Raw genomic sequence first — 41,370 nt, forward strand, 5'->3', positions numbered from 1 at the left:
TCGCGTTTGCAGAAGAACTGCCAGAACTGCTGCCCTTGGACGGCTTATTGGTATCAACCTTCACCAGGTTGTTCTGTGCCTCGCGTGCCTGCGCCACAGCTGCATCGATCTTCTTCTGGCCTTCCTCCGCGTCCAGGCTGTCATCCGCCATCAACGCGTTCAAAACCTCTTTGACCTCTGCTACTGCTGCATAGCTTGCCGCTGTATATTTCGACGGATCGAGCGCATTGATTTCCTTCAGCAACTCTTCCAGTTCCGTCTTGTCCGCCTTCTTGCGCAGGGCCGACATCGCCTGCAACAGATCCTTCGCGGCCTGGTCCACTTCTGCCTGTGGGGAATCCTTGTCCAGCTTCTTGGCAGCTTCCAATGCCTCCAGGAACGCTTCCTGTCCGTCCGGCAGGTATTTGCCCGCTTCGATGTCCGTTTTGATTTCTTCCGCCTTTTCAATGGCGGTATTCAAATTGCTGACGTCCGATGCGCGAATCAGTTGCTTGGACGCAGCTGTCAGGTCTTCATATGCCCTTGTGATGTCACCCTCCAACGGTTCCGGGTCTTCGACCACTTCTTTTGCCTGCTCCATCGCTTTTTCAAACAAGGTCCAGCTGCTGCTTGTGAAGTCATCTTCCACAAGGTTGCTCAAGATATTGTACAGCTCTTCCAGGGCGCTCTTATCGCCCGGCTGGAAGTTCAGATAATGCAGTACGTTCAGCAGATCGCTCCAAGCCTTGTCAATCTCCGTCTGCGTCGCTGCTGTATTGTTCAGCACATCCTCCGCTGCGCCATATGCCTCCATGAAGGCCTCTTTCGCCTCGGTGACCAACGAATCGACCGTCCCATCATCCACATAGGGCTTTGCATACTGATAGGTTTGCTCCAGAATCCGCTTGTCCGTCACCTCGAATACGAAGTCCAAGTCGACGCCTTCGCCCGTCATCTCTACTGTGTAGGTATACGAATCGCCGCTGATGAGTTCCTCCTGGCCGTTGACCGCCACCGAGCGGAAGTTCTTGCCTGCCACGCGCGGTTCAAAGGTCAGCTCTACGCTCGTTCCCTCTGCCACGTCTTCCAGCGTAAACTCGCCCGTCAGATCTGCGATCTTCTGCGGTTCGCCGTCCACCTTCAACGTTACGTCCTTGTTGTTGTATCCCACCGTCAGGTTCTGTTCTTCCGACCCTGGAATCGGCAGGGCGTCCTGCGAGGTGGTCTCGTTGCCGGCCAGTGTATCTTCGAACAACAGATAGAATGCCGCCGCGGACCAGCTAAAGTTCTTAGTGTGCAGGCCTTCTCCGGTCTCGGGGTTGTAGTTTTCGCGGATGGGTCCGTCGCCCAGCAGCCCTTCCGTATTGTCGAACAGGCGGTAGGCCGCTTCCCTGGCTTCCTCATTGTAACCGTAGTTCTGCAATGCCTCTACCGCGTAGAGCGCCTGATCCAGCCAGACCGGGCCTCTCCAATAAGTGCTCGGGCTGTACTTGTCGTTGTCTGCTGAAGCGGTCGGGAACGGAACCGGGCGGTAGAATTTGTCCTCGTCCAGCATGTTCTCGGCAACGCGCGCAGCCTGTTCCGGCGTGGCGAGCTTTGCCCACAGCGGGAGCCAACCCTCTGTGCCCTTGCCGCGGTTGACCAGCAGCTTCTTTTCACTGCCGTCTTCGTTGGTCTGGAGATCGTAGTAGAAGCCGGTTTCCTCATCGTACATATTCGTGTTGATATAATCGCGGACATATTCCGCTTCTTTTTCGTACTTGGCAACGTCTTCGTCGTAGCCAAGCTCCTCTGCCATGGACATCAGGAACGCTTTCTCTGCGTAGAGATAGGAGTTCAGGTCCACGGATTCCTGGTTGATACTATAGCCGACGATCTCGTTGTCAGAATTGCGCACCGGGAAGACATGCACGCCGATGTCATCCGGGCCGTTCCCCTCTTTGTCAAAACGAGTCGCATTGTCCATGCCGCTTTCCCAAGCAGCAGCTTCAATCACTGCATCCTCGTCAAAAAGCGGCTCGCCGTTTTTGTCCAGCTGGATATTTCCTTCATTGTCGTATAAGTAATGGGAATCATGGACCATGGCGCCATATTCCGCAATCCCATTGTGGTCCACATCGCGGTTGGTGTACCACCAATTGTGATACGCGACCAGCTTCGGATACATCTCTTCCAGGAAGCTGATGTCGCCCGTCTGCCGGTAGACGTTGTAGACTGCCCAGGCAGCCAACGCTGGCTTTGAATTGCGCTCGTTCCAGTTTCCGCTGTCGCCGCCGCGTTCCGGCCCAAGGTTGTAGAAGATGCAGTCGACGATGGTGCCCACATCCTGCGGACGGACCGGGTCGTCTGCGGTAATCTGATAATCGAAGTGCGCGCGGATATTATCCTCTGCGGCCTCGGGATTAAAGCGGGCCATGCCGGTCGCCTGTTTCCAGGAATCCCATCCCCACAGGCCGATGAACCACTGGTAGGATTTGGACGGGACAATGCCGCCGTGCTGCAGGGCGCCCGCTGCGCTGATCCAGTTGGTCATCAAGGTTTCGACGGCTTTTACAGCCGCGTTTTTATACGCCTGATCCACGTCTGCGTTGTCGATGGTTTCGACATAGCCCTCCCAACGCTCGCTGTTTTCTACAAAATAGCCGTCGCCGCCAACCAGCATATCGGTGGACTTGTCTGCTTCCTCTGCGGCCTCTTCATCCGTGAAGGTGAAGCTCTGCGTCTGATACGTCACATAGGGCTCATCCGGCTCCACAGTGATGGGCTCTTCGAAAGTGCTTTCATAGGAGAGTTCATCCTCGGAAACCTCTGTTGTGACGGGCTGATCAAAGCGGATGTTGAACTTGTTCTCCTCCGTGGTCATGTAGCTCCAGATGGAACGGATGGTCTGGAAGTTTACGGCCACACCGTCGTCCGTCGCCGCCAGAGAGGTTCCCATAGGAGATCCTCCGCTGTATGTGTCGAAGATTCTTCCGGTCTGCTTGAGGCTCAGTTCCAACGCCTCATCCGTCTTATTGTCAATGGTCGTGCGGATTAAGGCGGTGCGGTCGCTAACAAAGATTAATTCGAGCTTGAGGTCGATGTCCTCCATGGCATAGCCCTGTACCAGCTTGCCGGGATAGGCGTTGACAGTGGCTTCCGCGTCCGCCAGGTCATAGACTGTGCCGTCCGTCCCCTCGATTACCCATTTGCCGATGCAATCCGAGAGGTTCACCGGGTACTCTTCCGCGAGGATCACCGGGCCGGCAAAGCCGCCATAAGCCTCTGTGTTGTCCTGTGTATGCAGGTAGTAGCCGTGCCAGGACCCTAGATCGCAGAAATTGTTGTATTTGTTGGTGCTGTAGTCGCCATAGATCTGTGGGGTGGGAACAGCGGTCATGTCCAGCACGTTGGCGTAGCCAATCGGCTCTGGGGCAAGAATGGAATCCTCCTGTACGTCTGCTGACGCAAACGCCCCACCCGGGATTGTCCCCGTTACAAGTGTGGAACACAGGAACATCGCAAGTGCGGAACGATGGAGTTTCTTCATGAGACATCCTTCCTTTCTTCATGTGATCGTTTGCAAGAGTCGCAGAATTTTTTAGCAAATTGCACGTGAATAAGAACGCCCCCTGTGGGAAATCGTTTGATATGGAATTTCCCCAGCAAATTTCCTCCTTTTGGGCCCCCTATAAAATGGCACAAATCCTAAACAGGATTTTTGTACGGAATCTTAGTATCGAAAAAATGGGGTTGGCGAACTATTTTGTGCCTTTGCTTTCTTTGGCAATATATTACCATTTATCAAAAGAATTGTAAAGAACTTTTATACAAATCTGTGAATGATCGAATTATATCCAATCTTAGATTGCTATTGATATAACCAGCACCACAAAAATTGTTATGCATCGTAGGTTTCAAACAATGAAAAGATGGATTCCATTCCACTCCTTTATAGAAAGACTTCATTTTATGACATAAAATAACCAACCACCAACCAAACAGAACCAATCGGCTGAATTTCGTAACGATATTTCATGTAAACAGAAACTTACAAAAGGAAATCCGGTTACCGCCAAAAAAATTTCAAAAAATTTAAAAAAGTGCTTGCATTTTCAAACTTTCTGTGATATTATTTAGAAGTCGCCGGTGAGAGCGACAAACAAAATAAATAGTTGGTGTCGATGACGATGAGGGTCCACCCGTTCCCATCCCGAACACGGAAGTTAAGCTCATTAGTGCCGACGATACTTGGCTGGCAACGGCCTGGGACAATAGGAAGGTGCCAACATCAAAGCAGTCACCCAATAGGGTGGCTGTTTTTTTATATTTTTTTGCCTTTAAAAGGATACCCCTTGTCATCTTTCAGCAGATTTTTGTTGATTTCAGGTCTATACATGACAACGTTCTCCCTGGGGACAATCATATCGGAGAATTTTTTATTTCCCACTTGTTTTTTATAAATCGTTTTCGTATAATATTATTTAGCACTTTAAAGCATAAAGTTATAAAAGTATCAAAGGGAGTGATTACTTGATTATTGTCATGAAAAACGGCTCCTCGCAGGAGAACGTGGATAGAATTGTTGATGTCCTGAAAGCACACGGCCTCGGAGCAAACCTCTCCACCGGCGCTCAGGCGACCATTATTGGTGTACTAGGCGATAAAAGCAAGTTGGCCGATGTCAACCTAGAGTTGATGGACGGCGTCGAGAAATGTGTGCCCATTATGCATTCCTATAAGCTTGCCAGCCGCGAAATGTGTCCGGATGGCCGTATTGCGGAGGTGGGCGATCAGAAGATTGGTGGGAAAGATCTGGTTCTAATGGCAGGACCTTGTGCGGTTGAGAGTGAAGAACAAATACTCGAGGCTGCCCAAGGGGTTAAGGCCGCTGGAGCTACTTTTTTACGCGGTGGGGCATATAAGCCGCGCACATCCCCCTATGCATTCCAGGGGATGGAAGATGAAGGCTTTAAACTTCTGCGCAGGGCCGCTGACGCAACCGGTCTCAAGGTCGTCAGTGAAGTGATCTCTCACGATCAGATTGATACAGCCGCGAAATATTGCGATATGTTCCAAGTTGGCGCTCGCAACATGCAAAATTTCCGCCTTTTACGGGAAATTGGGCGGTCCAAGGTGCCAGTGCTGCTCAAACGTGGTATCGCCTCCACCATTGAGGAATGGCTGGATGCTGCTGAATATATTATGAGCGAAGGAAATTATAATGTAGTACTTTGCGAGCGCGGCATTCGTACCTTTGAAACGGCAACGCGTAATACGTTGGATGTCTCTGCTGTAGCTGTGGTCAAAGAGCGCAGCAGTTTACCGATCATCATCGATCCATCCCATGCCGCAGGTAAATCGCGTTATATTGAAAGCCTATCGCTGGCCGGAATTGCCGCCGGGGCCGATGGACTTATCATTGAAGTACATCCCAATCCGAAGGTCGCCATGAGCGACGCCGCCCAGCAGCTTACCATTCCGGAGTATCAAGCGCTGGTTAAAAAAGTGCGTGCCGTCGCGGGCGCCGTCGGCCGAAGTCTAACCTGACGCTTGTCTGATTGGTTTTTCAATAGCGGTCAATTCGGCTAGCAGGGAGTTCTCTACTACCTACTTTCGGCCCGACGAATTCGGGAATCTCTGACAAGGCTTTTAGAGTCTTATCATACAGGGGACATTCTCATAGACTGTTCAAAAAAGAAGCTACAAAAGCGTATACAGCCAAGGGAAGAAAGGGACTTCTTATGGAACTTCAAAATTGTGGCGAAAAAGACCAGACGAAAAACGTGAACGCTCCTATGGAGCAGGAGCAGAGTCCTTTACAGCAAAATTTAGAGGAAAAAGGGGATTTTCAGCGAATTTTCTTTATCCATCTATTATTTTCGGAAAAGCCTCAGCGTCCCCCGATCGAGACCGTTCATGCAGCTCTGCGAAAGGCATTTGGCCAGGTAGACATTGTCTGTTCCAAAGGGCTTTGGTCGTTTGCTCTTAAAAAATATCCTGTGGATTTTTCTGACGTCAAGCAGGTCCCCGCACAGATTTTGCTCACAGAAGAAATGCCGTCCGGAACAGAAAAATTGGGCTTCATGGAGCGCAGCCAACTTTGGAATATCCCGGACGGCGAGGCTCTTTTGGACCGTTGCCCATGGAAAGTGATGCTTTCTGACTTTATGAGCAGCTTGTTATCCTACCAAGAGCGTTCGCAAATGCTCTTGGAGTGGCTTCAGGTGGCGATGGATCTCTTCCCTTCCTGTCTTGGCGTATGGGTCCCATCCGCTGGAAAATTGCATACGGCGCAGCAAGTCCGTGATATTCTCGCAGAAAAGCAGGACCCATTTATACGCCTTGCTGTAAACGCACGCTTTTTCCGGATACAGGGCACACAGGATAACGTGGTAGATACCTTGGGGATGTACGCGCTTGGCCTTCCAGACGTACAATACCACTTCCATGAAATGGACCCAAATCATGTGGTAAACCATGCCTACTGCCTGGCCTCGTATCTATTCCAAAACAATTCCCCTATCCAGTCTGGCGAAACGGTTGACGGAATTGGACCGGACGGAAATATCCAAAGGGGCATACAATGGAGATGTCAATACGAACATGCACTCATTCAACCGGCAAGAGAAGTTTTGGACATATGCCCTGGAATTTATGCCTCCGGTTTCCGGGAGGAAGGCTAAGGAGATTTGTAGTAAGCCTTTTCATATCTGGCCAAACGGTAGATGGCATTGGACCGGACGGAAATATCCAAAGAAGCATTCCATGGAGCTGTACATACGAACACGCATTCATTCAACCGGCAAGGGAAGTTTTGGATATACGCCCTGGAATTTATGCCTCCGGTTTCCGGGAAGAAGGCTAAGGAGATTTGTAGTAAGCCTTTTCATATCTGGCGAAACGGTAGATGGCATTGGACCGGACGGGAATATCCAAAGGGCCATTCCATGGAGCTGTACATACGAACACGCATTCATTCAACCGGCAAGGGAAGTTTCGGACATATACCCTGGGATTTATGCCTCCGGTTTCCGGGAGGAAGGCTAAGGAGATTTGTAGTAACCCTTTTTATAAGGGCAAAAAATCTGGTTGCGGAGAATGTTTTCCACAGCATTGCCGGCCTCTGTGGAAAACGGATTAAAAAAGTTTCAAGAGAATTACGGTAACAATAAAGGGCCTGTGCAATTGGACCGAACTCTTTCCGAAGTACACTGAAAACGAAATAACAAGATGGGAAAGGATCTCTTCAACGCGTAAAGAATAGAAAAGTGCACTCGTTCAAATGCCTTTCGCAATATACAAAAAATCCCCAGCCTCGCTGTAGAAAACAGCCGAAGGCTGGGGTTTTGTTTTTACTGAAAAGTAAGGAGCCTCTTTCATCAGCGGGTAAAATGGTTACACATTGGCAATCATTTGTCATTTCTTATGAGTTTTACCCCATTCTGCAAAAATTCTTTCCATCATCCGGTAGTTCTCCCCTTTTTCTCCTGCATAAAGGCAGCTATCAAATATAGAAGGCATACCGCGAATACAATTTCTATCCCGCCAACCAAGGACAACCCGACGGAAAAGACCACATTCTGAACAAACATGGGATCGAGCAGCCATTGAAGAGTGGGAAGAACCATGAACAAAATGGCAAAATACAGGACGTTTCCCGCCAAATACGCCGAAAGCCGCATCCTTCCATAGAAAAGAAGGACAGCCAGGCCCGCAAGCAGCCATTTTGACAGGGCCAGAAACAGGCCGTCCAGAAATGTCCCTGCGTTGGAAGCCCACGAAAAGAAGGCCATGTCCTGGCGGGAAATGACCGCCTGGTTTCCCATGAAATAAACGATCCGGCAAGCACCCTCTGCCAGCACTCCCACAAGGGCAGCGGCGGCAAACCACCCATATTTTCCCCGCTCCTGTAAAAACAGGCAGCGTGTGGAACCGCCTTGCGGCGGCGCGGTTTGCCTCCCAGCAGCCATCCGGAGGAATCCACCGAGCGCCGCCAGAAAAATCGACGCCCAAACCATTTTGGGAAAGGCCCAAATACAAAAGCTCCATCCGCTCCCAGCGGAAGACGGGAAAACAACCGCAAACAAACCGGCGAACAGAAGGAAAATCACAAACCAACCCCACGCCAAAAGTGTATAGCGCCGCAAACTCAACTGGTTTTTCAAAAGATCAATTCCCAAATACACAATCACTGCAACTGAAAGCCCTAAGGCAAGAATTTTCGCACTCGACTCAAAACTCCAAAGGCGGTCTGTGCGGACAAAATCCGTTCCCGACGCCACCCCATAATACAAGAGCAAAGAGAGAACCGCCAGGACAGCAATCCCTGCTCCTAGAAATTTTCCCTTTTTTCCAAATGCGCCGCTCCTTGCCATCATGGAAGTGCCTCCCAATCTATTGCGTTAATCGGAACCTGGTGTTACTTCAATAATAGGTAAATATTCCGTCTGAATTAGAGGTGTTTCTCTGCCCCCCTTTGATCTCTAGACATGTCTCGTCCACAAACACATTCCAATTGATTTACTGGATTTCGATACCGGATGGCCGCTCATCGTATCCATTGGGCAAGAAAAGAAACCACCCAAACAACCGCCAAGATTGCCAACGTTTCCAAAAAGGAACGCAGGACCGCTTTGACGATTGCCTTTTTATCCTCTTTTTGCGTCTCCGGGATGCACGAAGAGTCCGGCAAATAGGCGGTTCCCGCAACTACTGCCAAAAAAAGCTTTCAGGATCATCCAACTACCAAGAAGAAATACCGAGCCAAAGAGCTGACAAGAACTTCCGGTTTTAATAAACATCATTTTTCACTTAGATTCCATAGCCAGCCGGAGAAATTCAATTTTCCTCTCCTCCAGAGGAACTGACGCTATCTCCCAAAAGTTTCCGGATGCAAAAGGAATGCCGCCAAAAAGCACGCCGCAAATAACGCAATAGTCGTGCAAACGCCATACACAGTTGCCTTTGCAATCTCCCGGCGCTTTTCCACAAGCTCTTCCGGAATCCTGCCATAATAGAAGCTCAGGCTGTCTAACAAGATCGCGAAAAGCAGAAGCGGGATGCTGATATAAAAATATTTCTCCGGCAAAATGAGTGCAATCAATGAGGGAAGCACCCCAACATATAAACCATAGCGCCGGACAAGTTCATAGATACGAATCAAGAAACGATGCAATGGAATCCTCCTAAAATCGAATCGTTCGAATCCCGGAACTCTTTGAAATTGAATCATTTCTGTATATGTCCCTGTAGTTCCGTTGGATAGGGCGACCGCCTCCTAACAAACGAACCGTTCGAATCCCGGAGCTCTGTAAAATTGAATCATTTCTGTATATGCCCCCGTACCTCACCGGGATAGAGGGTCCGCCTCCTAACAATCGAATCGTTCGAATCCTGGAGCCCTGTAAAATTGAATATTTTCTGTATAAGCCCCCGTAGCTCAGTTGGATAGAGCGGTCGCCTCCTAAAAATAACATCAACACGCCACCGAATATACAGGAAAGGTTTAAGTGCTGTGCAAAAGATTCGCGGTATGGTGACCATTATCCAAACGGCAGAGACACAAGCAGCGCAAAAATACGGCCACTGCCAACCCCGATAAGCGTTCTCCAAAGAAATACTTCTATAATCGCCTCGCTTCTTCCATCCACATCTTCAGATATTTTACAAAAGTGCGTATTGGCCGCCGTTGTCATCCAGATGGCAACAATCGAAGAATCCAATACCTGTCCGGATAAAACAGTGTTAGCCACGGTACAATGCCGCATACAGCGTAGATATCAATTAGTTTAATAGCGATAGGGACGCCCCTGCTTTTTGCGGAGGCTGTCCCTATTAAAAATATTCATTCCATACTTTACTTTTGTAAAAATTCATAGAACTTCATCCGTGCCTGCCTCACCAAAGACTTCCCAAGCAAATTGCCTCCTGCGAGCCGTTATAGGAATCGCGTTGGTAAGAACCTCTTCCTTATTGCGCTCTATGATGGCTTGTACTTGAGACCCTGTTTGAACAAGAATACTCAAAATGGAAAACAGATTACGCAGAGCAAAACACACGCCATAAAATATTAGGCAGCGCCCAAAAAACGGCAAAGAGCCCTGACGCCACAAGTACAGCGCGCAAAACGGTTTTTGCAATCTCTTTGTTCCGATTCTCCGCTTGCTTTGGAACTTTGGAGAAGTCGAGACTCGCAATCGTAACACCCAGCCATCCCACCAAAACCCTTGCCGCACCGTATTCATATGGCAAGAAGAATATCGCGCCAAAAAGCATGCTCGACCCAAAAATCACAATCAAAGGCCGGTAATCTTGAAAAAACGTGATCAGCTTTTCTGTAAAATGCACTCAGTAAAGCCCTCCTGAAAAAATTGCCTCCGGAGAACCGTAGTAGGTTCCTCCCATCGTCAAATCCTGAGCGAAAAACCCCGTTTCGTAATAGGCAAATGTACCGTCTGAATAAGAAACCTCCCGATACTGCTTCTTCATAGTAACGCCTATTTCCGGGCTTGCACCAAATACCGGCGGATTGATCGAAGGGATTCCTGCAGCCCAACAAAGTGCCTCTGCCACTGCCGCAGCTCCAAGAGAAATTGCCCCTGCCGCAGAAAGGATAGGAACAACAGCGTTTGCCACCCACGCCAAAGCAGACATGCTTTCTGCTGTAGACATACTATAATATTTTTCGACTCCGCCAAACCAAGGGCCATAAACCAGTCCGCCTTTTGCCGCGGCCTCCTGGTTAATTTTTGCTACCTCACTTTCCGAATGCACACGATTTCCGTACAAAAGCAAATTTTTCTGCATCCGGGCTTTATCCGCCTGCGTCACGTTCTCCGGTAGCTGGATCGCTTCCACGCCGGTATCCCTTTGTAAATAAACTATATTCGACGTAGCTTTTGGGCTGTCTATCTCTGCCGCGTTTGCCATAGGAATGGAAACCATGACGAGAACCAACATCATGCAAAGGCGGATGATTCACATAGCCATTCTCTTTTGAGAATAAAAAACCTTCTTCTATTTTCACCCTTCACAATATTCTTCAAACAAAATAAACAGCCCATCGGAATCACGCTCTTTAAATGGTCTCAAAACAAAATTATCTATTACTTATAATACAATCATATTCTATTATCGTACATATATTTTATAAATAAAAAGCAATTCCGTTTACAATTCTAATTCTACAATATATACAAACAATTCACACAATAAAAAAAGACTCATCCGATTTGGATGAGTCTTTTGCCAGTACACTGAAAACTGAATAAAGATTTAAGATAGAAGCTAACTGAAAAAGCTTTGAACCAAGGAACTATGGTCAAGCCCTCGGCCTATTAGTACTGCCAAGCTGAACATGTTACCATGCTTACACACGCAGCCTATCAACCTTGTAGTCTTCAAGGGGCCTTACTAGCTTACGCTATGGGATATCTTATCTTGGAGTCGGCTTCACGCTTAGATGCTTTCAGCGTTTATCCGATCCGCACATAGTTGCCCAGCTGTGCTCCTGGCGGAACAACTGGTGCGCCAGAGGTGCGTCCATCCCGGTCCTCTCGTACTAAGGACAGCTCTCCTCAAATATCCTACGCCCACGACAGATAGGGACCGAACTGTCTCACGACGTTCTGAACCCAGCTCGCGTACCACTTTAATCGGCGAACAGCCGAACCCTTGGGACCGAATACAGCCCCAGGATGTGATGAGCCGACATCGAGGTGCCAAACCTCCCCGTCGATGTGGACTCTTGGGGGAGATCAGCCTGTTATCCCCAGGGTAGCTTTTATCCGTTGAGCGACGGCAATTCCACTCTCATACCGCCGGATCACTAACTCCAACTTTCGTTACTGCTCGGGCCGTCACCCTCGCAGTTAGGCTGGCTTACGCGTTTACACTCTAAAGCACGGTTTCCGTCCGTGCTGAGCCAACCTTTGAGCGCCTCCGTTACCTTTTTGGAGGCGACCGCCCCAGTCAAACTGCCCGTCTAACAATGTCCCCCGGCCGGATTCACGGCCGCAGGTTAGAATTCCAGCAACTTAAGGGTGGTATCCCAAGGGTGACTCCACCAACACTGGCGTGCTGGCTTCCCAGTCTCCCACCTATCCTGTACATAAATTACCGAAACCCAATATTAAACTGCAGTAAAGCTCCATGGGGTCTTTCCGTCTTGTCGCGGGTAACCGGCATCTTCACCGGTACTACAATTTCGCCGGGCGGGTAATTGAGACAGTGCCCAGATCGTTACACCATTCGTGCGGGTCGGAACTTACCCGACAAGGAATTTCGCTACCTTAGGACCGTTATAGTTACGGCCGCCGTTTACTGGGGCTTCAATTCAATGCTTGCACATCTCCTCTTAACCTTCCAGCACCGGGCAGGTGTCAGCCCCTATACTTCATCTTTCGATTTAGCAGAGACCTGTGTTTTTGCTAAACAGTCGCCTGGGCCTATTCACTGCGGCCACGTCTCCGTGGCGTCCCTTTTCCCTAAGTTACGGGACCAATTTGCCGAGTTCCTTAACTACCCTTCTCCCGTTGGCCTTAGAATTCTCTTCCCATCTACCTGTGTCGGTTTGCGGTACGGGCGCCTCAGATATACAATAAGCTTTTCTCGCCCCCCGTCCAGCATGCTTCCCTACTCTAATTTCGGTCCCTTACGCCCGGGGCGACCATCGCCCGGGTCATGCCTTTCTAGGGTGTCCCTTATCTTAAATCTTTTGGCGGCTACGGAATTTCCACCGTATGTGCATCGACTACGCCTTTCGGCCTCGCCTTAGCTCCCGGCTTACTTGGAGCGGACGAACCTTCCTCCAAAAACCTTAGACTTTCGGCCAATATGATTCTCACACATTTCGCGCTACTCATTCCGGCATTCTCACTCGAATGAAGTCCACCACCGCTTCCGCTATGACTTCACCCCTCATTCGACGCTCTCCTACCATTCCTCACGGAATCCCAAGCTTCGGTATACTGTTTAGCCCCGTTAAATTTTCGGCGCAGGGTCACTCGACCAGTGAGCTATTACGCACTCTTTTAATGAGTGGCTGCTTCTAAGCCAACATCCTGGTTGTCTGTGCAACCCCACATCCTTTTCCACTTAACAATATTTTGGGACCTTAGCTGTGGGTCTGGGCTGTTTCCCTTTTGACAATGAAACTTATCTCACACTGTCTGACTCCCGTACATCAATTATCCGGCATTCTGAGTTTGATAGGTTTCGGTAGCCTCTCGGCCCCTAGACCATTCAGTGCTTTACCTCCGGTAATCTAATACGAGGCTAGCCCTAAAGCTATTTCGGAGAGAACCAGCTATCTCCGGGTTCGATTGGAATTTCTCCGCTACCCACACCTCATCCGCTACCATTTCAACGGGAGTCGGTTCGGTCCTCCATGGAGTTTTACCTCCACTTCAACCTGGACATGGGTAGGTCACCCGGTTTCGGGTCGTGTACAACTGACTTCATACGCCCTTTTCAGACTTGCTCTCGCTGCGGCTCCAGACCTGAAGTCCTTAACCTTGCCAGTTACACACACTCGCCGGACCATTCTACAAAAGGTACCCGATCACTCTTTGATGAGCTCTCGGTGCTTGTAAGCACAAGGTTTCAGGTTCTATTTCACTCCCCTTCCGGGGTCCTTTTCACCTTTCCTTCACAGTACTCTACACTATCGGTCACTGAGTAGTATTTAGGCTTGGAGGGTGGTCCCCCCGTCTTCCCACCGGGTTTCACGTGTCCGGCGGTACTCTGGATACAGCTAGTCGCTTTGACCTTTCGCATACGTGACTCTCACACTGTTTCGTTGGCTTTCCCAAACCATTCTGCTAGATCGCTGCATACATATTGCTGTCCGAACCCCAAAGGTATTGCTACCTCTGGTTTGGCCTCTTCCGCGTTCGCTCGCCACTACTAGCGGAATCTCGGTTGATTTCTCTTCCTCGCCCTACTTAGATGTTTCAGTTCAGGCGGTTCCCCTCGTACACCTATGGATTCAGTGTACGATGACTGGACATGACTCCAGCCGGATTGCTCCATTCGGAAATCCACGGATATAGCGCCCACTTACGGCTCCCCGTGGCTTATCGCAGTTAGTCGCGTCCTTCTTCGGCTCTCAGTGCCAAGGCATTCCCCTTGCGCTCTTTGTAGCTTGACCATGTGTTTCTCTTGGTTCTTCTTGAAATTGTAGATTTCACTTAAAATCGAAACTTTACAAAGTTCTTTTTCTCGTTCTATCTGCTTCTTTATTCAGTTTTCAATGTACGGACATAGTCTGTTTCGCTCGCTGCGATTCCTAACGAAATCTTNTTTTTTCAGCTTTTTTTAAAAAAACCTTTTTCTACCCCTTTTCCCTGGTAAAACGGGGCGATTCTGCTGCTTTTCCATTCTACTATATATGCATACAAAATGCAATACAACGGCGGATGGTATACAAGACCATGTATGTCGACTCTCTTTCCTTTCTGCAATTGGCTACAGCACCGCTGGACCGCTTTTCAAGGATACCTTTGCGTTTCTTTCTACAGATTTTCTTTTTTCCATCCTATCCCCTATCCAACTGGCCCCACTTTTCTGTGTTGCTCTACAACCATTAAATCCATTGTTGATCTGTTTGGTAGTCTGGTACAGGGAGATCGAGAGGTTTTTCAATACCTATTCTGACATGATTATTGGATTGTGTCCTTCTCATTCAGTTGCACGGACACCAAAATAGCCACATATGTACCGGCCGTGTTTCAGTCTCTCCCTGCTCGATTGCGGGAGCTCTCCTACATAGAGAATCTATAAGAATTGGCAGTATCCTGTGTTTCCCCGCCTTCCCTGTGGCCAGGGCAGAGGATTTTTGGTGCGTAAACCAACGTCCCTTGTTTCCTCGTTCAGTCCACCCCTCTATTTCCTCAGGGCACAAAGAACCATGATGGGAAGATACATGCTCAAGAGGGAAAGTCTCTGCCACAGTCCCTCGAACGCCACAACAGTTCCTTGGCAATTTGGTTTATCCGCCATTACAAACAATGTAAAAAAGACAATCGCAAAGGCAAAACAGACGAGGGAGAAAATCCCCCATAGGACATTCGAAATTTGAAACAGGTACATGCCAACGAACAAAGGGGCCAATGTTAAAAACAAAAAACCGATTGCCGCTCCATAGCCATGTATTTTTGCCGGCATCGTTTTGAGCTCTTTCGTTTCACCTACCGGGAAAAGGCCGGACAACATACATCCTCCTATGGCATAGACCGCCATAACAGAACAAAGCCAAGCGGCTATTCCGTTTGATGTGTATGCAATCGCAGGATACAACTGAAATGTACTGATGAAAACCACAAGGCCAAAAAGTACTAACCACCCATTGTAAAGGACATGTAAAGGCGCTTTTGAATTGCCTAAAACACTCATAACTTGCGTCAAATGGCGATACCCCTTATAAGATGGCGCCAGCAGAAAGGGGATTAGCAAATCCATCGCCAGAAGGAAGGGCAGGATGCCCAAGAGGTTACTCTTCACCATCGGCTCCTCCCTTAAAATGCCCCAAGCCTTTCAAGATTTTTACGGCAACCTCCTCCATAACATCCGCTTTTACAACGGCTATTCCCTGCTTCTCATCGCCCAACACCAGCAGCGTATCCCCGGGATTTATGTTGAATATCTCCCGTGCCTCCTTCGGAATCACGATTTGCCCACGCTCTCCGACTTTCACTGTTCCAAATATGTGCTTTCCCTTCGGCATCGTCATTGTATGCATCTCCTTTAATTCATACTTTTCATATTTGCATGAAAAGTATATAGTATAACTACAAAAATGTCAATCTATCCGGATGAGCGTTACAGCAGCGTAGCTTTTCAGAGTGAACGATGAAGTTTTTGTGCTACTTTCCGGCAGATGGTCATTCTGCCTAGTATATATCGGCACTCCATGGAAACAATCCTAACAATGGAAATTTCTGTGGGAGGCCACAATATGAAAAACAGTTTGAAATATCTTTGGCGTATCCTGGTGATTCTGCTGGTCAATGTGCTGATTATCGCATTGGTCGGCAATTATGGGGGCAGCGTGCAGACTCTCTCCAAGGTGGGTTCCACCGGTGAAGAGGTCCGGCAGATCCAGACCAAGCTCAAAGAATACGGCGTCTATTCCGGCGAGGTAGACGGTATCTATGGATCACAGACCAAAAAGGCCGTAATCGCCTTCCAAAAATACAACGGTCTTGCAGCGGATGGAATTGCTGGAGAGCAAACACTCCGCAAGATGGGGATTTCCTCCGGATCTGGGCAAGGCGGATTCAGCAGCAGTGATGTCGATCTGCTGGCAAAAATTATCTCTGCGGAGAGCCGGGGGGAACCCTACCAAGGGCAGGTGGCCGTCGGCGCGGTTATTTTAAACCGTATAGAACACCCCTCCTTCCCCAACACATTGGCTGGTGTGATCTACCAGCCGGGAGCCTTTTCCTGTCTATACGATGGCGGTGTCAACGCACCCGTGGCGGATTCGGCTTATCGGGCGGCACGCGATGCGATCAACGGCAACGACCCATCCGGCGGCGCTGTGTACTACTATAATCCCGCCAAATCGACCAACAAATGGATCTTCTCCCGTCCGGTGATCACCGTGATCGGAAGCCATCGATTCTGTTCGTAGGCGATGCTCCAACCTTAATGCAAAAAGGCGGCTGCGGTCTCATTAGAAACCACAGCCGCCTTTTCTATATTATCTGTGTGTAAGGCTCAGAATCAAATGGCCGTTTGGTATTATAGAGCCATCTTCACACATTTTCGCCATTTCTCCAAAGATGAGCGGTACCTCCACTGTATGCAGACTACTCCACCTTTTTAAAGGTGGCTTTTACTGTTACGTTGTTTTCAGGCATTTGAAAGGTAAAGGGACTGGTTGCGCCTTGGGCGATTATTTGGTTCTGGTCCTCCGTATTGACAATTAAAATATTATCCAGTTCATAGCCAGTCTTAGGCTTTGCCGTAACTTTTATCGTTTGGCCTGCTTTGGCCTTAGCTTTATTGATCGTAAGGCTTCCGTTTTCTAGCGGCGCTACCTTAATCCTGTAAGTCTCGCTCTCTGCTTTGTTACTGACAAAGGATATCTGTATTTTGACATCGCAATCTGGCATTACAAATGTTATAGGGCTAGCCGTACTTTCATATACCGCTTGACCGTTCTCGTCCATTACCAAAATCTTCTCCAGCTCATAACCCGAAGAGGGGTTTGCCTCCACCTCTACCTCCTGTCCTGCTTTCGCCTTGGCTTTACTAACGATTACACTGCCAGAGCCAGTGCGCTCCAAGTGGATCTGATGGGCTATCGCTTCGGTTGTATCCTTCGTGAAGGATATTTGAATTTCGACGTCAAAATCGGGCATTTCAAAGCAGAAGGGACTTGTCATACTCTTATATATGACCTGACCACTTTCGTCCGTCACCAAGATGCTTTCCAGTTTGGATCCAGCCTGGGGTTTTGCGGTAACTTCGATCTTTTGCCCTGCCTTTGCTTGGGTTTTATTGACGGTTATGCTCCCACTTCCAGAATGATTCGTATGAATGGTATGAAATTCGGTGTTCTGGTCCGTCTGAAGTGCATTGACCAATAGGCTTCCATGGAAGTGCTTTCCTTGATATCGGTTATCCACATCTTCTGGAAGATAACCAGCAATTACATAGGTAACTTCCATGCCTGCGCCCAAGCGAGTTTCTGGATGATACAAGCTGACTTCGTCCTCTGCTGTGTTCGGGTTTAAGTTGACCTGTTCTACCCGCTCCCAACGGTCTCCATTCAGGCGATAGACATAAATCTTCAGTACGTCCTCCAATCGATTGGAACAGGGGACCTTGTTGTCTTTATTCCAATTGACTGTCTTATGATCGTTGCTTAGGGAGATATCCTCTTCCCCAGGACAGTCCGGCGTCTCCTGGAGCGCCATACTCAGATGTAGATCTACCGGCAATGTGCCATCGTTTTGGATAACCACGGGCTTAAAATACGAAGGTATGGGCATGTAATCGTCTTCTGTCAGTCCCAATGAACCGTTTTCAACATTATTGACCCAATCTTCTGTTCCATTGTCCTGCAGCTCGTTATAGAAACGGTTATACTGCATGGGACGCAAATTTTTAAATTCCAGACTTGTAGCTTGCTTTTCCCCCGGCTTGACATGGATGTCCAGTACACCGGCGGTAAATCCCGCCTGTACTGCCTCCGTATCGGTAAACCAGGCCATCGTACCGCCTGCCAAAATACCAAGTACCAGAAGTATGGAAATCGCCGAAAGGACCACTCTGGTTTTTTTCGTCTTCATCGTTTTCCTCCTATTCCGTTTCCAACTCTCAACGATCGGCCCTGCACATCCTGTGAGGGAGATGGCAAATAATCCCTCATTTCTATGTCCATTATAACACTTTCTTTCCAAATGTTACATTCACTTTTGCTCCAAGATCTCTTGTCCTTCCATTCTATTGTTTAGTATATTGATACAAGTGAACCGGTCTTTTTGTATTGTTTATAAATCAATATGTGCAAAATAAATTAATAACAATATTACCGAAAATTTAAAACTCCACAAACGTATACGATAGGGATTTGTGGATAGCTGTCCGTTCATGTCTCCTATTACAAAACAAATAAGCTAAAGGGCGCGGCGATAGGGATGTCCGCCTCATTTGCTGGCGGTCGTCAATTGACGCGTCTCTACCACAAATAAGCAAAGGTAGGACGGAATCGGGCTTTTGAATCCGATTCGGTCCTACCTTTTGAGAAACGTGTACTCGCTTTATTTAACACCCATGGGCAGGCTCCCCGGCAGCCCCTGCCGGCGCCCTTTGGCCCTTTGTCTCTGTAATCCAACGATTCAGACGCCGCATCTCAAATACAACAAAAACCGCTACAACCACGCCGGAGCCCAAGTCCGCGATCGGACCTGCATATAGAACACCATCCAGCCCCATAAAGACCGGCAGGATTACGATCAACGGCACCAGCAAAATGACCTGGCGCATCAAGGAAAGGATGGAGGCCTTTACCGGCTGTCCAGTCGCCTGGAAGTAGTTGGTCGATACCACCTGGAATCCCGCACAGAATACCGCCCCGAGGTAGATACGCATGCACTTGACTGCAAAATCCGTGAAATTGGCATCCGCAGAACCGAAGAGCTTGAGGATGATCTCCGGGAATAACATACAGGCGGCCCATCCCACAATGGACACAACAGTTGCAATGACCGCAGACAAGCGATACGTCTTTTTAATTCGCTCCGGTTGGCTCGCCCCGCGATTAAATCCGAGAATGGGCTGAGCGCCGATGCCAATACCAATACAAACCGAAACCAAGATCATGCTCAGTTTCATCACAATCCCCATGGCGCTGAGCGCAATGTCTCCGCCCACAGCGCTTTGATCGCCATAGAGCACCAGGGTATTATTCATGACAATCTGCAACAGAGTGGAGGCAAGCTGTGTGATGCAGCTTGACATTCCCAAGGCCACGGTCCGTGCGATGATGGCACCATCCGGACGCAATGCCTCTTTACGAAGCCGCATAGTCTTTCCCCGGCGAAGAAAATACCAGGTCAGCATGATTGCCGAAATGATCTGCGAAGTAATCGTCGCAATCGCAGCTCCGGTGACTCCCCAGTGGAACACAAAAATGTAAACCGGGTCGAGGATCGTATTCAGTACAGCGCCAATCAACATCGAATACATGGAAAACTTCGGGCTGCCATCCGTACGGCACAGGTTCGACAGCCCCACACCCAGCATATTAAATGGGGTGCCGAGCAGGATGATGGACGCATATTCTTTCGCATACGACATATTGTTGGGCGTCGCACCGAATACCTTTAAAATTGGCTCTAAGAAGATCAGGCCGATTGCGGCGCACACCACACCGATTACTACCAACAGGGCGAACACATTACCCAAGGTCCGCTCTGCTTCCTTCTCCTTTTTTTCTCCCAACTTAATAGCCGCGTAGGAACTGCCACCGGCACCCAGTAGGGTTGACACCGCCAAAACAATCGTAACGATCGGGAAAGCCACAGTCGTGGCGGCATTGCCCAAGTAGCCAACGCCCTGACCAATAAAAATCTGATCTACGATGTTGTACAACGCATTCACCAACATGGAGATCACCGCAGGGAGTGCAAACTGCTTTAGGAGTTTTCCAACCGGCGCATACCCCAAGGGGTTCCCCAATTTTTGTTCGTTCACTTGTTCCATTCGTTTTCCCTCTTTCCTTTCAAAAGCGAGATCCGCGCATAGGCATTTTCGGCCATCCGCTCCAAGAGCTGTTCCGCCAGTGCACACTCCTCCTCCGTCATTCCCTGCGTGAGGGCGTTCTGCCAAGAACGAGACGCTGCCCTTGTGGCTTTGAGAAGTGGGCCGGCCTTTTCCGTGACGAATAACTTACGCAATCTCCGGTCCTCCTGATCGGCTTCAACACGGATATACCCGGCCTCTTCCAACTTGTGCACAGCACGGGCAGTTGTCCCCTTATCAAAGTATCCGTTCTGCGCCAATTCCAACAGGGTAATCCCGGGCGCCTGGGCGATGTTCACCAGAAAAAATTGTTGTCCACTTCCGATGGAAAACGGCGCCAGCTCGTTGTCATAGAAAATTTGTCCCATACGGTAGGCAACGGAGATATGTTTGCCGATTTGCCGCTGCTCTCTGTCCATTGGTCCGTCCTCGCTTTTCCAAAATTCCTTGCATACGCAACAATTTTAGTATACTGCAACTTCCTTGCATATACAACAATCCAATACGACAAAAAAGCCTCTTTTCTACGCCGGTATTTTGTCTGCTATCCCATAGAAAAACTTCCAGCGTACAGTGGGAATTCATGTTCCGGAGTATCCACAAAAAATTAGAGCAAAGGTCCACTCTTTCACATCCAGGCACAGGCCACACTCTTATATGGCCTACAACCCCAAAAGCAGTCGATTCGAACTCCCCCTTCCTTCTTTTACGAGCGCTCTTTACTCCCCCACCTCGAATAAACGCCCCATTCCCGGGCAAGGAACTACGCCGGCGCATGGTCTTACACTCCGCGGTATCTGAAAAACAACAATCTTCGAACCCTGGTATTCCGGGTGTATATCCGTTCATACTTACCCCGTCTTGGAAGGTGGACTTTCCCGGGCAAGAAACTATGACCGGCGCGTGGTCTTACCCCCCCGCGATACCTGAAAAACAACAATCTTCGAACCCCGGGGTTCCGGGTATATATCCGTTCATACTTACCCCGTCTTGGAAGGTGGACTTTCCCGGGCAAGAAACTATGACTTGTGCATGGTCTTACACCCCGCTGTGCCTGAAAAGCAGTGATCTCCGAACCCCGGGGTTCCGGGTATATATCCGTTCATACTTACCCCGTCTTGAAAGGCAGACTTTCCCAGGCAAAAAGCCATAACCGGCGCATGGCCTTACACCCTGCTGTGCCTGAAAAACAGTGATCTCCGAACCCCGGTATTCCGGGTATATATCCGCTCATACTTGCCCCGTCTTGGAAAGCAGACTTTCCCGGGCAAGAAACTATGACCGGCGCATGATCTTACACCCCGCTGTGCCTGAAAAGCAGTGATCTCCGAACCCCGGGGTTCCGAGTGTACATCCATTGATACTTGTCCCATCTTGGAAAGCAGAATTTCCCGGGCAAGAAACTATGACCGGCGCACGAACTTACACCCCGCTGTGCCTGAAAAACAGCGGTCTCCGAACCCTGGTATTCCGGGTATATATCCGCTCATACTTGCCCCGTCTTGGAAAGCAGACTTTCCCAGGCAAAAAGCCATAACCGGCGTATGAACTTACACCCCGCTGTGCCTGAAAAACAACAATCCTCGAACCCCGGTATTCCGGGTATATATCCGCTCATACTTGCTCCGTCTTGGAAGGCAGACTTTCCCGGGTAAAAAGCTATGACCGGCTCATGGCCTTACACCCTGCTGTGCCTGAAAAACAACAATCCTCGAACCCCGGGGGTCCGAGTGTACATCCATTGATACTTGCCTCGTCTTGGAAAGCAGACTTTCCCGGGCAAGAAACTACGACCGGTGCATGGTCTTACACCCCGCGATACCTGAAAAACATCTATTCCGGACAGGAAAGCGTGATCCGCTGTATTGGTTCCTATTCCGCACCATCGTTTCTTTCAACATAGCAGAACAGGAAATCTGGACCTTCTTTTTCCCTCTTCTATCCCGTATAAATCATTTTAAGATACTAAAAAGATAAAAAATAATGGATAAGCTACTTCACCAGTAAATCCTCTCCCTATTCTGACTGTAGTAAGCCAAAAGAAGGCCCCACCACAGATCATCTGCGATGGAGCCTCTTTTTGTACAGGGGTACGTTTTTTAAGATTTTTATGCGATGTCTACCACAGAGATGCCGTATGTGAGTGTACCGGTATAATTGCCAGGCTTTACATTGAAGGCAATGACCGGCTTCACAGTGTAAGTTTCTTTGCCATCGCCAGTAAAGGAAACAATCTCCTGGCCATTCATCTGATCCTTTTCGCCGGTTGTCTCAAGGGTTCGACCGTCCGGTGTGACAATCTGATAGCGCATGGTGCCACGAGTCTCCGGATCTTCCAGAACCATCTGGTTGCGATAATAGTCCGTGCCGGCGATCGTGACGGAAATTTTCTGATCTTCGCCGAGGTCCTGTACATCCTCCGCAAGCACTTCCACATCCGTGCCTTCCTGTTCCATGGTCACATGAGCGGGAATCGTAATGGTATAGCTCGGGTCATTGCGCAGAGTAAACTGGAATTCCGTAGAAGCGCTGTCCTTTACAGTCTCTTCTGTGGCAAATGCAGTCGCCGTCGTTCCAACACAGATGGCCACCGCCAATAAAAAAGCAGCTGTTCTTTTCATTCCTGAAATTCCTCCTAAAGGCCGCGCAGGGCGCGCTAGATTTGTCTTTATCATACCGAATCGGACAGGCCCCGTGGTTCAGAAGGCTTTAATTTTCTGTAAAATCTATGTTATTCATTCTGTTCTGGGCTCATTCGCCCAGCCCACACAAGCACCTTCGTGTTTCTGTCCACTTGCGGGCTAGAAGAGATCGGTCTAAATCGACTTTACTCAAGCTGGACAAGCACTTTGTGTGTCCAGACAGCCCCCTTTTTCATACAACCCCCTTTCAACCTATAGGCGCAAGGCCGGATGTCTCCATATCCCTTGGTAGACTTCTCCCTTTTGTTACAATATGATTCACCCTCCTATTTAATAGTTCATGTTGTATTTTAGGCATTATAAACTCTTATGATCACACTTGAAACCCATACATTTTTATATTCTTTCTATCGAAACAAATCGATAGCTGATGAATATGCGTCCAAAATTCAATTGTTTTATTAGGGAAATCCTATGTAAGAGCGCATATTTGTGGAAATTCCGGAGTCTGATACAGGAATCCTTAACAGAAAGGGCCGAGGTTGGCCAGGCATCCATAGGGTGGAAACCGCCTGTGTTTGGATTTCACGGAACAATCTTTTCAAATACCAAATGTAATCAGTCATGTCTGCCTAAAAATTTTTGAATTCCGAGAGTACGGAGGCCGCTGTCATGACACGTACTGTCATTTTTTCTACACAACTTTGCAAAATACAAAAGGACGCCCCGTTTCCGGCCAATGTACCGGTTGCTGGGCGTCCTTTTCGAGTTCTTCTTGTTATGTGTTTGGGCGGCTTCTTTGTCAACCGAAAGTCCCCCGCTTTTTCTTCCATGGGAAGAGCGCTCTTAGACGATTACACAAATCATTCCGGGAGTTTTGTGATCTCCACACGGTTCCCATCGGGGTCCAGGATACACGCCTCATAATACCCGTCGCCGGTCTGATGTGGCTCCAGCAGTACCTTCCGCCCTTCTTCATGAGCGCGCTTGGCCAGAGCATCCACCTCATCCTTTCCACCCACTGCAAATGCAATGTGGGTCAAGCCCAACGCTTCCTGCCCGGGTTTATACGCGCTCTCCGGGATAGTGGGCATCTCCATCAGCTCCAACCGGCTTCCATCTCCAAAGGTCAGGAAATACGACTCGAAATTCGTATGAAACTCGGATTTACTTTGATATTTTGCCCCTGCTTTTCCATCAAAATAGGAACAATAAAAGTCCTTCATCCCTTCCAAGTTTCTTGTCCAGATGGCTACATGTTCCAACATGGGGGTTCCTCCTTTACAATGTGCATCGATTTCAATGCTGGTTTAGGCGACTCTATAGCTGCGCCACCCAGCGTCAATTTGTAGGCCTCTTTCATTCTATGGGCTTTGCTCTATTGATAGTATAGCGCAAAAAGGCCCTTGTTTCTTTTCAAAAAGCGCCATATACTATAACAAAAACGACCGATCAGAAAGGAGGAAAACGATTCTATGCCGATTGCAAAATGTCCACTCAAGATGGAAGATAACCGCATGGAGCGCCAACCGTTGCGTGACTCTCTATTTGCCTGTTGTGCTTATCAGGGAGATGTGCACGATTACATAGGCGCTCAGATTCCACCGCACTGGCACCATGAATGGGAAATCTTCATGCTTGATGAGGGAGAAATTGAGGCCGCCGTCTCTGAGACGCAGTTCTCTTTGCAGGCTGGACAGGGAATTTTCATCAACGCGGACAAGCTTCACCGAATCCGCTGCCTGACCGAAAAACCCTGTCGGTATCATTCGATGGTCTTTGAACCTTCCATCATTTCCGGGGCAGCCGGAAGCGCCTTTGACGTCAAGTACACGCGTCCTTTTCTCGAGAATGGTCCACCGGCCCTCGTGCTTTTGCCCGAGGAATCCTGGCAAAAGGGGGTATTCGACGCCTTTGAAGAGGCTTTTTACGCCTGTTCGGACGAACCCTACGCCTTTGAATTTACGGTTCGGCATGCGCTTTCGCAAATTCTTATACGGATTCAGCAGCATACGGGAGAAATAGTTGCCACTAGGCCGCCAGCGTTGCGCGAGGAACGTTTAAAACAGATGATCGTCTGGTTGGATAGTCACTATATGCAGCCCTTCACCCTGCGCGCACTGGCCCAGGCAGTCCACTTTTCTCCACGCGAATGTGAACGCACCTTTGAGCAGCTTCTCCACACTACGCCGCAGAAATACCTTTTGCGGCGGCGTATCCTGGCTGCAATGAGCCTCCTTGCACACCAGAATCTCCCCGTGATAGAAGTTGCCGCCTGTTGTGGGTTCTCCAACCACAGCTACTTTTCTAAACAATTCCGTGCTGCAACCGGTTATACCCCGCGGGAATATCGTTCCAAATGCCAAAAGGTATAGAATCAAAACCATTGTAGGGCATGCAAGGCCGTTCTTCTGATTCCGGACTTAAATGCTATAGGGGGCAAACCGGTTTGGCCCGTTCGTAGCGAGTATTCCCTTTGCGTTTTCCACAAACAGGCCAAAATAGTGAAAGACAGGTTCCTGCACCCGGTCCGATTGCAACCGCCCAGGCATACAAAAAGGCTGCTGGAACAACCGCCCACAGCAGCCTGATTCCTTCCACGTTATTTCCTTTGCACGACCATAATCTTCTCTTTGCGTTTTCCACAAACGGGCCAAAAGTAGTGGAAAATGGATTTCTGCGCCCGGTCCGATTGCAACCGTCCAGGCATACAAAAAGGCTGCTGGAACAACCGCCCACAGCTGCCTGATTCCTTCCGCGCTATTTCCCTTGCACGACCATAGTCTTCCCTTTACATTTTCCACAAACAGGCCAAAAATAGTGGAAAACAGGTTTCTGCGCCCAGGCCAATTGCAACCGCTCAGGCATACAAAAAGGCTGCTGGAATAACCGTCCATAGCAGCCTGATTTCTTCTACGTTATTTCCATTTGCAAGATCACAGTCTTTTCTTTGCGTTTTCCACAAACGGGCCAAAAGTAGTGGAAAATGGATTCCTGCGCCCAGTCCGATTGCAAGCACTCGGGCATACAAAAAGACCGCTGGAACAATCGTCCATAGCAGCCTGATTCCTTCCGCGTTATTTCCCTTGCACGACCATAGTCTTCCCTTTGTATTTTCCACAAACAGGCCAAAAATAGTGGAAAATGGATTTCTGCGCCCAGGCCAATTGCAACCGCCCACAGCAGCCTGATTCCTTCCACGTTATTTCCCTTGCATGACCATAATCTTCTCTTTACGTTTTCCACAGACGGGCCAAAAGTAGTGGAAAATGGATTCCTGTGCCCAGTCCGATTGCAAGCACTCGGGCATACAAAAAGACCGCTGGAACAATCGCCCATAGCAGCCTGATTCCTTCCGCGCTATCTCTTTTGCATGACCATAGTGTTTCCCTTTGTGTTTTCCACAGGCAGGCATAAAATAGTGGAAAACAGATTCCTGTGCCCAGTCCGATTGCAACCGCCCAGGCGTACAAAAAGGCTGCTGGAACAACCGCCCACAGCAGCCTGATTTCTTCTACGTTATTTCCATTTGCAAGATCACAGTCTTTTCTTTGCGTTTTCCACAAACGGGCCAAAAATAGTGGAAAATGGATTCCTGTGCCCAGGCCAATTGCAACCGCTCGGGCATACAAAAAGGCTGCTGGAGCAATCGCCCACAGCAGCCTGATTCCTTCCGCGCAATTTCGATTTGCATGACCATTGCACTTGATAAATCTGTTTCTCCGACTATGCTTTAAAGCCCTGGAACAGCTCTACAATTTCCTTCTTGTGCAACTCGTTCTTCTCGTTTGTCTGGGTGTCCCTGTAGATCATCATGTACTTGCCGCTCTCTGAGAGATAAGCATCCGTGACTTCCTGCCCGATGACAGTAAAGGAACCGTTCTGCTGAACGCTGTTGAGGACGGCCTGCGCCTCATCGCTCAAATTGTCCAGATCAAATTCGTACAATTCCACAGTGACGTTGTTGCTTCCCTCGTAGCTAAAGCGGTATTGCACGCCCGATTTTGCACCGATGAAATCCGCCGCCATATCCACCGGGTCCCCGTCCACACCGCCGTTCTGTGCTAAAAATGTGCACAGGCCGGTCAGGCTGTCGTCCACATCCTTTTCCACTTCTTCCGGGTCCTTTGAGGGCGCTTGGCTCTCTTCTCCCGCCTGGGATTCTTCCCCTGGGGCCGAACTCAGGATTACATCCGAAGTCGTTCCGTCCGCGCCGGAAACCGTCCCCACGTCCACCCCGCAGGCGGAAATACTGAGAAGGAACGCGGCAGCTGCGACAACTGCAAAAATCTTTTTCATCGTCAGTCGACCTCCTATACTGTGCGGCGCAACATGAGTTGCAAACGCCTCGCATTTAAATAATACAAAACACCTATAGCGCAAGCTATAGGTGCTTCAAAAGTGGTGGACACAAGGGGACTCGAACCCATGACCTCTCGCGTGTGAGGCGAGCGCTCTAACCAGCTGAGCTATGCGTCCATATCCCGCGCGCTTGCTCGGGAATATAAAAGAGTGGTGACCCGGACGAGATTCGAACTCGTGAAACCGCCGTGAAAGGGCGGTGTCTTAACCGCTTGACCACCGGGCCATTTGGTAGCGGCAACTGGATTTGAACCAGTGACACTTCGGGTATGAACCGAATGCTCTAGCCAACTGAGCTATGCCGCCATAAACGTCTCGCAAAACCAACAAACAGTCTATGCGAAGCGTTTATCATTATAATACAGCCTGTCCGGTTTTGTCAATAACCATTCGAAGAAAGTTTTCACTTTTTTTGAAATTTTTTAATTTCCGGGGAAAATGTGGGGAAACCCGGCGGTTTCGGCGTCTATATACAACCGTCAAAGAGGCGATATGGGCGTTAAAGGAGAGATATGAAAGATTTCTTAACTCAAAAAGTCGTGGGGCGCTTTTAATATCCATGTACCAACTCTGGCAAAAATTACTAGACGGTAGGTTTCCGCTGTTTCATCGCGTTTAGCAGAACTTTCATACGACCGGTTTGTTTCTGCGCTTTTGCTTATTTTCTTCGCCTTCCAGGAGAAAAGCTTATGCACATAGCGCGCGGGTGTTGTGTTATCATAATAAGGCGTATTATGTACGGAAATCCACATACAAAGGGTGTTTCGAAATGCGAATCATTGCACAAATTGGTGTCGTTTTATTGGTATGCCTTCTGGGGGAAGCCATTGCGGCAGTTTTGCCGTTCCCATTTCCCGCCAGTGTGATCGGCATGGTTTTGCTGTTCCTCCTATTGGCCTGTGGGTGGTTAAAACCACATCATATACGGGAAAAATCCAATTTCTTATTGTCGAACATGGCCTTCTTTTTTATTCCCGCCGGTGTGGGGCTTTTGAAATACCTGGATGTTTTAGCGGCAAATCTGATCCCCCTGTTGGTCATTTGCTTGGTTACAACTCCCTTGGTCTTCTTTGTGACTGGCTGGACCGTACAAGCGGTTATGAAATGGACCGGATCAAAGGAGGACAAGCCCGATGTTTGAAGCTGTGATTCAATCCCCGTTGTTTGGTATTGTCCTTTCGGTCATGGCTTTTGAAGCCGGCATCTGGATACAGAAAAAGACCCGAAAAGCCATCTGCAACCCCTTGGTAATTGCCATTATCCTCTGTATTGCGATTTTGGTGCTCTTTGATATTCCGCTGGAAGCCTATAATCTGGGCGGAGACATCATCAATCTCTTCCTCGGCCCGGCGACGGCGGTGCTAGCCTTGAACATCTACAACCAGATGGATATTTTAAAAAAGCACTTCTGGCCCGTAGTTGCAGGCTGCACCGCCGGCAGCGTCACCAGCATCGGCAGTGTTTTCCTTCTGTGTAAGGCGTTCGGCCTCGACGAATCCATCACCAGGGCCCTGCTTCCCAAAAGCTGCACCACCCCTATCGCCGTGGGAATTGCAGAAAGCCAGGGTGGCGTTGTGGCTATCGCCATGGTCGCTGTCCTACTCACCGGCTTGATCGGCGCAGTGGCTGCCCCGTTGTTCGCCAAATGGTTCCATATCAAAAGCCCTGTCGCACAAGGGCTGGCCACGGGCGCTTGCAGCCACGCCCTTGGAACCACAAAGGCGCTGGAAATGGGCGATGTACAAGGCGCAATGAGTGGGATTTCCATTGGCATTTGTGGGATTATTACCGTCATCCTATCGCTGTTCCTATGAGCGAGGTATGGTTGTATTCGGTTGAAGTTTATAATGAGAACATAAAAGAGGGTGTCCCAAAAGTCATGAAAGGATGGAAGGCTCCCCTCGTTTTTTAGAAACGCAGATATTTTTCCAAACAGAAAGAGGATGCCCCTTTTCTATGAATCGAACAATTCGTAGTTCGGGGACACCCTCTTTCTTTATTATAAAAGTATGCCTATTTTTAATGTCTATAAAAATGTATTAACAATAGGAATACACTACGATTATTCCACTGTTGTCTAACCGTTCTAATTCTTTTTACAATTATTTATTCGCATATTAGCAATAGAGATCCCCTACCTTCTGCGGCGATTGTCTCTATTAAAATATTCATTATGAAAATTGTAGAAAAAACAACCGGAAAAACGTTTTCTAAATTAGAAAGGTTTTGAAAAGGAGGTATTTGAAAATGGCTATTAAGAAATTTTTGTGCTGTCTGATCGTTGTCTGTCTGCCATTTTTTATATGGTCGTGTGATCGCTCACCAGTTGCTTCTTCTACACCTACAATCAATCGGAAAGTCCTTCCTATATCCAGCGAGAACGGTGGATATTCGATGGGGCTTTATGATATGGACGGAGAAATTGAATCGGAAAGGCACCTCTTTTTAGAAGACGGCCAGCCTTTTCAAAAAATCCTATCATTTGGAAATTATGTCGATGAAGAAAACACATACCGCCTTTTGGTTTTTCTCAATTACGAACAGGTCGCCTTTTCAATTGATTCGGAGGAGCCCTCACGCTTCTATGAATTTACTGCTGGACCTCAGGAGGCACGCCAGTTCTCCTTCCAGTTGTCCCCGCTTCCCAATGGCGACTATCAACTGTTGTTTCTGTTTGTAAAAGACCCTGCAAATCAAAGTCTCGATGAAGAATACCGAAAAGATACAGAGTTATCCCACCTTTTGTCCTTACGGTACTCCTTTACCGTAGGGGACAGTGGAAATACCGATATTCCCAGCCAGATTTCCCTCCCAGAGACAGCTATTACCCAGACTTCCCTGCTGGATGGTATTCTGGTCAACCAGTCCCCTGATACTGCCCATGGGCTTGACCGGTTGTTGACCGTCCGGGGAAAACCCATGCAGCCATTGGATTTCTACGCCCACATCGGCAATTCTTCTGACAAAGAAGTCCCCTATGCATTATTCTGGCTTTACGATTGGGAACAAGTCCCCTCTTCAGACGGCGCCTTTGTCTCTTACTTTTTATTGCAACCAAATACCCTGGCTTCTCTTAAAGAGACGATACAGACGCCCGGAGAAGACGGGGTTCACAATTTGACAGCGGTCTGTATCCAAAATCCATATTTGCCAGCAGACAACCGGCACCGTGTGGATTTCTCTTTACGGATTGGTGTTGGCATTTTCTCTGAAAAGGAGGGATGACCAAATTTACTTTGCAAAGAGCCTCATTCATATGAAGCAAAAGAGGGTACTTTCATGAAACGGAAAAAAATTGTTGCAGTTGTTTTTGCCATGTCCCTTTCTTTGTCAATCCAAACATCTGTATTTGCCGCCCCAAAGCCCTTTGAAGGTTGTACCTAGCATCCGGCTGAGAATGGCGTCCCCAGTTATCGGTCTTTCGGAGGATATGCGCCTGCCCCCTCGAAATCCCAACATACGTCCAGATGGGCCTGTATAGCAATTGGGAGTCTGGCCACCATATTTTGGACGCATACTCCAACTCCGAATCATGGAATGCAGATGAAACGGCGTTATATCCAATTGACTATATTTACGTTAAATGCAGATTATATGAAGACAACGCTTTATACCGCCGTGCAGAAGATGAACAAAAAAATGCAGCTGTAGCAAGGGCCCATGTCAGTGGAAGCGGCTCAGTACAGGCAAAACGTTAAGTTTATGGAAATTATGAATTTCGACATGCAGGATATGAAGATAGGATTGAAGAGTCCCATGCTGAGTAAACTGTAAGCATATATGGATGGTAGAAGAATCTTATATTTGAAAGGAGGAGTTTCAAGGAAAAGAAAAATTTCTTTTATATCATTGACTATGGCTGTTCTGATCTGCGCCTATTCTGCCACAGCTTCCGCCATCTCCATCCCCAAAGGCCCCCCTTATCAGGAATATTCTCCAAAGAAGTCCGGAATAGCTATCTATCGCGACACTCCTACAGAGCCGTCCTGGGTTGTGAAATTAACACAGACTTACGCCCCTTCGGACTCGTATTAGCACCAAGAAAACAGTAAACGGTGGCCTATCGATTTTATATCTGCCAATGATCGATGTTATCGCTTTGATAAGCTGATTTGTAGCCTTACAGACTCTCAAGAAAATTCATCTCATGCAAGTGAAGGGACAGAAGCGATCGGAGATGAATATTATGGTGTCCATATCTTTGAACAACAGGGGTTTGAGAGTTGGACAACCACAACCAGTCTGTAAAGAGAAATAAGAGGAAACGCTTCTTTAAAAAGAGGCGTTTCCTCTCCACAACAGACAAACCTTTGTTAATGGAATTTTGATAGTAGCTTCGCTCTTAAAATTTTTTTGGCTCGATAAGCGCGCATCGTGACCGTTTTGAGCGGTAAGCCTAGAATTCCGGCAATTTCCCGATCCGACCAGCCGCATATAAACTTTAACCAGCCGACCGTTCGATATGTATTTCCCAACTCTAAAATAGATGCAACGATCTGATTACCTCCCTCTTTCTCAACAAGCTGTTCTAAGGGTCCCTTTGTCGCATCTTCTGTCCATGCGCCTTCCTCTTCCCAAGGTTCAAAGGCAACTTTTTCTTTTCGTATGACATCCAAACAAGTATTTTTGACAGTGATATAAAGATATTTCTTCGTTTCATTGGACTGAATCTCTTGAATACGGTTCATATTTTTAAGAATTTTCAAAAAAGAGTCTTGGGCGGCATCCTCGGCTGCTTCTTTATTCTTTAAGAAGCTTTGTGCAACGGCAACCGCCATCCGGTAATAGTGTCGATAGAGTTCTTCAAAGCGCCTGCCATTTGTGAGGTATTCTTCCCTGGGCATCTCAGCAGCCGCCCTTTCAAATTTAATTCTATATATGTATATAATGCTATTATATATTTAATTTGTCAATCATTTTGCTCCTATTCAGAATATTTATCCCACAAAAACTGAAAAAATAAAATCCGAGGTATGAGTCATACCCCGGATTTTCCATTTTACAAGGCTATCTGTATACAGTTTTCTGGAATCCCAAAACTCCCAATAAAGGCGTATTAAACGCTGAGCGAATAGTTCGGGGATTCCTTTGTGATCTGAATATCGTGTGGATGGCTTTCCTTCAGGCCAGCGCCGGTGATCCGGATAAACTGCGCCTTCTCATGCAGCTCTGCAATATTGGCGCAACCGGTATAACCCATTCCTGCACGCAGGCCGCCCATCATCTGATAGATGGTGTCGGACAGCGGCCCCTTGTACGGGACACGGCCCTCGACGCCCTCGGGAACCAGCTTCTTGTTGTCCGACTGGAAGTACCGGTCGGAGCTTCCGCCGTCCTTCTTCCCCATGGCCGCCAAACTTCCCATGCCGCGATACACTTTGAACTGACGTCCCTGGAAGAGCTCTGTCTCTCCGGGGGATTCCTTGCAGCCCGCAACCATCGAGCCAACCATGACCACGTTTGCACCTGCTGCCAGCGCCTTTACGATGTCGCCCGAATATTTGATACCGCCGTCTGCAATAATCGGGATGCCATGTTTTGCCGCCACACAAGCCGCGTCGTAGATCGCCGTGATCTGCGGCACGCCAATGCCCGCTACAATACGGGTGGTGCAGATAGAACCCGGCCCGATGCCAACCTTCACGCAGTCCGCACCCGCGTCGATCAATGCCTCCGCACCCGCTGCGGTTGCGATATTGCCTGCAATCAGCGGGAGGTCCGGATAAGCCTTCTTGACCTTGCGTACTGCCTCCAATACACCGCTGTTGTGACCATGCGCCGAGTCAAGCGCAACCACATCGACCTGCGCCTTGACCAGTTCTGCCACGCGCTCCAGCACGTCCGGGGTCGCGCCGATGGCCGCGCCGCACAAAAGACGGCCCGCCGCGTCCCTCGCGGAATTCGGATACTGTACGGATTTCTCAATATCCTTGATCGTGATAAGCCCCTTCAAATAACCATTCTCGTCCACAATGGGGAGCTTTTCGATGCGGTGTTTGCGGAGAATCTCCTGGGCTTGCTTGAGGGTGGTCCCAACCGGAGCGGTCACCAGGTGGTCCTTTGTCATAACCGCAGAGATCTTCTGATCGAAGTCCTCCTCCGTCATAAACCGCAAGTCGCGGTTGGTAATGATTCCGACCAGCTTTCCGCCCTCGCAGATCGGAACGCCGGAAATTTTGTAGCGCGCCATGATGTCATTGGCATCATGGACAAAGTGGTCCGGAGAGAGGAAGAACGGATTTACGATGACGCCATTTTCAGAGCGCTTGACTCTGTCCACTTCATCGGCCTGCTTTTCAATAGACATATTCTTGTGGATGATCCCAACGCCGCCTTCGCGGGCGATCGCAATCGCCATATCCGTCTCGGTGACGGTATCCATCGCCGCGGTCATCAACGGCGTATTCAGGCGAATGGTCTTGGTCAGTTGGGTGGAGACATCCACCTCCTTTGGCAGCACATGGGACTCCGCCGGGACCAGCAGGACATCGTCGAATGTCAACCCCTCTTTGACAAACTTGCTAGAAAATTCCGTGTTTAACATGTTTTGCCTCCCTTTTCTTCTCTCTTTTTTGACCTTTTTCGCACAATATTATAGTGTTTTATTATACCATTGGAGACAACTTTTTGCAACCAAAAATGGGTCCTAATCCTCTCGAAAAGAACAGGATTTTTATGGTTTTGTTTCCAAATCTCTACCCTTTGTCATATACAATAATGGGTAGGGATTTCCTTGTTCGTCCAGCTCTGTTCTTTTATAAACTGTAAATCCCATATGTTCATAGAAACCTTTCGCGAGAGGGTTTTGTTCGTTCACTGCTAAATCATTGACAGAATATTGTTCTATTCCGTATTGAAGCAACTCCTTTCCAAGCCCCTTCCCTCTTTCTGTATTAGAAATAAAAAGCATTTCCAGATGTTGTTCTACAATTCCCATAAAGCCAACAGGAAGTTGATTTTCATTTTTTATGATGAGTAAATGCGGTATTTCTTTTAATGCCTGCGGTACATCCTTTTTTATGTTTTCTATTTCATTTTCTGATAGAAAAAGGTGGGTTGCTCTTACGGAACTTTCCCATACTTTTAATAATTGTTCTATCAGCATTGAATTTCTGTCTGCTACTTCTGTAATTTTCATCTTGTAAGTCCTCCGTAAATTTACATTGAACGAAATTGCTGTGTGATAGACTGCTAGGGCTGTAGTATAGCGATTTTGTTCAATCTCAATTTGCCTTTAAGTGCATTATATCATGGTACTTCAATATCGTCATTTCTTTTCTGCTTTTGAAAAGTTCCTTATCAGCCTTTGTTTTGTAAAGGGTGATAACGCGCTGCTTGCGCAACAAGCCCTTGACAAATCAAAGCCTAATAAGTCTTAAGATAACCAAGCGCAAATAAAATACTGTGTTGTTTCGCAGTACAAAAAATGACGCTTTGCTTCAAGCGTCATTCTTTCATAACTCTGTATTTCTTTGTATAAATCGTTACATAAGGCTCTTTCATTTGTTGTAATTTTCTTTTAACAGATTTACTGATAGATACCATATTTATGCGGATATTCCCCATTTTCCAACTGTTTTTCCCTATAAAAATGCGACAAATACGGTTTGCACTCTTTTGTCTATCTTTTTCACATACTCTGTTACCATGTGATGCCAGACACAAGACAAAAATTTATATGGACAATTTTCTCATAAATATGTACTATTTTCCCATTGCTTTCCTACATTATTGAATTCTCTTGCGATGTATGGTATTACTGATCTATAAATGTTGCTCATTATTGAATATTTTTATGCTTTTAGATGAACATAGTGCCTTTCGGCTATATGATACATTTCTGAAAGGAGGATCGCGTTCGTAAAGAAAAACTGTTTTGCTTTTTGGAAAAGGAGAGAGAAAATGAAGAGATTTCTATCCGTAGCACTTGTCTTGTCCCTTCTGATGGGTATGTTTTCCATCCACGGGATGGCCCGTACAGAACAACCGTCTGACCTTTTGGAGACAGCCGCCCGGACGATGGGTGTCGATGTCGGCGACCCCTACGAACCGGTAGAGACAAGCCGGCAGCAGATCAACTTCAACCGCGAATGGAAATTTAAAAGCCAAACCGTAACCGACGATGCCGCTCCTGATTTTGGCGGCGCCATCGAGCCGGATTTTGACGATTCCAATTGGACCAATGTGGGCCTTCCCCACAGTTTTAGCATCCCCTACAATATGGAAACCAACTTTTTTGTGGGATATGGCCTATACCGCAAGACCTTCGATGTTCCCCCGGAGTGGCTGGAAAACGGAAAGCGTGTGAGCATCGAATTTGAAGGCTCCTTCATTGAAACAGAAGTCTTTGTCAACGGTGAGGCCGCAGGGACCCATTTGGGCGGTTACACCGGATTTACCTTCGATATCACCGACAAGCTCCATGCGGGAGAAAATGTCATTGCCGTTCGCGTCAACAACAAGTGGAATCCAGAACAGGCGCCGCGCACCGGCGACCACCACTTCTCCGGCGGAATCTATCGCGATGTCTATCTGAACATTACGGATAGCGTCCACGTTGCCTGGTACGGCACCGCAGTCACGACACCCGCCCTCAACAACCCTGGTTTTGATGAAAAAAATGAGGACGGCACCCTTTACTACGACTACGAGAATATTGACGAGGAAAGTTATACCCCCGCGGAGGAAATCCGCGAAAATATTGCGCAAAAGCGTTCCGATGTGCGCGTTCAGACAGAGGTACAGAACGACTCCGATATGGAACAGACTGTCATTGTCAAGCAGGAAGTTGTGGATCGGGCGGACGGCACCCTGGTGGCTTCTTTCCAATCCGAACCGGCTACCATCCCTGCCAACACTACCCGTGTCGTGGACGCCCAAAGCGATTACATCCAGAACATCAAGCTTTGGAGCCCGGACGAGCCGAATCTCTATGAGGTACACACCACCATATTGGGCGGCAGTGGACAGGCATTGGATTCCTACACCTCTCCCCTGGGGTTTCGCTGGGCGCAATTCTTGAACGACGGATTCTATCTCAACGGCGAGAAGACCGTCCTCTTTGGCGCCAATGCCCACCAGGATCACGCTGGCTGGGGGGACGCTGTGACCAACGAAGGCTTTTACCGGGATGTGCAGATGATTAAAGACGCCGGTATGAATTTTATCCGCGGTTCGCACTATCCCCACGATCCCGCCTATGCGCAGGCCTGTGATGAGATCGGTGTGATGTTCTGGTCGGAAGTGGCCCTCTGGGGCATGGGCGGTGGCGCGGATCGCGCGCCAACCTATACCGCTTCGGATTGGAATGGCGTCAACGGCTATCCCAGCAACCCGGAACATTATGAAGCGTTTAATGAAAGCTTAATGCGCGACCTGACGGATATGATCCGCATCAACCGCAACCATCCGTCCATTATCATCTGGAGCATGGGCAATGAAATTTTCTTCCCCATGGGGCAATCGGATATGCAGGTACGTAAGGATCAGGTCAATGAAATGCGCAACCTGGCGCATAAACTGGACCCCACCCGCAAAGCAGGAATGGGCGGCGTACAGCGCGAAGGTTTCGACGTACTGGACGTCTGCGACGTTGCGGGTTACAACGGCGACGGTGGCTCCGCCGCTCTTCCGGAGCCTGGAAAGGGCATGCCCAGCAATATGACCGAATATATGCCCAGTATTGCCTCAGAATACGGTTCTCATGTTGCAAACCGAGGGGAATCCGGTGACGAATTCCGTCCTTATTTTGATGCGATGCAAGATGGCGGCGATATTTACAGCTATGCCCTCAAAGGCAACCGCGCTGGGATCTGCCTTTGGTGCGCTTTCCACCATGGCAGTGTCGGCGGTTCCGGCCTCGCGCAGATGGGCTTCATCGATTACAGCCGTCTGCCGCTCAAAGCATGGTATTGGTACCGTCAGGAATACACCGGCGTTCCGGCGGAATTTTCCAAAGAGGGAACTGGCAACCATTTGGAATTAACCGCGTCCCAGACCACCATCCCCAACGATGGCACGGCCGATACCCACCTGATCGTCACGGTCAAGGATGAAAATGGCGACTGGGTCAATCAGTCCCCCACTGTTACCTTAGAGGTACTAGAAGGTCCCGGCGTGTTCCCCACTGGAAAGGTTATGACGCTGGCCGGCGGCAACCTGATGCGCGACGGCAAGGGAGCGACGGAGTTCCGCTCCTATTACTCCGGCACCACGGTCATCCAGGCGACCGCCCCCGGAATGGAACCGGCAGAGATCGTCATTACGACTACCGCGACGGAACCAGAATATGGGAGAACGGAACCGGACAACTTCCTGATTGAAGAAAAAGAGGATACGACGGATAAGTTGCTTGATGCAGGCACCTATACCGCGGATAAAACTGGACATCCCACCTTCCCCTCCAGCGGAAACGGCGCCCTGGCAAACGATGGAGATACGGCCACCAAATGGGTTGCAGAGGCCGCTGGTTCTGGTGAATACTGGATGCAAGACACCGAATATGCACTGCATATGTACAAACTGAAGCTGGACTTTGAAAGTGAACCTTATCCGTATAAGGTGGAAGTTTCCACCAGTAATACCGGCCCCTGGACGGAGATTGTTTCCTACACAGCGGACACCATTGCCAACCGTCCTTACGAAGAGGACCTGGGTGGTATCCGTGCTCGCTATGTGAAGGTTACTTTCACGGATGTCCCGGAGGGGGAATACGCTTTCCTGAACGAAGCGACCGTTTATGGAATTACTGCCCAGGGGGCAGCCGATGAAACTTCTGCGTATGGTTATACCACCCATTCGGTTTATGTATCCGACTTGGAGCCTGTAAAGCCCATCACGCAGGGCTGGGCGGGTAAGGCCCCCGGAATCGACCAATCCATTGAGGGCAACCCCATCACCATCGGCGGCGTTGTCTATGACAAAGGTTTGGGGCTACACGCGGATAGTGAAGCAGTCTACCATCTAGGCGGCCAATACACCCGCTTCCAGGCGGTGATCGGCATTGACGACGAAGTAGGAAGCAATACAGCGGATGCGATCTATCGCGTCTATGCTACCGTAGAAGGCAGCGAACAGGAAATGCTGATCTATGAAAAACAAATGTCCAATGGAATGAGCGAGCAGGTCGATTTGAGCGTCCGCGGCGTCACCACGCTGCGCCTGGTGACCGACGCCAATGGGTCGAACAGCAATGACCACACCGACTGGGCGGACACCAAACTTCTCGGCGCAATGCGGAATACCACCAAGGCAGGTGCAAGCCTCACAACGGCTGTGGCCACCAGTACACAGGGATTGGAGGCAGGAGAAACCTTTTCTGCCTATATCACACTGAAAAATAGCGGCAGCAGTGCTTCCTATGCCACTTCCCTCGCCCTGTATGACCGCGAAGGAAACTTGCTGGATTTGTCCATCTCAGAAGACCGAATTGCGCGTAAGGGTGAACAAACAGCGTCTGCGCAGGTATCGGTCCCCGCTGATGTACAGATGGGATATGAAGCACGTCTCAATATTTACGATCCGGACACTCTGGTTCTTCTGGCTGAGACGGTACATGTTGGCACCGCGTTAGAAACGCCAAACAGCGCGCGGACAGCGTTTCAAACGCAACGCTCCAATTTGGCCGAAAACAGCGAACTCCTAATCAAGGTCGACGGAGAGGATGCTTCTGTGGTCAAGGAAGGCACCTGGGGCATGTGGCCGGACAGCGCCGCCTATCAATCCACAGAAACCTTTGTCGGCGACAGTTACGATTGGGAAGGGACATCGATCTCTTTGACTTTTAACGGGGTACAAGTTGTTGTGGGCGGTAAGATTGACGGCAGCCAGGTTGGGGCGGACGTCTATCTGGACGGAGAAAAGATTGACCACATCAATAGCAATTCCGCTGCACAGGGCGGAAAGAATGGATATTATGAGGTGTGGCGTTCCAACCTTTTGGACGAAGGCGAACATACCATCCGTCTGGTCCCCACAGGCAAATTCAGCGTGGATTACTTCGGCTATGTGGCCGAATCTCCATGGATGAAGGTGGACGGCGAGGATTCGGCTGTAGAAAAAGAGGGTACCTGGGCACTCTGGGAAAGCAGCGACGCCTACAATGGGACGGAAACCTATGTCGGCGACGACGACTATGACTGGCGTGACACTTCGTTGTCCTATACCTTTAATGGCATCCAGGTCTGCGTAGGCGCAAAGATGGACGGCAGTCAGGAGGGTGCAAAGGTCTACATCGACAACGAGCTGGTTACCACTATCCGTACCAAAACCTCCGATACGTCCGAAGAGGGTTACAAGCGCGTGTGGGTCTCCCCCATCCTGGAAGAAGGCGAGCACACCATCCGCCTGGAACCGATCGGAAAATTTGGTTTTGACTACTTTGAATTCCTCAAGCCCGGCTTCGAAGACATGGCGCTCAAACCGACCATCCAACTGACCGAGCTACTGAACCAGATCGCCCGCGCAAAGGCCCTCTCTTCCGAAGCCTATACGGATGAAAGTTGGAAGGCTATGCAGGTAGCCCTGGAAGAGGCGGAAACCGTGCGGGATACTTCGCGCGACCAGGCTGAGGTCGACGCAGCGGCAAAAGCCCTGAGCGAAGCCATCGATCAGCTGGTACCCTATACCGCCCCCTCGGATGAGGTGAACGATGCGTTCCTACAGGCGATGGCGGCCGTACTCGTATTCATCGAATCCGATTGTGCCAACCAGTACGATTCCGAGGACGTCGCGGCATTGGCAGAGACTTTCAGCAATGCATATGACCTGTATGAAGAGAGCAAGCCTTCGGAGGAAGCATTTATCCAAATGACCACTGAGCTTCTGGAAAAACTGGAAGCCCTGCAGCCGGGCTCCAGGGAATACGCACTTACTGTGAAATTCCCGGCTGGCAGCGTACGTCTTTCCATTGACGGCGAAGACCTGACGATCGCAAATTTGATCGGTTCCTATCAAACCGATGTGCTCTCCGGCACAGAACTCGACCTGACCTTTGAACCGAGAGTCGAAGGAAGAGAGATCGCAGGCGTCACCGTGAACGGCGAAGCCGTAGCAGAAGAGAACTTTGACGTTGCCGAGTATATCTACAGCCTGGCAATGCCGAATGCAGACACCACGATTGAACTGGGCTTCACGATCGTGGATAAGGAAAATCTGCGCGAAGTGATCACAATCGCAGAGAGCGAGAACGTGAAAGCGCAGGTAGAGGCGGCAGTCCCGTCGGTACAGAAGAAGTACAAGGAAGCGTTGCAGGCAGCGAAAGCGATCGAAGAAAAGAAGACCGCAAGCCAGGACGAGATCAACAACGCGATGTTTGAGCTGATCGAGGCATTGCAGTATCTGAGCTTTACAGCGGGCGACAAGAGCCAGCTGGAAATCCCGATGGAGATTGCAAAGAGCATCAATCGAGAGAACTTCACGCCGGAGAGCGTAAAGGCGCTGGACGACGCATACAAGGCGGCAGAGGACCTGATGGACGACGAGGAAGTACTGGAAGCAGATATTCAGGCGGCGGCAGAAGCGCTGTATGAAGCGCTTGACAACCTGGTCTTCCGTGCAGACATGACGGATCTGGAAGCTTTGGTAGCAGAAGGTAAGAAAATTGTAGAGAATGCTTCGAAGTACATCCAGGATGAAACATGGGCTACCTTTAAAACCGTCCTGGGTGATGCAGAAACTCTGTTGGAAAATGACAATGCAACCCAGGAGGCAGTGGATGAGAAGGCCGAAGAACTGCTCAATGCGATTACAGCACTGCGTATGATTCCGAACAAGGACGCTTTGAAAGACCTGATTGGAAAAGCAGAGGCAGTGAACACCAGCAAGTACACAGCAAAGAGCGTGGCAGCGATGCAGAAGGCATTGAGCAACGCAAAGGTTGTGTTGAACAATGAAGCAGCGACCGAAGAAGAGGTCAAGAGTGCCGTAGAAGCACTGGAAGCAAGCATCCAGAACCTGGAGACAAAGACGACGACAGCGAAGAAGAGCGGCTCCACATCGAGAAATGTAAGCAACACATATGGAGCAGCGGGTGTGGTTTCCGCAAGCCAGAGTGCAGCGGCAAGTGTGCGCAGTGATGCGGCAAATGCCATCACGCTGAACAGAGGAAGCATGTACACCTTCAAGATGACCGTGGTCAATGGAAACGGACTGG

26 protein-coding genes, 3 tRNA genes and 2 rRNA genes are annotated in these 41,370 nt (G+C 49.1%); 9 read left to right on the forward strand and 22 right to left on the reverse strand.

Annotated elements, in window-relative coordinates:
- Positions 1–3,508, reverse strand: a 3,508-nt coding sequence (ygjK, locus tag B9Y59_RS14655; protein WP_158089056.1) for an alpha-glucosidase, incomplete at its 3' end; no start/stop codon positions are given.
- 624 nt (positions 3,509–4,132) lie between these two features.
- Here ygjK and rrf point away from each other — a divergent pair.
- The 3 genes from rrf (at position 4,133) to B9Y59_RS14675 (ending at position 6,644) form a co-directional block, all read left to right on the forward strand.
- A 5S ribosomal RNA gene (rrf, locus tag B9Y59_RS14660) occupies positions 4,133–4,249 on the forward strand.
- Between the two features lie 242 nt (positions 4,250–4,491).
- Entirely contained in the window at positions 4,492–5,508 is a 1,017-nt protein-coding gene (gene aroF, locus B9Y59_RS14670; protein WP_054325012.1) for a 3-deoxy-7-phosphoheptulonate synthase, read from the forward strand.
- Positions 5,509–5,702: 194 nt separating this feature from the next.
- Positions 5,703–6,644, forward strand: coding sequence for a DUF4261 domain-containing protein (locus B9Y59_RS14675; RefSeq protein ID WP_242967333.1), 942 nt, complete (start codon positions 5,703–5,705; stop codon positions 6,642–6,644).
- 777 nt (positions 6,645–7,421) lie between these two features.
- On the opposite strand, the gene B9Y59_RS14680 is transcribed toward B9Y59_RS14675, so the two are convergent.
- From B9Y59_RS14680 to B9Y59_RS14715, 9 genes are all read right to left on the reverse strand, one after another.
- Positions 7,422–8,339, reverse strand: a complete 918-nt coding sequence (locus B9Y59_RS14680) for a hypothetical protein (RefSeq protein WP_085534379.1) — start codon at positions 8,337–8,339, stop codon at positions 7,422–7,424.
- 170 nt (positions 8,340–8,509) lie between these two features.
- Positions 8,510–8,680, reverse strand: a complete 171-nt coding sequence (locus B9Y59_RS15930) for a hypothetical protein (protein WP_153802365.1) — start codon at positions 8,678–8,680, stop codon at positions 8,510–8,512.
- A gap of 150 nt (positions 8,681–8,830) precedes the next feature.
- On the reverse strand, positions 8,831–9,136 hold the full coding sequence (locus B9Y59_RS14685; protein WP_085534381.1) for a hypothetical protein: 306 nt from the start codon (positions 9,134–9,136) through the stop codon (positions 8,831–8,833).
- A gap of 367 nt (positions 9,137–9,503) precedes the next feature.
- Positions 9,504–9,713, reverse strand: coding sequence for a hypothetical protein (locus B9Y59_RS14690; RefSeq protein WP_085534383.1), 210 nt, complete (start codon positions 9,711–9,713; stop codon positions 9,504–9,506).
- Between the two features lie 286 nt (positions 9,714–9,999).
- Positions 10,000–10,308 carry a hypothetical protein gene (locus B9Y59_RS14695; protein ID WP_085534385.1) on the reverse strand — a complete coding sequence of 103 codons (309 nt, stop codon included), beginning with the start codon at positions 10,306–10,308 and terminating at the stop codon, positions 10,000–10,002.
- Positions 10,309–10,818 (reverse strand): hypothetical protein, encoded by a 510-nt coding sequence (locus B9Y59_RS14700; RefSeq protein WP_143255332.1) that lies wholly within the window; start codon positions 10,816–10,818, stop codon positions 10,309–10,311.
- Between the two features lie 459 nt (positions 10,819–11,277).
- Positions 11,278–14,110: ribosomal RNA gene (locus B9Y59_RS14705) — 23S ribosomal RNA — on the reverse strand.
- A 734-nt stretch (positions 14,111–14,844) separates the two neighbouring features.
- Complete coding sequence (locus B9Y59_RS14710) at positions 14,845–15,465, reverse strand: DUF998 domain-containing protein (RefSeq protein ID WP_085534389.1); 621 nt, start codon at positions 15,463–15,465, stop codon at positions 14,845–14,847.
- On the reverse strand, positions 15,452–15,691 hold the full coding sequence (locus B9Y59_RS14715; RefSeq protein WP_054325027.1) for an AbrB/MazE/SpoVT family DNA-binding domain-containing protein: 240 nt from the start codon (positions 15,689–15,691) through the stop codon (positions 15,452–15,454). The genes B9Y59_RS14710 and B9Y59_RS14715 overlap by 14 nt, the downstream gene beginning before the upstream one ends.
- A 225-nt stretch (positions 15,692–15,916) precedes the next feature.
- Here B9Y59_RS14715 and sleB point away from each other — a divergent pair, with 225 nt between their 5' ends.
- Positions 15,917–16,594, forward strand: coding sequence for a spore cortex-lytic enzyme (gene sleB, locus B9Y59_RS14720; protein ID WP_085534391.1), 678 nt, complete (start codon positions 15,917–15,919; stop codon positions 16,592–16,594).
- A gap of 178 nt (positions 16,595–16,772) precedes the next feature.
- Here the strand turns inward: sleB and B9Y59_RS14725 are convergent, their stop codons facing one another.
- The 5 genes from B9Y59_RS14725 to B9Y59_RS14750 all read right to left on the reverse strand — a co-directional run bounded on the left by B9Y59_RS14725 (position 16,773) and on the right by B9Y59_RS14750 (position 24,124).
- Entirely contained in the window at positions 16,773–18,260 is a 1,488-nt protein-coding gene (locus B9Y59_RS14725) for a TasA family protein (RefSeq protein ID WP_085534394.1), read from the reverse strand.
- 475 nt (positions 18,261–18,735) lie between these two features.
- A complete protein-coding gene (locus tag B9Y59_RS14730; RefSeq protein WP_054325025.1) occupies positions 18,736–20,175 on the reverse strand; it encodes an MATE family efflux transporter in 1,440 nt (479 codons plus the stop codon).
- Entirely contained in the window at positions 20,163–20,633 is a 471-nt protein-coding gene (locus B9Y59_RS14735; RefSeq protein WP_085534395.1) for a MarR family winged helix-turn-helix transcriptional regulator, read from the reverse strand. The genes B9Y59_RS14730 and B9Y59_RS14735 overlap by 13 nt, the downstream gene beginning before the upstream one ends.
- Before the next feature lie 1,689 nt (positions 20,634–22,322).
- Positions 22,323–22,835, reverse strand: coding sequence for a hypothetical protein (locus B9Y59_RS14740; protein ID WP_085534397.1), 513 nt, complete (start codon positions 22,833–22,835; stop codon positions 22,323–22,325).
- Between the two features lie 884 nt (positions 22,836–23,719).
- The gene (locus B9Y59_RS14750; RefSeq protein WP_085534399.1) at positions 23,720–24,124 is read right to left on the reverse strand and encodes a VOC family protein; all 405 of its coding nucleotides are present in this window, start codon (positions 24,122–24,124) and stop codon (positions 23,720–23,722) included.
- A 207-nt stretch (positions 24,125–24,331) separates the two neighbouring features.
- Here B9Y59_RS14750 and B9Y59_RS14755 point away from each other — a divergent pair, with 207 nt between their 5' ends.
- Positions 24,332–25,231 (forward strand): AraC family transcriptional regulator, encoded by a 900-nt coding sequence (locus B9Y59_RS14755; RefSeq protein ID WP_085534401.1) that lies wholly within the window; start codon positions 24,332–24,334, stop codon positions 25,229–25,231.
- A gap of 1,351 nt (positions 25,232–26,582) precedes the next feature.
- Here B9Y59_RS14755 and B9Y59_RS14775 read toward each other — a convergent pair.
- The 4 genes from B9Y59_RS14775 to B9Y59_RS14790 form a co-directional block, all read right to left on the reverse strand.
- Complete coding sequence (locus B9Y59_RS14775; RefSeq protein WP_054324929.1) at positions 26,583–27,155, reverse strand: hypothetical protein; 573 nt, start codon at positions 27,153–27,155, stop codon at positions 26,583–26,585.
- Between the two features lie 103 nt (positions 27,156–27,258).
- A tRNA-Val gene (locus B9Y59_RS14780) sits at positions 27,259–27,335 on the reverse strand.
- 34 nt (positions 27,336–27,369) lie between these two features.
- A tRNA-Glu gene (locus tag B9Y59_RS14785) sits at positions 27,370–27,444 on the reverse strand.
- 3 nt (positions 27,445–27,447) lie between these two features.
- Positions 27,448–27,524 (reverse strand) — tRNA-Met (locus B9Y59_RS14790).
- Positions 27,525–27,987: 463 nt separating this feature from the next.
- Between B9Y59_RS14790 and B9Y59_RS14795 the strand changes: the two genes are divergently transcribed.
- The 3 genes from B9Y59_RS14795 to B9Y59_RS14805 all read left to right on the forward strand — a co-directional run bounded on the left by B9Y59_RS14795 (position 27,988) and on the right by B9Y59_RS14805 (position 30,443).
- Positions 27,988–28,359 (forward strand): CidA/LrgA family protein, encoded by a 372-nt coding sequence (locus tag B9Y59_RS14795; protein ID WP_085534409.1) that lies wholly within the window; start codon positions 27,988–27,990, stop codon positions 28,357–28,359.
- The gene (locus B9Y59_RS14800; RefSeq protein ID WP_085534411.1) at positions 28,352–29,032 is read left to right on the forward strand and encodes an LrgB family protein; all 681 of its coding nucleotides are present in this window, start codon (positions 28,352–28,354) and stop codon (positions 29,030–29,032) included. The genes B9Y59_RS14795 and B9Y59_RS14800 overlap by 8 nt, the downstream gene beginning before the upstream one ends.
- A gap of 433 nt (positions 29,033–29,465) precedes the next feature.
- Positions 29,466–30,443, forward strand: a complete 978-nt coding sequence (locus tag B9Y59_RS14805) for an HAD family hydrolase (protein WP_143255333.1) — start codon at positions 29,466–29,468, stop codon at positions 30,441–30,443.
- 1,088 nt (positions 30,444–31,531) lie between these two features.
- Here the strand turns inward: B9Y59_RS14805 and B9Y59_RS14810 are convergent.
- From B9Y59_RS14810 to B9Y59_RS14820, 3 genes are all read right to left on the reverse strand, one after another.
- Positions 31,532–32,062 carry an RNA polymerase sigma factor gene (locus tag B9Y59_RS14810; RefSeq protein WP_085534415.1) on the reverse strand — a complete coding sequence of 177 codons (531 nt, stop codon included), beginning with the start codon at positions 32,060–32,062 and terminating at the stop codon, positions 31,532–31,534.
- A 212-nt stretch (positions 32,063–32,274) separates the two neighbouring features.
- Positions 32,275–33,762, reverse strand: coding sequence for an IMP dehydrogenase (gene guaB, locus B9Y59_RS14815; protein WP_054324932.1), 1,488 nt, complete (start codon positions 33,760–33,762; stop codon positions 32,275–32,277).
- 129 nt (positions 33,763–33,891) lie between these two features.
- A complete protein-coding gene (locus tag B9Y59_RS14820) occupies positions 33,892–34,356 on the reverse strand; it encodes a GNAT family N-acetyltransferase (protein ID WP_085534417.1) in 465 nt (154 codons plus the stop codon).
- Positions 34,357–35,120: 764 nt separating this feature from the next.
- Between B9Y59_RS14820 and B9Y59_RS15935 the strand changes: the two genes are divergently transcribed.
- The coding region (locus B9Y59_RS15935; RefSeq protein WP_085534419.1) for an NPCBM/NEW2 domain-containing protein at positions 35,121–41,370 on the forward strand (6,250 nt) is incomplete at its 3' end.

Source organism: Anaeromassilibacillus sp. Marseille-P3371 (assembly GCF_900169665.1).
Classification (GTDB): Bacteria; Bacillota; Clostridia; order Oscillospirales; family Acutalibacteraceae; genus Anaeromassilibacillus.

Excerpts from the sequence above, each read along its gene's own strand:
- B9Y59_RS14735 (WP_085534395.1), bottom strand. The coding sequence starts at position 20,633 with ATGGACAGAGAGCAGCGGCAAATCGGCAAACATATCTCCGTTGCCTAC.
- B9Y59_RS14810 (WP_085534415.1), bottom strand. The coding sequence starts at position 32,062 with ATGCCCAGGGAAGAATACCTCACAAATGGCAGGCGCTTTGAAGAACTC.
- B9Y59_RS14805 (WP_143255333.1), top strand. The coding sequence starts at position 29,466 with ATGGCTATTAAGAAATTTTTGTGCTGTCTGATCGTTGTCTGTCTGCCA.
- B9Y59_RS14725 (WP_085534394.1), bottom strand. The coding sequence starts at position 18,260 with ATGAAGACGAAAAAAACCAGAGTGGTCCTTTCGGCGATTTCCATACTT.
- B9Y59_RS14750 (WP_085534399.1), bottom strand. The coding sequence starts at position 24,124 with ATGTTGGAACATGTAGCCATCTGGACAAGAAACTTGGAAGGGATGAAG.
- B9Y59_RS14755 (WP_085534401.1), top strand. The coding sequence starts at position 24,332 with ATGCCGATTGCAAAATGTCCACTCAAGATGGAAGATAACCGCATGGAG.
- B9Y59_RS14800 (WP_085534411.1), top strand. The coding sequence starts at position 28,352 with ATGTTTGAAGCTGTGATTCAATCCCCGTTGTTTGGTATTGTCCTTTCG.
- B9Y59_RS14820 (WP_085534417.1), bottom strand. The coding sequence starts at position 34,356 with ATGAAAATTACAGAAGTAGCAGACAGAAATTCAATGCTGATAGAACAA.
- sleB (WP_085534391.1), top strand. The coding sequence starts at position 15,917 with ATGAAAAACAGTTTGAAATATCTTTGGCGTATCCTGGTGATTCTGCTG.
- B9Y59_RS14795 (WP_085534409.1), top strand. The coding sequence starts at position 27,988 with ATGCGAATCATTGCACAAATTGGTGTCGTTTTATTGGTATGCCTTCTG.
- guaB (WP_054324932.1), bottom strand. The coding sequence starts at position 33,762 with ATGTTAAACACGGAATTTTCTAGCAAGTTTGTCAAAGAGGGGTTGACA.
- B9Y59_RS14740 (WP_085534397.1), bottom strand. The coding sequence starts at position 22,835 with ATGAAAAGAACAGCTGCTTTTTTATTGGCGGTGGCCATCTGTGTTGGA.
- B9Y59_RS14675 (WP_242967333.1), top strand. The coding sequence starts at position 5,703 with ATGGAACTTCAAAATTGTGGCGAAAAAGACCAGACGAAAAACGTGAAC.
- B9Y59_RS14680 (WP_085534379.1), bottom strand. The coding sequence starts at position 8,339 with ATGATGGCAAGGAGCGGCGCATTTGGAAAAAAGGGAAAATTTCTAGGA.
- B9Y59_RS14775 (WP_054324929.1), bottom strand. The coding sequence starts at position 27,155 with ATGAAAAAGATTTTTGCAGTTGTCGCAGCTGCCGCGTTCCTTCTCAGT.
- B9Y59_RS14710 (WP_085534389.1), bottom strand. The coding sequence starts at position 15,465 with ATGGTGAAGAGTAACCTCTTGGGCATCCTGCCCTTCCTTCTGGCGATG.
- B9Y59_RS14730 (WP_054325025.1), bottom strand. The coding sequence starts at position 20,175 with ATGGAACAAGTGAACGAACAAAAATTGGGGAACCCCTTGGGGTATGCG.
- B9Y59_RS14715 (WP_054325027.1), bottom strand. The coding sequence starts at position 15,691 with ATGACGATGCCGAAGGGAAAGCACATATTTGGAACAGTGAAAGTCGGA.